General features: G+C 76.1%; 3 protein-coding genes (1 of these 3 only partly in view). All 3 read left to right on the top strand.

Features of this window, described 5'->3' with window-relative positions:
* A partial coding sequence (locus ACIQWA_RS35680) for a type I polyketide synthase (RefSeq protein ID WP_402489890.1) occupies positions 1 to 12,051 on the top strand: 12,051 nt, incomplete at its 5' end.
* A gap of 218 nt (positions 12,052 to 12,269) precedes the next feature.
* Positions 12,270 to 28,499 (top strand): type I polyketide synthase, encoded by a 16,230-nt coding sequence (locus tag ACIQWA_RS35675; protein WP_402489887.1) that lies wholly within the window; start codon positions 12,270 to 12,272, stop codon positions 28,497 to 28,499.
* Positions 28,500 to 28,579: 80 nt separating this feature from the next.
* Positions 28,580 to 49,007, top strand: the 5' portion of a protein-coding gene (locus ACIQWA_RS35670) for an SDR family NAD(P)-dependent oxidoreductase (protein ID WP_402489884.1). Its footprint extends 9,965 nt past the window's final position; only the first 20,428 of its 30,393 coding nucleotides appear in the window; it begins with the start codon at positions 28,580 to 28,582; its stop codon lies off the right edge, out of view.

The following is a 49,007-nucleotide window of genomic DNA, read 5'->3' as shown; positions in this document are numbered from 1 at the left end:
GTGACGGCGCTCACTCCCGAGCGCCTGTCGGCCGTCCTGCGCCCCAAGGTGGATGCGGCCTGGAACCTCCACGAGTTGACCAAGGACCAGGACCTGAAAGCCTTCGTCCTGTTCTCCTCCGTCTCGGGCGTGATGGGCAGTGCCGGGCAGGGCAACTACGCGGCGGCGAACGTCTACCTCGACGCCTTGGCGCTCTGGCGCCGGCAGCAGGGCCTCGCCGCCCAGTCCCTGGCTTGGGGCGCCTGGGTGCCCACGGCCGGTATGACGGGCACGCTCTCCGAGGCCGATCTGCACCGCATCCGCTCCTCCGGCGTCCCGCCCCTCACCGAGGAGGACGGCCTCGCCCTGCTCGACGCCGCGATGGCCGTCGACGAGCCCTACCTGGTCGCGACCGGCCGTATGGCCGCCGGTGCCCGCCCGCGCGGCGAGGTGCCGACGATGTTCCGCGCCCTCCTGCCCGCCAGCCGTCGCACGGCCTCCGCCACCGGCACCGGCGCCGCCACCATGACGGCCCTCGCCGCCCGCCTCTACGAGCTGCGCGCGGCCGACCGGCTGCGGCACGTCGTCGACCTGGTCCGCACCGAGGCGGCGTCCGTCCTCGGTCACGCCTCCCCGCAGGCCGTCGCCGCCGACCGCGACTTCCACGACCTCGGCATCGACTCCCTCACCGCGCTGGAACTGCGCAACCGGCTGACCGCCGTCACCGGCCTGCGCCTCCCGGCGACCCTGGTCTTCGACCACCCGACCCCCACCGCCATCGCCGACCTCGTGCTCGCGGAGGTGCTCGGGCAGCACGCCGAGCCGGTGGTCCCGGCCGCGGTGGCCGCCGGCACCGCCGACGACCCGATCGTGATCGTCGGCATGGCCTGCCGCCTGCCCGGCGGGATCGGGACGCCCGAGGAGCTGTGGGCGCTGGTCGCCGAGGGCCGCGAGGGCATCTCGGACTTCCCGACCGACCGCGGCTGGGACCTCGACACCCTGCTCGGCGGCGGCCCCGGCGACCGGGGGCGCAGCGCCACCGCCAAGGGCGGCTTCCTGCACGGGGTGGCCGACTTCGACGCGGCGTTCTTCGGGATCTCGCCGCGCGAGGCCCTCGCGATGGACCCGCAGCAGCGGATCCTGCTGGAGACGTCCTGGGAGGCCGTCGAGCGCGCCGGGATCGACCCGACGGCGCTGCGCGGCAGCCGGACCGGCGTCTTCGTCGGCACCGGCGGCCAGGACTACCTGACGCTCGTGATGAACGCGCAGGAGGACATCGAGGGCCACGCGAGCACCGGCCTGGCCGCGAGCGTGGTCTCCGGCCGGATCTCCTACACCTTCGGCCTGGAGGGCCCGGCGGTCACCGTCGACACGGCGTGCTCCTCGTCGCTGGTGGCCATGCACCTGGCTGCCCAGTCGCTGCGCAGCGGCGAGTGCACGCTGGCCCTGGCCGGCGGCGTCACCGTGATGTCGTCCTCGCTCGGCTTCCCCGGCTTCACCCGCCAGGGCGGACTGGCTCCGGACGGGCGCTGCAAGGCGTTCGCGGAGGGCGCGGACGGGACGGGCTGGTCGGAGGGCGCGGGCGTCCTGGTGCTGGAGCGGCTGAGCGACGCGCGCCGCAACGGGCACCCGGTGCTCGCCGTCGTGCGCGGCAGCGCCGTCAACCAGGACGGCGCCTCCAACGGCCTGACCGCGCCCAACGGCCCGTCCCAGCAGCGCGTCATCCGCCAGGCCCTCGCCAACGCCCGCCTGTCGGCCGCCGAGGTCGACTTCGTCGAGGGCCACGGCACGGGTACCACCCTGGGCGACCCGATCGAGGCCCAGGCCCTCCTGGCGACCTACGGGCAGGACCGCGAACGGCCGCTCCTGCTGGGCTCGTTGAAGTCCAACCTCGGCCACACCCAGGCCGCCGCCGGTGCGGCCGGCGTGATCAAGGCCGTGCTGTCGATGCAGCACGGCGTGTTGCCCCGCACGCTGCACGTGGACGCGCCGTCCTCGCACGTCGACTGGTCGGCCGGTGACATCCGGCTGCTCACCCAGGCCGAGGAGTGGCCGCAGACCGGCCGGCCGCGCCGCGCGGGCGTCTCGGCCTTCGGGATCAGCGGCACCAACGCGCACGTGATCGTCGAGCAGGCCCCGCCGGCCGAAGCCCCCGTGCCGGAGCCGTCGGTGGCGCCGGTCGTCGTGCCGTGGGTGCTGGCGGGCAAGTCGGAGGCCGCGCTGGACGCGCAGCTCGCGCGACTCGAAGGGTTGGACGCCTCACCCGTGGACGTCGGCCTCTCGCTGGCCGCCGGGCGGTCGCGCTTCGCGCACCGGGCGGTGCTGCTGGACGGTGCCGAGGTGGCGCGCGGCGTCGCCGACGGCGAGCGCAGGACGGCAGTGCTGTTCTCCGGGCAGGGTGCCCAACGCCTCGGCATGGGGCAGGAGTTGTACGAGCGCTTCGCGGTGTTCGCCGAGGTCTTCGATGCGGTCTGCGCGCAGTTCGAGCTGCCCGTCCGCGAGGTCGTGTGGGGCTCGGACGTGGAGCTGCTGAACCGGACGGAGTACGCCCAGGCCGGGCTGTTCGCGGTCGAGGTGGCGCTCTACCGCCTCGTCGAATCGCTGGGCGTGCGCGCCGAGTTCGTCGGGGGCCACTCGATCGGCGAGATCGCGGCGGCGCACGTGGCCGGAGTGTTCGGCCTGGACGACGCCTGTGCCCTGGTGGCGGCTCGTGGCCGGCTGATGCAGGCGCTGCCGGCGGGCGGCGCGATGCTCGCCGTGCAGGCGACGGAGGACGAAGTCCTGCCGCTGCTGGGCGAGTCCGTCTCGCTCGCGGCCGTCAACGGCCCGACCTCCGTGGTCGTCTCGGGCAGTGAGGAGGCCGTCTCGCGGATCGAGGCACACTTCGCCGACCGCCGGACCACCCGCTTGCAGGTCTCGCACGCCTTCCACTCCCCGCTGATGGACCCGATGCTGGCGGACTTCCGCGAGGTCCTCGACGGCCTGTCCTACAGCGCGCCGTCGATCCCGCTGGTCTCCAACCTCACCGGCGCCCTCGACAGCGAGGACGTCACCACCCCCGACTACTGGGTCCGCCACGTCCGCGAGGCCGTCCGCTTCGCCGACGGGATCCGCGCGCTGCACTCCGCCGGTGCGACGGACTTCCTGGAGCTCGGCCCCACCGCGGCCCTGTCCCCGGCCGTCCGGCAGACCCTCGCGGACGCCGCGGACGTGGTCGTCGAGCCGGCCGGCCGCCGCAGCCGCCCCGAGGAGAGCGCCCTGCTGACCGCGCTCGCCCGCCTCCACGTCGTCGGCACGCCGGTCGACTGGGCGCGTCTGTTCGACGGCACCGGCGCCCGGCGCGTCGACCTGCCGACCTACGCGTTCCAGCGCGAGCGCTACTGGCCCCGGACGCACGCCCCGGCGGGTGGGCGCCCCGGCGCCGCCGCGCCGGACGACCCGCTGGACGCCCGCTTCTGGGCCGCCGTCGAGGGCGAGGACCTGGACGCGCTCGCCGCCGACCTCGCCGTGGACGGCGAGGCGCTCGGCGCGGTCCTCCCGGCCCTGTCCGCGTGGCGGCGCCACCACCGCGACCAGTCGCTCCTGGACGCCCTGCGCTTCCACGAGTCCTGGCGTGCGTTGGCGGGCGGCTCGACGGCCCGGCCCTCCGGCCCGTGGCTGGTGGTGACGCCCGCCGAGGACGGCGACGAGGCGTGGACGGAGGCGGCCTGTGAGGCGGTCGGACCGGACGCCCTGTGCCTTTCCGTACCCACGTCGGAGCGAGCCGAGCTCGCCGCGCTGCTGCGCGGACTGCCCTCGACCGGCCGCCCGTTCAGCGGCGTGCTGTCCCTCCTCGGACTCGGCCGGGGCACCGGCCCGGCCGCCGCGACCCTCGGACTCCTCCAGGCGCTGCGCGACGCGGACGTCACCGCGCCGCTGTGGTGCCTGACGCGCGGCGCCGTCGCGGTGGCCCGCACCGAAGCGCCGGCCGCACCCGAGCAGGCCGCCGTGTGGGGCCTCGGCCGGGTCGCCGCGCTGGAGCACCCCCAGCAGTGGGGCGGTCTCGTCGACCTGCCCGAGGCCCCCGACCAGTCCGCGGTGCGCCGGCTGGCCGCCGCGCTCGCCGGCACCGACGGCGAGGACCAGATCGCGATCCGCACCGCCGCCGTCCACGTCCGCCGCCTGGTTCCGGCCCCGGCCGGCGCACCGGACGCGGGCTGGACGCCGGGGGAGACCCCGGGCACGGTGCTGATCACCGGCGGCACCGGCGGCCGAGGCGCGGCCGTGGCCCGGCAACTCGCCGCCGCGGGCGCGAGCCACCTGCTGCTGGCGAGCCGGCGTGGCCCCGACGCCCCCGGCGCCGCCGACCTCGCCGAGGAGCTGACCGGCCTGGGCGCCGTCGTGACGATCGCGTCGTGCGACATCGCCGACCGTGACGCCCTCGCCGCCATGCTGGCCGCGATCCCCGCCGACGCCCCGCTCACCGCTGTCGTCCACGCGGCGGGCACGGTCGACGACGGCGTCCTCGACGACCTGACGCCCGAGCGCCTCGCCGCCGTCCACCGGGTCCGCGCCGGAGCCGCCCTCCACCTGGACGAGCTGACCCGCGGCCTCGACCTGACGGCCTTCGTGCTCTGCTCCTCCGTCGCGGGCGCCGTCGGCACCCCCGGCCGCGCCACCCTCGCGGCCCCGGCCGCCGTCCTGGACGCGCTGGCCCAGCGCCGCCGCGCCGAGGGCCTGCCCGCGACCTCCCTCGCCTGGGGCGCCTGGATCGGCGCCGAGGCCGCCGGCATCGACTCGGGCGCCCCGGCCGGGGGCGACGGACGCACCCAGCGCGCCGCCGTCCCCGCCCTGCACCCCGAGCTCGCCCTGGCCGCGCTGCGCCAGGCCGTCACCCGCCCGGCCCCCGCGCTCGTGCTGCTCGACCTGACGCAGCCGCAGGTCCTGGAGAGCCTGGTCGGCCTGCGCGGCAACCCGCTGCTGCGCGACCTCCCGGCCGCCCGGCCCGCGCTGGAGGCCGCCGCCGCGGCCCGCCGCGACTACGCGACCGCCGCCTCCGAGCTCACCGGCCGCCTGCGCGCCCTCACTCCGGCCGAGCGCACCGCCCTGCTCACCGACCTGGTCCGCACCCACGTCGCCGCCGTGCTCGGCTACGCCGACCGCTCCGCCGTCGCCCCCGACCGCAAGTTCCGCGACCTCGGCTTCGACTCCCTGACCGCCGTCGAGCTGCCCGCCCGCCTCGGCGCGGCCACCGGCCTCAAGCTCCCGGCCACCTCCGTCTACGACTACCCGACCGCCCAGGTCCTCGCCGAGCACCTCCTGGCCGAGCTCCTCGACACCCCCGCCGACCCGCTGCTCCCCGCCGCTCGGGCCGCGGCCGACGACACCGACCCGATCGCCATCGTCGGCATGGCCTGCCGCCTGCCCGGCGGCGTCACCTCGCCCGACGAGCTGTGGCGCCTGGTCTCCGAGGGCGGCGACGGCATCGCCGGCTTCCCCGGGGACCGCGGCTGGGACCTGCGCACGCTGCTCGTCGGCGACCGCGACGGCCGCGGCCGCAGCGCCACCCTGGAAGGCGGCTTCATCGACGCCGTCGCCGACTTCGACGCCGCCTTCTTCGGCATCTCGCCGCGCGAGGCCCTCGCGATGGACCCCCAGCAGCGCCTGCTGCTGGAGACCTCATGGGAGGCCCTGGAACGCGCCGGGGTCGATCCGCAGAAGCTCGGCGGCAGCCGCACCGGCGTCTTCGTCGGCACCAACGGCCTCGACTACGCGACGCTCATGATGAACTCGCGCGAGGACATCGGCGGCCACGCCGGCACCGGCCTCGCGTCGAGCGTGCTCTCCGGCCGGATCTCCTACACGCTCGGCCTGGAGGGCCCGGCCGTCACCGTCGACACCGCGTGCTCGTCCTCCCTGGTCGCCTTGCACTGGGCCGCCCAGGCGCTGCGGGGCGGCGAGTGCGGACTCGCGCTCGCGGGTGGTGTGACGGTGATGACCACCCCGGTGAGCTTCGCCGGCTTCACCGTCCAGAACGGCCTCGCCGCGGACGGTCGCTGCAAGGCCTACTCGGACGCCGCCGACGGCACCAACTGGTCCGAGGGCGTGGGCATGGTCGTCCTGGAGCGGCTGTCCGACGCGCGTCGCAACGGGCATCCGGTGCTGGCGGTCGTGCGCGGCAGCGCCGTCAACCAGGACGGCGCCTCGAACGGCCTGACCGCGCCCAACGGCCCGTCCCAGCAGCGCGTCATCCGCCAGGCCCTGGCGAGCGCCGGACTGTCGCCTGTCGAGGTCGACGCCGTCGAGGGGCACGGCACCGGCACCGCCCTGGGCGACCCGATCGAGGCCCAGGCCCTCCTCGCCACCTACGGGAGGAACCGCGAACGGCCGCTGCTGCTCGGCTCGTTGAAGTCGAACATCGGCCACACCCAGGCCGCCGCCGGTGTCGCCGGGGTGATCAAGACCGTGCTCGCCATGCGGCACGGCGTGCTGCCCAAGTCCCTGCACATCGACCGTCCGTCCGCCGTCGTGGACTGGACGGCGGGTTCGATCGAGCTGCTCACCGAGGCCCGGCCGTGGCCCGAGGTCGACCGGCCCTGGCGCGCCGGGGTGTCCTCGTTCGGGATCAGCGGCACCAACGCGCACGTGATCCTCGAACAGGCCCCCGCGGTGCCCGAGCACACCGAGGACCAGCGGGTGCTGCCCGCCGTCGTCCCCTGGGTGCTCTCCGGCCGCTCCGAGGACGCGTTGGAGACCCACCTCGCCCGCGCCCGCGCCCTCGCACTCTCCCCGTTGGACATCGGGTTCTCGCTCGCCTCCGGACGCTCCACCTTCGAGTACCGGGCCGTGCTGCTCGCGTGCAGCGAGGGCCTGACCGAGGTCGCCCGCGGCGTCGCGGCCGACCGCGCGACGGCCTTCCTGTTCTCCGGCCAGGGCTCCCAGCGCCTCGGCATGGGCCGGGAGCTGTACGCGCGCTTCCCGGTGTTCGCGGACGCCTTCGACGCGGTGTGCGCGGTGCTGGACGAGCACCTGGACCAGCCGCTGCGCACGGTCGTGTGGGGCGAGGACGCGGACCTGCTGAACCGGACGGAGTACGCCCAGGCCGGGCTGTTCGCGGTCGAGGTGGCGCTCTACCGGCTCGTCGAATCCCTGGGCCTGCGGCCGGACTTCGTGGCCGGGCACTCGATCGGCGAGATCGCGGCGGCACACGTCGCCGGGGTGTTCCCGCTCGGCGACGCGTGCGCCCTGGTGGCGGCTCGCGGTCGGCTGATGCAGGCGCTGCCGGCGGGCGGCGCGATGCTCGCCGTGCAGGCCGAGGAGGACGAAGTCCTGCCGCTGCTCGGGGACTTCGTGTCGATCGCCGCCGTCAACGGCCCGACGTCCGTGGTCGTCTCGGGCGCGGAGGAGGCCGTCTCGCGGATCGAGGCGCACTTCGCCGACCGCCGGACCGCGCGGCTGCGGGTCTCGCACGCGTTCCACTCGCCGCTGATGGACCCGATGCTGGCGGACTTCCGCGAGGTCCTCGACGGCCTGTCCTACCGCGCGCCGTCGATCCCGCTGGTCTCCAACCTGACCGGCACCCTGGGCGGCGAGTTCACCACCCCGGACTACTGGGTGCGCCACGTCCGCGAGGCCGTCCGCTTCGCCGACGGCGTCCGCGCGCTGCGCGAGGCCGGGGCCACCGCCTTCCTCGAACTCGGCCCCGACGGCGTCCTCACCGCCCTCGCCGAACAGAGCCTCGGCGACGACGCGGCCGACTGCGTCCGTGCCGCCGCCCTGCGCAAGGACCGCGCGGACGAGCGCACCCTGCTCACCGCCCTCGCCGCGCTCCACGCGGCCGGCGTCCCGGTCGACTGGGCGGCCCTGTTCGACGGCACCGGCGCCCGCCGGGTCGACCTGCCCACCTACGCCTTCGACCACCGCCGGTACTGGCCCCGCCCGGCCGCCCTCTCCGGCGACGTCGCCTCCGTCGGCCTCGTCCCGGCCGACCACCCGTTGCTCGGCGCCGCCGTCCCGCTCGCCGACGACACGGACGGCGTGCTCTTCACCAGCCGCCTCGCCCTGCGCGTCCACCCGTGGCTGCTCGACCACCGGATCGGCGGTCGGCCGGCCTTCCCCGCCGCCGCCTTCGTCGAACTGGCCGTCCGGGCCGGCGACCAGGTCGGCTGCGGCCGGATCGCGGAGCTCACGCTCGGCGACCCGCTGCCGCTCGCCGAGGACGACGAACCCGTCGTGCAGGTGCGCGTCGGGGCGCCCGACGGCACCGGCTCCCGCCCGGTGGCCTGCTACGCCCGCCCCGGCGACGCCGCCCCTGACGAGCCGTGGACGCGCTGTGCCACCGGCACCCTCGTGCCCCAGGACGACGACCTGCCGGACTACGCCCAGGTGGCCTGGCCGCTGGCCGGCGCGCTCGCCGTCGACCTGGACGGCTTCTACCGCGAGCCCGGGCGCGGCCCGGCGTTCCAGGGGCTGCGCGCCGCCTGGCTGCGTGGCGAGGAGGTGTTCGCCGAGGTCGAGCTGGACGGCGAACCCGCCGACGACGCCCGCTACTTCGGCCTCCACCCGGCCCTGCTGGACGCCGCCCTGCACGCCGCCGTGCTGATCGGCGTCGGTTCGGAGGAGCAGCTGCCGCAGCCCCGGGCCTGGCAGGGCGTGGCCCTGCACGCCGGGGGAGCGGCCGCCCTGCGGGTGCGCGTGGCCCGCCTCGGCGAGGACACGGTGTCCCTCACCGCCACCGACCCGGCGGGCGGCGCGGTGCTGACGGTCGGTTCGGTCGTCCTGCGCGCCCCGCAGGCCGCCGCGGCCGCCGCCCGCACCGGCCGAGACCCGCTGTTCCGGATCGAGTGGGTCCCCGCCCCGGCCACGCCGCCCGCCGCCACGGCGCCGAGCTGCACCGCCCTCGGCCGGGACGTCTACGGCACGGGCTCCTCGGCCGCGACCATCGCCGACCTCGGCCGCCGGGTGCCCGACCTCGTCCTGGTCGCGCTGGACGGCCCGACCGGCGACGTCCCCGCGGCCGTCCACGCGCACACCACCCGCGTGCTCGCCCTCGTCCAGGAGTGGCTGGCCGACGACCGCGCCGCCGCCTCCCGGCTGGTGTTCGTGACCCGGGGCGCCGTCCGGGCCGCCGACGGCGACACCGTCCGCGACCTGCCCGGCGGCGCCGCCTGGGGCCTGGCGCGCACGGCGAACTCCGAGCACCCCGGCCGCTTCGCCCTGCTCGACGTCGAGCGGACGCAGGACGTGGCCGCCGTGCTGCCGCTGCTGCCCGGCCTGCTGGCCGACGGCGAGGCCCAGTTCGCGGTCCGCGGCGGCGCCCTGCGGGTCGGCCGGCTGGCCCGGCTCGCGGACGCGGCGGGGCTGCTGCCCCCGGCCGGCACTCCGTGGGTCCTGGACGGCCCGCTGGGCGAGGACCCGGCCCTCGTGCCGTGCCCCGAGGCGGCCGAGCCGCCCGCGGCCGGGCAGGTCGCCGTCGCGGTGAAGGCCGCGGCGGTCCACGGACACGGCGCCGGCGCGGCCGGTGTGGTGACGGCGGTCGGCTCCGGCGTGCCGGACCTGCGCCCCGGCGACGAGGTGTTCGGCGTGCTGCCCGCCGGGCCGAAGGCGGTCGCCGACCGGCGCCTGCTGGCCCCGCTGCCCGCGGGCTGGTCGATCGAGGCCGCCGCCGCACTGGCCGGCGACTTCGTCCCGGCGTGGCGGGCCCTCGGCGGCCCGGCCGCCGCCCGGTCCGGCCGGACCGTCCACGTCCACGCCACCGCCGCCGGACCGGCCACCGCCGCCGTCGAGCTCGCCCTGCTCCTCGGTGCCGACGTCTCCGCGACCGCCCCCGACGGGCTGCGCGACGCCCTGCTCGGCCACGGACTGCCGCCGGAGCGGCTGACCGGCCGCGCGGCGGCGGGCACCGACCTCGTCCTCGACGACGCCGCCTTCGGCCGGCTGCCCGCACCGGACGCGGACGGGACCGCCGCGATCCTCGCGGAGCTCGCCGCCCTCGCCGGACGCGGGGAGCTCACCGCCGCGTCCGTCGCCGCACACGACATCCGCGACGCCCGCACCGCGCTCACGGCCTGCGAACCGGCGCGCCGCACCATCCTCACCATGCCCGTCGAGCGCGACCCCGACGGCACCGTACTGATCACCGGCGGCACCGGCGCGCTCGGCCGCCACCTCGCCCGCCGGCTCGCCGTCACCGGCGCCCGCCACCTGCTGCTCACCAGCCGGCGCGGACCGGACGCCCCCGGCGCTGCCGAGCTCCTCGCCGACCTGGCGGCGCTCGGTGCCGAGGCCCGCGTCGTCGCCTGCGACACCGCCGACCGCGCCGCCACCGAGGCCCTGCTCGCCGGCATCCCCGCCGAACACCCGCTCACCGCCGTCATCCACACCGCCGGCGTCCTGGACGACGGCATCGTCACCGCGCTCACCCCCGAGCGACTGTCCGCCGTCCTGCGGCCCAAGGTCGACGCCGTCTGGCAGCTCCACGAGCTCACCCGCGACCTCGGCCTCGCCCAGTTCGCCGTCTTCTCGTCCATCGCGGGCGTCATGGGCAGCCCCGGCCAGGGCAACTACGCCGCGGCCAACGCCTTCCTGGACGCCCTGATCGACCACCGCAGGTCGCTCGGCCTCGCCGGCACCTCGCTCGCCTGGGGCCCGTGGGCCCAGGAGGCGGGCATGACCAGCGAACTCAGCGAGACCGACATGCGGCGCATGCAGTCCGGCGGCATCCCGCCGCTCTCCGTCGAGCAGGGCCTCGCCCTGTTCGAGGCCGCCCTCGGCTCCACCGAACCGCTGGTCATCCCGATGGGCCTGGCCGCCGGGGGCATGCGCCCCCAGGGCGATGTGCCGCCGCTGTTCCGCGGACTCGTCCGCGCCGCCCGGCGCACCGCCGCGGGCGGCGGCGGGAGCGGCGCCGACGCGGCCGTCGGCTTCACCCGGAACCTGCTCGACCTCAACGAGCGCGAGCGCATGCACTACCTCGTCGACACCGTCCGCGCCGAAGCCGCCGCCGTCCTCGGCCACCCCTCCCCGGAGGCCGTCGACGCCGAACGTGACTTCTACGAGCTCGGGTTCGACTCGCTCACCGCCGTCGAGCTGCGCAACCGGATCGCCGCTGTCACCGGCCTGCGGATGCCCGCCACCGTCGTCTTCGACAGCCGCTCGCCGGTCGAACTCGCCACCTGGATCCGCAGCGAACTCGCCGACCAGGCCACCGAGGACGGCACCGGCGCGGCCGTGCTCGGCTCCGGTGCCGAACCCGAACTGGACTCCCTGGAGCGCCTGTTCACCGACGCCCTGGCCAACGGCAAGGTGCCCGAGGCCCAGCGGATGCTCGCCACCGTCGCGGCGCTTCGCCCCACCTTCGAGGCGACCGCCGAACTGGAGGACCTGCCCTGGGCGACCCGCCTCGCCGAGGGGCCCCGCCCGACCCGGCTGATCTGCGTCAGCGCGCCGACGGCCAACGCGGGCGTGCACCAGTACTCCCGGCTCGCCGCCCACTTCCGCGGCGAGCGCGAGGTGTCGGCGCTCCCGCTGGTCGGCTTCGCCACCGGCGAACGGCTGCCCGCCACCCCCGAGGTCGCCACCCGGGTGATCGCCGAGAGCGCCCTGCGCGCCAGTGACGGCCATCCGTTCGTCCTCGCCGGCCACTCCTCCGGCGGCTCCTTCGCCTACGCCGCGGCCGGCCTGCTGGAGCACACGTGGGGCATCCGGCCGGCGGGCGTCGTCCTCTTCGACACGCTGAGCTTCCAGCACAACGCGGACGAGGGCACCGACTACACCGGCATGATGCGGCTCAACTTCACCGGCGCCGACTCGCCGGTGCGGCTGACCAACTCCCGGCTGTCCGCCATGGGCCGCTGGATGGTCCTGCTCAACCGCCTGGAGGTCCACCACACCACGGCCCCCGTCCTGCTGATCACCTGCGACCGCGCCCTGGCCGGCGCGGACGAGGCCCCCATCGAGCAGCGCGCCCAGGCCGAACCGCTCGTCCCGGGCGCCCGGGTGGTCGGCGTCGACGCCGACCACCTGTCGATGATCCGCGAGGACTCGGTCCTCACCGCCGAGATCGTCGAGGAGTGGCTGCGCGGCCGGGAGTAGCCGCGGGCCGGACGGGCGTGCCGGGCACCTCCGGGGTGCCGGGCACGCCCGTCCGGGCTCCGCGCTCTAGGGAAAACCGGGGCCGTCCGTGGCGAGACTGGGCGGGCGACGGGTCGGACCCGACGTCAGGAGTTCGCGCGCGGCGCCGGACCGGGCGTCCGGCAGGGCCCTTCCCGCACGGCGTTCCCTGGCAGATCCCCGGAGAGGTTGACGTCCCGATGTCGAACGAAGACAAGCTCCGCGACTACCTGAAGCGGGCGATCGCGGACCTCCACGAGACCCGCGAACAGCTCCGCGAGGCGACCGAGCAGCACCGGGAGCCGATCGCCGTGGTCGGCATGGCCTGCCGGCTGCCGGGCGGGGTCGCCTCCCCGGAGGAGCTGTGGGACCTCGTGCGCGACGGCGTCGACGCCGTCTCCGCCTTCCCCGCCGACCGCGGCTGGGAGCTGCCCGAGGGTGCCGTCACCTCCCGCGAGAGCGGGTTCCTGCACGACGCGGGCGAGTTCGACGCCGCCTTCTTCGGCATCTCCCCGCGCGAGGCCCTCGCCATGGACCCCCAGCAGCGGATCCTGCTGGAGACCGCCTGGGAGGCCGTCGAACGCGCCGGCATCGACCCCGGGACGCTGACCGGCACCCCGACCGGCGTGTTCGTCGGCGCCGGGCACGGCGGTTACGACAGCGCCTCCACCGTCGGCGGCCAGGTCGCCGAGACCGCCGCCGGACACCTGCTGACCGGCAACACCGTCAGCGTCGCCTCCGGCCGCATCTCCTACGTCCTCGGCCTCGAGGGCCCGGCCATCACGGTCGACACCGCGTGCTCCTCCTCCCTCGTGGCCCTGCACCTCGCCGTCCAGTCGCTGCGCCGCGGTGAGTGCTCGCTCGCGCTCGCGGGCGGCGTGACGGTGATGTCGAGCCCGCAGATGTTCACCGAGTTCTCCCGGCAGGGCGGCCTCGCCGCCGACGGCCGGTGCAAGCCGTTCGCGGCGGCGGCCGACGGCACCGCGTGGAGCGAGGGCGCGGCCGTCCTCCTGGTCGAGCGGCTGTCCGACGCGCGGCGCCTCGGACACCCGGTGCTGGCCGTCGTGCGCGGCAGCGCCGTCAACCAGGACGGTGCCTCCAACGGGCTGACGGCGCCCAACGGCCCGTCGCAGCAGCGGGTGATCCGGGCCGCCCTGGCCGACGCAGGTCTGTCGCCCGCCGAGGTGGACGCCGTCGAGGCGCACGGCACCGGCACCCGCCTCGGGGACCCGATCGAGGCCCACGCCCTGCTCGCGACCTACGGGCAGGACCGCGAACAGCCCGTCCTTATCGGCGCGTTGAAGTCCAACACCGGCCACACCCAGGCCGCCTCCGGGGTCGCCGGGGTGATCAAGACGGTGCTCTCGATGCGGCACGGCCTGCTGCCGCGCACCCTGCACCTCGACGCCCCGACCCCGCACGTCGACTGGACCTCCGGCGCCGCCGAACTCCTCGGTGAGGCCCGGGAATGGCCCGCCAACCCGTGGCCCCGGCGGGCGGCGGTGTCCTCCTTCGGCGTGAGCGGCACCAACGCGCACGTCGTGCTGGAGGCGGCGCCGGCGGAGCCCGTTGGTGAGCCCGCGCCCGAGGCGGTGCTGCCGTGGGTGCTGTCGGCGCACGGTTCGGCGGCCCTGCGAGCCCAGGCCGGGCGCCTGGCTACCCACCTCAGGGCCTCGGGGCCGCTCGCGGCGGCCGACGTCGCCTACTCCCTGGCCACCGGCCGGACGGCCATGGCCCACCGGGCCGTCGTCGTCTCGGCCGACCCGGAGGAGCGCTTGCGCGCCCTGGACGCCCTCGCGGCCGGCGGCGGGGGAGCGGGTCTCGTGACGGGCGTCGCGGGGAAGGGCGCGACGGCGTTCCTGTTCTCGGGGCAGGGATCGCAACGGCTGGGTATGGGGCGGGAGTTGTACGCCCGGTACCCGGTGTTCGCTCGGGCCTTCGACGAGGTGTGCGAGGCGTTCGAGCTCCCGCTGCGGGACGTCGTGTGGGGCGACGACGAGGAGCTGCTGAACCGGACCGCGTACGCCCAGGCGGGGCTGTTCGCCGTCGAGGTGGCGCTGTTCCGGCTGCTCGGATCGTTCGGTGTGCGGCCGGAGTTCGTGGCCGGGCACTCGATCGGCGAGGTCGCCGCGGCGCACGTGGCCGGGGTGTTCTCGCTCGCGGACGCGTGCACGCTGGTCGGTGCCCGCGGCCGTCTGATGCAGGCGCTGCCCCCGGGCGGCGCGATGCTCGCGGTCCAGGCGACGGAGGACGAAGTCCTGCCGCTGCTGGGCGAGTTCGTGTCGATCGCTGCCGCGAACGGCCCGACCTCCGTCGTCGTTTCCGGCACGGAGGAGGCCGTCGAGGCGATCCGCACGCACTTCGCCGACCGCAAGACCACGCGGCTGCGGGTCTCGCACGCGTTCCACTCGCCGCTGATGGACCCGATGCTGGAGGACTTCCGGTCCGTCCTCAACGGGCTTGCGTACCAAGCGCCTTCGATCCCGGTGATCTCCAACCTGACCGGCGACGTGGGTGCGGACCTGTGCACCCCCGACTACTGGGTGCGCCACGTCCGCGAGGCCGTCCGCTTCGGCGACTGCATCCGCACCCTGCACGCCGCCGGCGTCACCCGCTTCCTCGAACTCGGCCCCGACGGCGTGCTCACCGCCCTGGCCGCCGAGTCACTGCCCGCCGACGCGGCCCCGGCGGCCGTCCTCCGCAGGGACCGTCCCGAGGAGCCGGCCCTCCTGGAGGCCCTCGCCCGGCTGCACGTGCGCGGCGCGGGCCCGGACTGGGCGACGGTGCTCGCCGGGTCCGGCGGCCGTCGCGTCGACCTGCCCACATACGCGTTCCAGCGGCAGCGCTACTGGCTGCCCGAGCTCCAGCGCCGCGACCCGGCCGCGCCCACCGCCGACCCGGTCGAGGACGCGTTCTGGACCGCCGTCGAGGCCGGTGACCTGCGGGAGGCATCGGCGGTCCTCGGGATCGCGGAGGAGACCGCCGAGGCCTCGCTGGACCGCCTGCTGCCGGTCCTGGCCTCCTGGCGCGGGCAGCGGCGCCTGCTCGGCACGCTCGACGGCTGGACGTACGGGACGACCTGGGTGCCCGTCCGCGGCCTCACCGACGCCGTCCCGCCGGGCCGCTGGCTCGCCGTGGTGTCCGAGCAGACGGAGGAGTCCTGGCCCGACGCCGTCCTCGGCGCCCTCGCCGAGCGCGGCCTGCGCGTCGAGCGGGTGACGGGCACCGAGGCCCTGGCCGCGCTGCTCGTGGACGCCTCCGGCGAGCCGCCGGCCGGCGTCCTCTCCCTCCTCGCCGCCGACGGCCGACCGCACCCCGCCCACCACCTCGTGCCCGGCTACCTGCCCGCCACCGTCGACCTGCTGCGCACCCTGGAGACCGCCGGCGGCACGGCGAGGCTCTGGTGCCTCACCCGGGGCGCCGTCGCGGCCGAGGGCGCGGACCGCGTGAGCGAGCCCGCGCAGGCGCAGCTGTGGGGCCTCGGCCGGGTGGCCGCGCTGGAGCACCCGCAGCGCTGGGGCGGCCTGATCGACCTGCCCGCCACGCCTGACGCCCGCACCGCCGCCCGCCTGGCCGGCCTGCTCGCCCAGACCGCCGAGGACCAGCTCGCCCTGCGCGGTCGCGGCGCCTACGCCCGCCGCCTGACCCGTCGCCACCTCCCGCCGCTGCCCGCGCGCGCGGATGCGCTGCCGCAGCCCGGGTCGGAGGAGCAGGCGGCGGTCGGCGCGGACCGGCTGGACCCGGCGCCCTCGCCGGACGCCCCCGACGGCTGGACCGCTCCCCGGGGCACCCTGCTCGTCACCGGCGGCACCGGCGCCCTCGGCGCCCACGTCGCCCGCTGGCTGGCCCGGGCCGGTGCCGAGCACCTGCTCCTCGTCGGCCGCCGAGGCCCCGAGGCCCCCGGCGCGCGGCAGCTGGCCGACGAACTCGAAGGCCTCGGCGCCCGCGTCACCGTGGCCGCCTGCGACGTCGCCGACCGCGCCGCGCTCGCCGCCCTCCTCGCCGCCGTGCCCGCCGAACAGCCGATCACCGGCGTCGTCCATGCGGCCGGTGTCCTCGACGACGGCGTCCTGGAAAGCCTCACACCCGACCGCTTCGACGCCGTGCTCCGCGCCAAGGCCGTCTCAGCGCGTCACCTCCACGAGCTGACGGCCGGGTACGACCTCGGCCTGTTCGTCCTGTTCTCCTCGATCACCGGCGTCCTCGGCAACCCCGGCCAGGCCAACTACGCCGCCGCCAACGCCTACCTCGACGCCCTCGCCGAGCACCGCCGCGCCGCCGGACTGCCCGCCACCGCCATCGCCTGGGGCCCCTGGGCCGGAGGCGGCATGGCGGGCGAGCACCCGGGCCTCACCGGGCGGATGCGGCGCAGCGGGCTCGCCCCGATGGACCCGGAGCGGGCGGTCGCCGCGCTGCGTCGGGCCCTGCTCGCGGACGCCTCCGGCCTCGCCGTGGCCGACGTGGACTGGAGCGCGCTCGCCCCCGTGCTCACCGCCGCCCGTGCGAGCGCACTGATCGCGGACCTGCCCGAGGTGCGAGGCGCGGTCCACCCGGGCCACTCCACGACGACCACCGACTCCCCGCTGGCCGATCGGCTGCGCGGCCGTGGTGCCGACGAGCAGGAGCGCCTGCTGCTGGAACTCGTCCGCACCGAGGCCGCCGCCGTCCTCGGGCACGCCTCCACCGCGACCGTCGACGCCGCCCGGGCGTTCCGGGACCTCGGGTTCGACTCGCTGACCGCCGTCGAGCTGCGCAACCGCCTCACCGCCGCGACCGGCCTGCGCCTGCCCGCCACCCTGCTGTTCGACCAGCCGACCCCGACTGCCGTCGCCGCGCACCTGCGCGCCGAACTGGCCGGTACGGCCTCGGGTGAGAGGTTCGCGGCCCCGGCGGTCGCCGCCGACGAGCCGATCGCGATCGTCGCGATGGCCTGCCGCTTCCCCGGCGGCGTCGAGTCGCCGGAGGACCTCTGGCGGCTGCTCGCCGAGGGCCGCGACGCGGTGGGCCCGTTCCCGGCCGACCGCGGCTGGGACACCGACCGCCTGCACCACCCCGACCCGGACCACGAGGGCACCAGCTACGTCGCCGAGGGCGCCTTCCTCACCGCCCCCGCCGACTTCGACGCCGCCTTCTTCGGGATCTCCCCGCGCGAGGCCCTCGCGATGGACCCGCAGCAACGGCTCCTGCTGGAGACGGTCTGGGAGGCCGTCGAGCGCTCCGGCATCGACCCCGGCGCCCTGCACGGCTCGCGCACGGGCGTCTTCGTCGGCTCCAACTTCCAGGACTACCACCTGCTGCTCGACCCGGCCCGCGAGGGCGTCGCCGGGCACGTGATGACGGGCAACGCGGCGAGCGTGATCTCCGGCCGCGTCGCCTACACCCTCGGGCTGGAGGGCCCGGCCGTGACGGTCGACACCGCGTGCTCGTCCTCCCTGGTCGCCCTGCACCTGGCCGCCCAGTCGCTGCGCCGCGGCGAGTGCTCGCTGGCGCTCGCGGGCGGCGTGACGGTGATGTCCACGCCGCAGGTGTTCGTCGAGTTCTCGCGCCAGCGCGGCCTGGCCCCCGACGGCCGCTGCAAGCCCTTCGCCGACGCGGCGGACGGCACGGGCTGGGCCGAGGGCGCCGGCGTGCTGCTCGTCGAGCGGCTCTCGGACGCGCGGCGCAACGGGCACCCGGTGCTGGCCGTCGTGCGCGGCAGCGCCGTCAACCAGGACGGCGCCTCCAACGGGCTGACGGCGCCCAACGGCCCGTCGCAGCAGCGGGTGATCCGGGCCGCCCTGGCCGACGCCGGTCTGACGCCGGCCGAGGTGGACGCCGTCGAGGCGCACGGCACCGGCACCCGCCTCGGCGACCCGATCGAGGCCCAGGCCCTCCTCGCCGCCTACGGCCAGGACCGCGAACACCCGCTGCTCCTGGGCTCGGTGAAGTCCAACCTCGGCCACACCCAGGCCGCCGCCGGCGTCGCGGGCGTGATGAAGACCGTGCTCGCGATGCGGCACGGCGAACTCCCCAAGTCCCTGCACATCGACGGGCCGACCGCGCAGGTCGACTGGACCGCCGGCGCGGTCGAGCTGCTGAGCGAGGCTCGCACCTGGCCGAAGACCGGACGGCCGCCGCGCGCCGGGGTCTCCTCGTTCGGCGTCAGCGGCACCAACGCCCACGTGATCCTCGAAGCGGCCCCCGCGCCCGAGCCGCTGCCCGAGCGCCCGACCGCCGGCCGCCCGCTGCCCTGGCTGCTGTCCGCCCGGACCCCCGAGGCCGTGCGCGAGCAGGCCCGGCGCCTCGCCGCCCACGTCCGGGTGGCCGAGCCGGCCCTCGACGACGTCGCCCGCTCGCTCGTCACGGCCCGCGCCGCCCTGGAGCACCGGGCCGCCGTCGTCGCCCCCGACCGCGCCGGGCTCCTGGACGGTCTGGACGCGCTCGCCGACGGCCGCGCCACCCCCGCCGTCCTGGAGGGCCGGGCCGCGAGGGAGGGCGCCCCGGTCTTCGTCTTCCCCGGCCAGGGCTCCCAGTGGGCCGGCATGGGCGTCGAACTCCTGGACGCCGCACCGGTCTTCGCGCAGCGCTTCGCCGAGTGCGCGGCGGCGCTGGAGCCGTACACCGACTGGTCGGCGACCGACGTCCTGCGCGGTGCGCCCGGGGCTCCCGGCCTCGACCGGGTCGACGTGGTGCAGCCCGTGCTGTTCGCCGTCATGGTGTCGCTCGCCGACCTGTGGCGCGCGCACGGCGTCGAACCGGCCGCCGTGCTCGGCCACTCCCAGGGCGAGATCGCCGCCGCCTGCGTGGCCGGCGCGCTCACCCTGGACGACGCCGCCCGCGTCGTCGCCCTGCGCAGCCGGGCGATCCGGCGGCTCGCCGGCCTCGGCGGCATGGTCTCGGTGGCCGAGCCGGTCGCCGCCGTCCGCGAGCGCCTCGCCCGCCGGGACGGGCGCATCTCCGTCGCCGCCGTCAACGGCCCCGGCTCGGTGGTGGTCTCGGGCGACCCCGAGGCCCTGGACGAACTGATCGCCGACTGCGAGCGGGACGGCGTCCGGGCCCGCCGCGTCCCCGTCGACTACGCCTCGCACTCCGCGCACGTCGAGCGCATCGAGCACGAGCTGCTCGATCTCCTCGCGCCGATCGCCCCGCGCACCGCCGACGTCCCGTTCTGCTCGACCGTCACCGGCGCCGTGATCGACACCGCCGCGCTGGACGCCGCCTACTGGTACCGCAACCTGCGCCACACCGTGGAGTTCGAGCAGGCCACCCGCACCATGCTGGCCGTGGGGCACCGGGTGTTCGTCGAGGTCAGCCCGCACCCCGTGGTGACCACCGGCGTCCAGGAGACCATCGAGGACAGCGGCCTGCCCGCCGCCGCCCTCGGCACGCTGCGCCGCGACGAGGGCGGTCCCGGCCGCTTCCTGCTCGCCCTCGCCGACGCGCGCAACCACGGTGCCCGGGTGGACTGGGACCTCCTGTTCACCGGCATCGGAGCGCGCGTCACCGACCTGCCGACGTACCCGTTCCAGCGGCAGCGCTACTGGCCGCGTCCGGGCGGGACGGGCGGCGACGTCACCACGGCGGGCCTGGCCGCCCCCGAGCACCCGCTGCTCGGCGCCGCCGTCGAACTCGCCCAGGGCGGTGGGCTGGTGGCCACCGCCCGCTGGTCGCTGCACACCCACCCGTGGCTCGCCGACCACGCCGTCGCGGGCACCGTCGTGGTGCCCGGCGCCGCGCTGGTCGAGGCGGTCGTCCGGGCCGGCGACGAGCTCGGCTGCGGGCGCGTCGAGGAACTGACCCTGCACGCGCCCGTCCTGCTGCCCGAGCGCGGTGCGCTCCAGGTGCAGATCGAGGTCGGCGCCCCGGACGACACCGGCCGGCGCCCGGTCGCCCTGCACACCCGCCCGGCCGACGCGCAGGCGCCCGAGGGCTGGACCCGGCACGCCGACGGTGCCGTCGCCCCCGCCGGAGCCGAGCCCGCGCCGGCTGCCGCCGCCTGGCCGCCCGCCGGGGCGGAGCCGATCGACGTCGACGGCTTCTACCCTGGCCTGCGCGAGCAGGGCTACGGCTACGGCCCGGTGTTCCAGGGCGTTCGCGCGGCCTGGCGCCTCGGCGACGCCGTCCACGCCGAGGTCGAGCTGCCCGAACCGGCCCGCGCCGACGCCGCCCGCTACGGCCTGCACCCCGCCCTCCTCGACGCCGCCCTGCACCCCGCCGGCCTCGGCCCGCTGGCGGGCCGCCCCGGGCTGCCCTTCGCCTGGTCCGGCGTCACGCTCCACGCCACCGGGGCCACCGCGCTGCGGGTCACGCTCACCCCGGCCGGGCCCGACACGGTGTGCGTCGCGATGGCCGACCCGACCGGCCGCCCGGTGGCCGCCGTCGAGGCGCTGGCCGTGCGCCCGCTCGCTGAGGGTGCCCTCGACCCGGACGCCAGGGTGGCGCGCGAGGCGCTCTTCCACCTGGACTGGCCGGCCCTGCACCTCCCCGAGCCCGGGCCGACCGCCGCCCGCTGGACCGTCCTCGGCGACCCGCCCGCCCACGCGGCGGCCCTCGCCGAGGCGGGTGTCACCCTCGGCGCCGACGCGGACGTCACGCTCGTCGAACTCAGCGGTGACGAACCACTCGACGCCCTCGACCACGCCCTCGCCGTCCTCCGGACGTGGCTCGCCGACGGCCGTCCCGACGCCACCCTGCTCGTGGCCACCCGCCGCGCCGTCGCCGCCGACCCCGCCGAGGACGTCCACGACCTGCCCGCCGCCGCCGTCCACGGCCTGGTCCGCTCCGCCCAGAGCGAGCACCCCGGCCGCATCGTCCTCGCCGACCTCGACGACGACCCCGCCTCCTGGCGCGCCCTGCCCGCCGCCCTCGCCACCGGCGAACCCCGCCTCGCCCTGCGCCACGGCACCGCCCACGCCCCCCGCCTGGCCCGCGCCCACACCGCCGCGCCGCTGCCGGCGCCCGACGGCCCGTGGCGCCTGGACATCCGTGCCAAGGGCACCGTCGACGACCTCGAACTCCTGCCCGCCCCCGACGCCGCCGCGCCGCTCGCCGAGGGCGAGGTCCGGATCGAGGTCCGCGCCGCCGGCCTCAACTTCCGCGACGTCCTCAACGCCCTCGACATGTACCCGGGCGGCGCCCGCTTCCTCGGCGCCGAGGCCGCCGGCATCGTCCGCGAGGTGGGGCCGGGCGTCACCGGACTCGCCGTCGGCGACCACGTGATGGGCATGGTCACCGGAGGGTTCGGCCCGCTCGCCGTCGCCGACCACCGGGTGCTCGCCCGCGTTCCCCGGGGCTGGACCTTCGCCCAGGCGGCCTCCGTCCCCGTCGTCTTCCTCACCGCCTACTACGCCCTGCGCGACCTCGCGGACCTCCGGGACGGCGAACGCCTCCTCGTCCACGCCGCGACCGGCGGCGTCGGCATGGCCGCCGTCCAGCTCGGCCGCCTCTGGGGCGCCGAGGTCTACGGCACCGCGAGCGAGGCCAAGCAGCACCTGCTGCGCGCAGACGGCCTGCCCGACACCGCCGTCGCCTCCTCCCGCACCCTCGACTTCGAGGAGCGCTTCCGCACCGCCACCGGCGGCGAGGGCGTGGACGTCGTCCTCAACTCCCTCGCGGGGGAGTACGTCGACGCCTCGCTGCGCCTGCTCGGGCCCGGCGGACGGCTGATCGAGATGGGCCGCACCGACGTCCGCGGCCCCGCCGAGGTCGCCGCCGCGCACGGCGGCGCCCGCTACCGGGCGTTCGTCCTCCAGGAGGCCGGACCCGAGCGGATCGGCCGGATGCTCGCCGACCTGGTCGAGCTGTTCGAACAGGGCGCCCTGCGGCCCCTGCCGCTCACCTGCTGGGACGTCACCCGCGCCCGCGAGGCCTTCCGGTACATGGCCCAGGCCCGGCACACCGGCAAGATCGTCCTCACCGTCCCGCGCCCCTGGGACGCCGACGGCACCGTCCTGATCACCGGCGGCACCGGCACCCTCGGCGCCGAACTCGCCCGCCACCTGGTCACGACGCGCGGCGTGCGGCACCTGCTGCTCGCCGGCCGCCGCGGCCCCGACGCCCCGGGCGCCGCCGAGCTCGTCGCCGAGCTCGCGGCCCTCGGCGCCGAGGCCCGCGCCGTCGCCTGCGACACCGCCGACCGCGCCGCGCTCGCCGCCCTCCTGGCCGCCGTGCCGGCCGAGCACCCGCTCACCGCCGTGGTCCACGCGGCCGGCGTCCTCGACGACGGCGTCGTCGAGGGCCTGACGGCCGACCGGCTCGCCGCCGTCCTGCGCCCCAAGGCCGACGCCGCCCGCCACCTGCACGAGCTCACCCGCGGGCTCGACCTCGCCGAGCTCGTCCTGTTCTCCTCCGCCGCCGGCGTCTTCGGCTCGCCCGGCCAGGGCAACTACGCCGCCGCCAACGCCTGGCTCGACGCCCTGGCCCAGCACCGCCGCGTCGCCGGCCTGCCCACCACCGCCCTCGCCTGGGGCCTGTGGGCGCAGAGCAGCACCATGACCGCCCACCTCGGCGCCACCGACCGGGCCCGCGCCGAGCAGTCCGGCGCGCTCCCCCTCAGCACCCCGGACGGCCTCGCCCTGTTCGACGCGGCCCTCGCCGACCGCCGCGCCCTCCTCGTCCCCGTCCGCCTCGACACCGCCACCCTGCGCTCGCGCGGTGCGGCCGAACTCCCCGCCCTGCTGCGCTCTCTCGTCCGGGCCCCGGCCCGCCGCACCGCGCAGGGGGCCCAGGCCGCCGACGGGCTGCGCGCCCGCCTCGCCGGGCTCACCGCCGCTGACCGTGCCGCGGCGCTGCTCGACCTGGTGAGCGGCTGCACCGCGGCCGTCCTCGGCCACACCTCGGCCGACCAGGTCCACGCCGCGCGGCCGTTCCGCGACCTCGGCCTCGACTCCCTGACCGCCGTGGAACTGCGCAACCGCCTCAACGCCGCGACCGGCCTGCGGCTGCCCGCGACCCTCGTGTTCGACCACCCCAGCCCCGGGGCCCTCGCCGGGCACCTGGCCGACGGCCTCGCCGGCACCGGCACGGCGACCGCCGCCGCTGCGCCCCTCCGGACCGCCGACGAGCCGATCGCGATCGTCGGCATGGCCTGCCGCTTCCCCGGCGGCGTCGCGACCCCCGAGGACCTGTGGGCCCTGCTGTCCGCCGGCACCGACGCGATCGCCCCCTTCCCCGCGGACCGCGGCTGGGACCTCGACGGCCTCTACGAGGGCATCCCCGACCACCCCGACTCCTCCCGCACCCGCAAGGGCGGCTTCCTCGCCGACGCCGCCGGCTTCGACGCCGCCTTCTTCGGCGTCAGCCCCAATGAGGCCCTCGCGATGGACCCGCAGCAGCGACTCCTCCTGGAGACCTCGTGGGAGGCCCTCGAACGCGCCGGGATCGACCCGGGCACGCTGCACGGCAGCCCCACCGGCGTCTTCGCCGGCCTGTCCTCCAGCGATTACCTGGACCGCGTCGCCACCATCCCCGAGGAGGCCGCGCCGTACGTCAGCACCGGCAACGCCGCGAGCGTGATCTCCGGCCGCGTCGCCTACACCCTCGGCCTGGAGGGCCCGGCCGTCACCGTCGACACCGCGTGCTCGTCCTCCCTGGTGGCGCTCCACCTCGCGGTCCGCGCGCTGCGCGGCGGCGAGTGCACGCTCGCCCTCGCGGGCGGCGTCACCGTGATGTCCACGCCGATGATCCCGGTCGACTTCGCCCGCCAGCGCGGCCTCGCCCTCGACGGCCGCTGCAAGCCCTTCGCCGAGGCCGCGGACGGAACCGGCTTCTCCGAAGGCGTCGGCGTGCTGCTCGTCGAGCGGCTCTCGGACGCGCGCCGCAACGGGCACCCGGTGCTGGCCGTCGTGCGCGGCTCGGCCGTCAACCAGGACGGTGCCAGCAACGGGCTCAGCGCCCCGAACGGCCCGTCGCAGCAGCGGGTGATCCGGGCCGCCCTGGCCGACGCCGGTCTGACGCCCGCCGAGGTCGACGCCGTCGAGGCGCACGGCACCGGCACCCGCCTCGGCGACCCGATCGAGGCCCAGGCCCTCCTCGCCGCCTACGGGCAGGAGCGCGAACACCCGCTCCTCGTCGGCTCGGTGAAGTCCAACCTCGGCCACACCCAGGCCGCCGCCGGCGTCGCCGGTGTCATCCGCACCGTCCTCGCCCTGCGGCACGCCGCCCTCCCGCGGAGCCTCCACATCGACCGGCCCACCCCGCACGTGGACTGGACCGAGGGCGCCGTCGACCTGCTCACCGAGGCCCGGGACTGGCCCGCCACCGGACGGCCCCGCCGCGCCGCAGTCTCCTCCTTCGGCCTCAGTGGCACCAACGCCCACGTGATCCTCGAACAGGCCCCGGACCAGGAGCCCACGGTGGCCGGACCGGAGCGCCCGGCCCTGCCCTGGCTGCTCTCCGCCCGCAGCGCCGAGGCCCTGCGCGGCCAGGCCCGCGCGCTGCTCGACCACCTCGCCGTCGGCACCGCCGCGCCGCTCGACCTCGCGCACTCCCTCGCCACCGGCCGCGCCCTGCTGGAGCACCGCGCCGCCGTCCTCGGCACGAGCACCGAGGACCTGCGCGCCGGGCTCGCCGCGCTCGCCGACGGCACGCCCGCAGCCGGTGTCGTCACCGGTCGGCACGGCGCCGGGCGCGACCGGAAGGTCGTCCTGGTCTTCCCCGGCCAGGGCTCGCAGTGGGTCGGCATGGGTGCCGAACTGCTCGACACCGCAGCGGAGTTCGCCGAGCGGATCGCCGCCTGCGAGCGGGCCCTCGCGCCCTGGACGGACTGGTCCCTCGAAGCCGTCCTGCGCGGTGCGGCCGACGCGCCGTCACTCGACCGCGTCGACGTCGCCCAGCCCGCGCTGTGGGCCACCATGATCGCGCTCGCCGCCTGCTGGCAGGCCCACGGCGTCACCCCCGCCGCCGTCCTCGGCCACTCCCAGGGCGAGATCGCCGCCGCCTGCGTGGCCGGCGCGCTCTCCCTGGAGGACGGCGCCAAGGTCGTCGCCCTGCGCAGCCAGGCCATCGCCCGCGGCCTCTCCGGCCACGGCGGCATGGTGTCGGTGCCCCTGGCCCACGCCGACGTCCTCGCCCGCATCGAGCCCCACGGCGGCCGGATCTCGGTGGCCGCCGCCAACGGCCCGGCCGGCGTCGTCGTCTCCGGCGAGAACGCGGCCCTCGACGAGCTCCTCGCCGCGTGCGCCCGCGACGGCGTCCGCGCCAAGCGCATCCCCGTCGACTACGCCTCCCACTCCGCGCAGGTCGAACGGATCGAGGAGACCCTGCTCGCCGAACTCGCCGAACTCGCCGGACTCGCCGGGCCGACCACGCGCGAGGCCCGCATCCCGTTCTTCTCCACCGTCACCGCCGACTGGCTCGGCGACACCCCGCTCGACGCCGGCTACTGGTACCGCAACCTGCGGCAGACCGTCCGGCTGGAGGAGTCCGTCCGCGCCCTGCTCGCCCAGGGCCACGACGCCTTCCTCGAATGCAGCCCCCACCCCGTCCTCTCCACGGCCGTCGAGGACACGGCCGCCGACGCCGGGGCCCGGGCCGTCGTGCTCGGCACCGTCCGGCGCGAGGACGGCGGCCCGGTCCGGCTGCTCACCTCCCTCGCCGAGGCCCACGTGCGCGGCGTGCGGATCGACTGGCGGCCCGCCCTCGCCGGCGGCCGGCCTGTCGACCTGCCCACGTACGCCTTCCAGCGCCGCCGCTACTGGCTCGCCCAGGACGCCGCCCGCACCGGCGCGCCCGTCGACCCCTGCGGGCTGGACGCCGTCGTCCGGCTCGCCGACGGCTCGGGGAGCGTCCTGCTCACCGGCCGGATCGGCGTCACGACGCACCCGTGGGCGGCCGATCACCGCGTGCGCGGAACCGCCGTCGTGCCGGGCACCGCGCTGCTCGACTGGGCGGTGCGGGCCGGCGACGAGGCCGGCTGCCCGGTCGTCGCCGAGCTCACCGAGCTCACCCCGCTGACCCTGCCCGACCGCGGCACCGTCGACCTCCAGCTCACCGTGAGTGCCGCCGACGCCGACGGCCGGCGGACCCTCACCGTCCACGCCCGCCCGACCGGGGCGGCCGACGATGTCCCGTGGACCTGCCACGCCACCGCCACCCTGGCCGCCGGCAGCATCGGCGGCGCGTCCCTGACCGAATGGCCGCCGCCCGGTGCCCAGGCGGTGGAGGCGGCGGACGGCACCGGATACGGTGAGCGCTTCCGCACCGTCCAGGCGCGCTGGCGGCGCGGCGACGAGGTGTTCGCCGAGGTCTCCCTGCCCGAGGAGCACCGCACCGAGACGGCCGGCTTCCGCGTCCACCCCGGCCTGCTCCAGGCCCTGCTCGCCGCCGTCCCGGACAGCACCGACCCGGCGCAGCCCGCCGACTGGCGCGGCGTCACCGTCCACGCCACCGGCGCCGCCCTGCTCCGCGTCCGGCTCACCCCGGCCGCCGACGGCAGCCACGCGCTGACCGCCGCCGACGCCGACGGCGCCCCCGTGCTCACCGCCGAGGCCGTCACCGTCCGCCCGATCGCGCCCGAGCACCTCGCCCCGGCTGCCGGCCCGCTCTACGCCGTCGAGTGGGCCCCCGTATCCGCCGGCGACCTCACGGACACCGCCGTCCTCGGCGCCGACGACGCCCTCGCCGCCGCCCTCGGCGCCCGCTCCTACGCCGACCTCGCCGAGCTCACCGCCGCCCTCGACGCCGGAGAGCCCGCGCCCGCCACCGTCGTCCACCGCCTCACCGCGGCCGACGACGGCGACCCCGTCACCGGCGCGCACCACGCCGTCCGGGCCGCCCACGGCCTCGCCCTCGCCTGGCTCGCCGAACCCCGGCTCGCCGACGCCCGCCTCGCCCTGCTCACCCACGGCGCCGAGACCGCGGCCCCCGCCACCGACGCCACCGTCCTCGCCCAGGCGGCCGCCCACGGCCTCGTCCGCTCCGCCCAGTCCGAGAACCCCGGCCGCTTCCTCCTCCTCGACCTCGACGACGACCCGGCCTCCACCGCCGCCCTGCCCACCGCCCTCGCCGTCCCCGACGAGCCGCGCCTGGCCGTCCGCGGCGGCGCCGTGACGGCTCCCCGGCTGCGCCCGGTGCCGGGCGGCGAGGACGACCGGGCCTGGTCCTGGAATCCGGCCGGCACCGTCCTGATCACCGGCGGCACCGGCACCCTCGGCGCCCTCGTCGCCCGCCACCTCGTCACCGACCACGGCATCCGCCACCTCCTGCTCACCGGCCGCCGCGGTCCCGACGCCCCCGGCGCCGCCGAGCTCCTCGCCGAGCTCGCGGCCCTCGGCGCCGACGCCCGCGTCGCCGCCTGCGACACCGCCGACCGCGCCGCCCTCGACGCGCTCCTCGCCACCATCCCCGCCGAGCACCCGCTCACCGGCGTCGTCCACGCCGCCGGCGTCCTGCGCGACGGCCTGCTCGAAGGCCTGACGGACGAGCAGATCACCGAGGTGCTGCGCCCCAAGGTGGACGCCGGGTGGAACCTCCACGATGCGACCCGGAACCTGGACCTCTCCGCGTTCGTCCTGTTCTCCTCCTTCGCCGCCACGGCCGGCGGCCCCGGCCAGGCCAACTACGCCGCCGCCAACGCCTTCCTCGACGCCCTCGCCCACCGCCGCCGGGCCGAAGGCCGCCCGGCCGTCTCCCTCGCGTGGGGATACTGGGGAGAATCGAGTGGAATGACGTCCACCCTGGACGCCGTGGACATCGCCCGCTTCGCGCGCTCCGGCATGCTGCCGCTCACGGCCGTCCAGGGCCTCGCCCTGCTCGACGCCGCGAGCGGTGTGGACCGACCGCACCTGGCCCCGATCCGGCTCGACCGGCACGCCCTCGCCACCGCCGGGGCCCCGCCGCTGTTCACCGAACTCGCGCCCCGCCCCACCGCCCGGCGCACCGCCGCGGGGCCGGCCGGGAGCCGGGCGACCGGCGACCGAGGCGTGCTCGACCGGCTGCCCGGCCTCGCCGCCGCCCAGCAGGAGAAGCTGCTGCTGGACGTCGTCGTCGGCCACCTCGCCGCCGTCCTCGGCCACGGCTCGCCCGAGGCCGTCGAACCCGAGCGCGGCTTCCTCGACCTCGGCATGTCCTCCCTGACCGCCGTCGAGCTGCGCAACCGCCTCAACGCCGAACTCGACCTGCGGCTGCCCACCACGACGATCTTCGACCACCCGTCGCCCACCGCCCTGGCCGGACGCCTGCGCGACCTGGTCGGCGCGCCCACCGGCACCGCGGCACCCGCCGCCCGGCCCGTCTTCGCCGAACTCGACGAGCTGGAGAGTGCGCTCGGCGCCACCGAACTGGACGCCGACTCCCGCACCCGCCTCCTCGCCCGCCTCAAGAGCCTCCAGTGGCGGCTCGACGGCGAGGCCGCGGAGTCGCCCGCGGCCGCCGACGGGCCGGACGACGCGCTCGACGGCACCACGGACGACGAGATGTTCGACCTGATCGACCGCGAACTCGGACTCGCCTGAGGACCGCCCCCGGGGCCGGCGCGCCCCGGGGCCGTCCCACGGACCCGTACCACCCTTCCGAACTGCGAGGTTTCCCACCCATGGCCAGCACCTCCGAGGACAAGCTCCGCGACTACCTCAAGAAGGTCACCGCGGACCTGCGGCGCACGAAGCAGCGCCTGGAGTCCGTCGAGGCGAGGGACGCCGAGCCGATCGCGATCATCGGGATGGCCTGCCGCTACCCCGGCGGCGTCCGCACCCCGGAGGACCTCTGGCGGCTCGTCGCCGACGGCGCCGACGCCATCGGCGACCTCCCCGAGGACCGCGGCTGGGACACCGGGAACCTCTACGACCCCACCCCGGGCACCCCCGGCAAGAGCTACGTGCGCCACGGCGGCTTCCTCGCCGGCGTCGCCGACTTCGACGCCGAGCTGTTCGGCATCGCCCCGCGCGAGGCCCTCGCCATGGACCCCCAGCAGCGCCTCCTCCTCGAGTCCGCCTGGGAGGCCATCGAGCGCGCCCGCATCGCCCCCGCCGCCCTGCGCGGCAGCGACACCGGCGTGTTCATCGGCGGCGCCGACACCGACTACGGCTCCCTCGCCCGCCAGAGCGAGGAGACCGAGGGTCACCTCCTCACCGGCGGCGCCGTCAGCGTCCTGTCCGGCCGCATCGCCTACACCCTCGGGCTGGAGGGCCCGGCCGTCACCGTCGACACCGCGTGCTCCTCCGCCCTCGTCGCCCTCCACCTCGCGGTCCGCGCGCTGCGCGCCGGCGAGTGCTCGATGGCCGTCGCCGGCGGCGTCGCCGTCATGCCGACCACCCGCCTGTTCACTGAGTTCTCCCGCCAGCGCGGCCTGGCCCACGACGGCCGCTGCAAGCCCTTCGCGGAGGGCGCGGACGGCACTTCGTGGGCCGAGGGCGTCGGCGTCCTGCTGGTCGAGCGGCTCTCGGACGCCCGGCGCCTGGGCCACGAGGTCCTCGCCGTCGTCCGGGGCACCGCCGTCAACCAGGACGGCGCGAGCAGCCGCCTGACCGCGCCCAACGGCCCCTCGCAGCAGCGCGTCATCCAGGCGGCGCTCGCCAACGCCCGCCTCACCCCCGACCAGGTCGACGCCGTCGAGGCCCACGGCACCGGCACGACCCTCGGCGACCCGATCGAGGCCCAGGCCCTGCTCGCCACCTACGGGCAGGACCGGCCCGCCGACCGGCCGCTCTACCTCGGCGGCGTCAAGTCGAACATCGGCCACGCGCAGGCGGCGGCCGGGGTCGCGGGCGTGATCAAGACCGTCATGGCGCTGCGCGCCGGCCTGCTGCCGGCCACCCTGCACGTCGACGAGCCGTCCTCGCACGTCGACTGGACGGCGGGCGCCGTCGAGCTGCTGACGGAGGCCCGGGACTGGCCGGAGACCGGCCGTCCGCGCCGGGCGGGCGTCTCGGCGTTCGGAATCAGCGGGACCAACGCGCACGTGGTCCTGGAGCAGGCGGACGAGGTCGTGGTGGAGGAGCCCGCCGAAGCCGCTCCGGCGCCGGCCGTCGTGCCGTGGGTGCTCAGCGGCCGGACGTCGGAGGCGCTGCGCGCCCAGGCGGCCCGACTGCGCGAGGCCGCGACGGGCCTGCCGGCCGCGGACGTCGCGGCGGCGCTGGCCACGAGCCGGTCGATGCTCACCCACCGGGCCGTGGTGGTCGGTTCGGACCGGGAGGCGCTGCTGCGCGGGCTCGACGCGCTGGCGGCGGGCTCGGGCGGAGTCGTCGAGGGCGCGGTCCGGGGTGGCGGGACGGCGTTCCTGTTCTCGGGGCAGGGGTCGCAGCGGTTGGGGATGGGGCGGGAGTTGTATGCCCGGTTCCCGGTGTTCGCGTCGGCTTTCGATGCGGTGTGTGCGGAGCTGGATCCGGCTCTGCGGGAGGTGGTGTGGGGTGACGATGCGGAGCTGCTGAATCGGACGGAGCATGCCCAGACGGGGTTGTTCGCGGTCGAGGTGGCGTTGTTCCGGCTGCTGGAATCGTTGGGTGTGGTACCGGAGTTCGTGGCGGGGCACTCGATCGGTGAGATCGCGGCGGCACATGTGGCCGGGGTGTTCTCGCTGGCGGACGCCTGCGCGCTGGTCGGCGCTCGTGGCCGTTTGATGCAGGCGCTGCCGGAGGGCGGTGCGATGCTGGCCGTGCAGGCGAGGGAGGACGAAGTCCTGCCGTTGCTGGGCGAGTTGGTGTCGATCGCGGCCGTCAACGGGCCGAACTCCGTGGTCGTCTCGGGCGCGGAGGAGGCGGTCTCGGCGATCGAGGCGCAGTTCGCCGACCGCCGGACCGCTCGGCTGCGGGTCTCGCACGCCTTCCACTCGCCCTTGATGGACCCGATGCTGGCGGACTTCCGCGAGGTCCTGAACGGCCTGACCTACCGGGCCCCTTCGATCCCGCTGGTCTCCAACCTCACCGGCGCCTTGGACAGCGACTTCACGACCCCCGACTACTGGGTGCGCCACGTTCGCGAGGCCGTCCGCTTCGCCGAGGGGATCCGCACGCTGGAGGCGGCGGGCGTGGCGCGTTTCCTGGAGCTCGGCCCCGACGGTGTCCTGACGGCTCTGGCGGCCTCCTCCCTGTCCGACGAGGCCGTGCTCGCCTCGGCCCTCCGCAAGGACCAGGACGAGGACACCAGCGTCCTGACCGCCCTCGCCCGCCTGCACGTCACCGGCGCGCGAGTCGACTGGCCCACCCTCTTCGCCGGCACTGCCGTCCGCCCGGTCGACCTGCCGACCTACGCCTTCCAGCACCGCCGCTACTGGCCCGTCACCGCCGCCACGACCGCCGGTGACCTCGGCGCCGCGGGCCTTGACACCGCCGACCACCCGCTGCTCTCCGCCTCGCTCGAACTCTCGGACGACGACGGCCTGTTGTTCACCTCCCGGCTCTCCCGGCACTCGCACCCCTGGCTCGCCGACCACGTCGTGCGCGGCAACGTCCTGCTGCCCGGCACCGCGTTCCTCGAACTGGCCGTCCGCGCCGGGGACGAGGCCGGCTGCGACCGCGTCGAGGAACTCACCCTGGCCGCGCCGCTCGTCCTGCCCGAGCACCAGGGCGTCCAACTGCAGCTGCGCGTCGGCGCGGCCGACGAGACCGGCCGGCGCACCTTCACGATCGCCTCCCGGCCCGAAGGCGCCGACGGCCGCGCCTGGGACCAGCACGCGACCGGCGTCCTGGCCATGGGGGAGACGCGCACCGCGTTCGACACGTCCGTGTGGCCGCCGGCCGGAGCGGAGGCGGTCGACCTCACCGGGCTGTACGAGGGCATGGCCGAGGGCGGCTACGCGTACGGTCCGGTGTTCCAGGGCCTGCGGGCGGCCTGGCGGCGCGGGGACGAGGTCTTCGCCGACGTCGCCCTGCCGGAGGGTACGGAGGGCGCGGGCTACGGCCTGCACCCGGCGCTGCTCGACGCCGCCCTGCACGTCACGGCCGTCAACGGGCTGCCGCACGGCGTCGTGCCGTTCTCGTGGGAGGACGTGTCGCTGCACGCCTCCGGCGCGTCCTCAGTGCGGGTGCGCGTGACCCGGACCGGCGAGGAGTCCGTCGCGGTGGCCGTCGCCGACGCCGAGGGCCTGCCGGTGGCGTCCGTGGGGTCGCTGGCCCTGCGCGCGGTGGCGGGCGGGGAGTCGGTCGGGGCTCGGGACGGGCTGTTCCGGGTGGACTGGGTGCCGGTGAAGGTGTCCGTCGCGCCGGAGTTCGTGGTGGTCGGGTCGTTGGTGGAGGTGCCGGAGGTCGTTCCGTCGGTGGTGGTGGTCGAGACGGTCGCGGACGAGGTGCACTCGGGGACGGCGCGGGTGCTGGAGCTGGTGCAGGGCTGGCTGGCGGAGGAGCGTTTCGCCGGGTCGCGGCTGGTGTTCGTGTCCCGTGGTGTGGTGGCGGGTGAGGACCTGCCGGGTGCTGCGGTGTGGGGTCTGGTGCGGTCGGCGATGTCGGAGGAGCCGGGCCGGTTCGGTCTGGTGGATCTGGCGGGTTCGGAGGAACTGCCCTTCGAGGCCCTGGGGTTGGACGAGCCGCAGCTGCTCGTCCGGGACGGCGAGGTCCTCGCGGCCAGGCTCGTGCGCGCAGAGCCGACGGGCGAATCGGTTGTGTGGGCCGGCGAGGGTTCGGTCCTGATCACCGGCGGCACGGGCGGTCTGGGCCGGGTCATCGCCCGGCACCTGGCCGTCGAGCACGGCGTGCGCGACCTGCTGCTGGTGAGCCGCCGTGGTGCGGATACCGAGGGCGTCGACGCGCTGCTGGCCGAGCTGGGCGCAGGAGCGACCGTCGAGGCCTGCGACGTGGCCGATCCGGCCGCCGTCGCCGACCTCTTCGCCCGGCACGAGATCCGCGCCGTCGTCCACACGGCCGGCGTGATCGACGACGGCGTCATCGGCTCCCTGACCGCCGAGCGGGTCTCCGCCGTCCTGCGTCCGAAGACGGACGCCGCCTGGAACCTGCACGAGGCCACGAAGGACCGGGAGTTGGCGGCCTTCGTCCTGTTCTCCTCCGTTTCCGGCGTCTTCGGTGGCCCGGGCCAGGCCGCCTACGCGGCGGGTAACGCCTACCTGGACGCCCTGGCCGTCCACCGCCGCTCGCTCGGCCTGCCCGCCGTCTCGCAGGCCTGGGGCCCGTGGACCCGTGACGGCGGCATGATCGGCACGCTCGCCGAGGTCGACCTGCTCCGGATCGCCCGCTCGGGCATGCCGGAGCTCACCCCGGCCGACGGCGCTGCGCTGTTCGACGCCTCGCTCGCGGCGGGCGAGCCCGCGATCCTGCCGGTCCGGCTGGACCTCGCGGCGCTGCGGGCCCAGGATTCGGTGCCCGCCCTGCTGCGCGGACTGGTGCGCGGACGGGTCCGGCGCGCGGTGGTCGCGGGTTCGGCCGCTTCGGCCGGTCTGGCGCAGCGGCTGTCCGGCCTGGGCGAGGCCGAGCGGCGGGGCGCCGTCCTGGAGCTCGTGCGCGACCGGATCGCCGCAGTCCTCGGGCACGAGGGCGGCTCGGTCGTCGACCCGTCGCGGGCGTTCCAGGACCTCGGCTTCGACTCGCTGACGGCGGTCGAACTGCGCAACCGGCTGCGGTCGGCGACCGGTCTCCAGCTTCCGGCCACGGTGGTGTTCGACTACCCGACGGCCAACGCGCTGGCCGGCTTCGTCCTGGAGGGCCTGTTCGGCGCCGAGGAGGCCGACGAACTCCCGGCCGTGCTCCCGGTCCTGTCGGACGACCCGGTGGTCATCGTGGGCATGGCCTGCCGCTACCCGGGCGGCGTCGAGTCGCCCGAGGACCTGTGGCGGCTGGTGGCCGACGGCGTCGACGCGGTGTCCGGCTTCCCGGTGAACCGCGGCTGGGACCTCGACTCGCTCTACAGCGAGGACCGGTCCGTCCCCGGCACGTCCTACACCCGGCGCGGCGCGTTCCTGCACGACGCCGGGGAGTTCGACCCCGAGTTCTTCGGGATGAGCCCGCGTGAGGCGCTGGCCACCGACGCGCAGCAGCGCCTGCTGCTGGAGACCTCCTGGGAGGCCTTCGAGCACGCCGGTATCGACCCGGTGTCGCTGCGCGGCAGCCGGACGGGCGTCTTCGCGGGCATCATGTACACCGACTACCGCTCGCTGCTGGACGGCGAGGAGTTCGAGGGCTTCCGGGGCAACGGCAGCGCCCCCAGCGTCGCCTCCGGCCGGGTGTCCTACACCTTCGGCTTCGAGGGCCCGGCGGTGACGGTGGACACGGCGTGCTCGTCGTCGCTGGTGGCGATGCACCTGGCGGCGCAGGCGCTGCGGGGCGGTGAGTGCTCGCTGGCGCTGGCCGGTGGCGTCACGGTGATGTCGACGCCGAACACGTTCGTGGAGTTCTCGCGCCAGGGCGGCCTTTCGGTCGACGGCCGGTGCCGTTCGTTCGCGGACACGGCGGACGGCGCGGGCTGGGGCGAGGGCGTCGGCATGGTGGTGCTGGAGCGCCTGTCGGACGCCCGGCGGAACGGGCACCGGGTACTGGCGGTCCTGCGCGGCTCGGCCGTGAACCAGGACGGCGCGTCCAACGGTTTGACGGCGCCGAACGGCCCGTCGCAGCAGCGGGTGATCCGGCAGGCTCTCGCGAGCGCCGGGCTGTCCCCGGCCGAGGTGGACGCCGTCGAGGCGCACGGTACGGGGACGACGCTCGGTGACCCGATCGAGGCCCAGGCGCTCCTCGCCACGTACGGCCAGGACCGTGAACTGCCGCTGCTGTTGGGCTCGATCAAGTCGAACATCGGGCACGCGCAGGCGGCGGCCGGCGTCGCGGGCGTGATCAAGATGGTGCTCGCGATGCAGCACGGCCTGCTGCCGCGCACGCTGCACGTGGACGCGCCCTCGTCGCACGTCGACTGGACGGCCGGCGCGGTCGAGTTGCTCACCGAGCGCACCGAGTGGCCGGCCGCCGGCCACCAGCGCCGCGCGGGCGTGTCGTCCTTCGGGATCAGCGGGACCAACGCCCACGTGATCCTTGAGCAGGGCGAGCCCGAGGTGACGCGGGATACTGCGGAGACGGCCGGGGCGATGCCCTGGGTGGTGTCCGCGAGGTCCGAGGCGGCGCTGGACGGGCAGGTGGCACGACTGGCCGGGATTGGTGAACTTCCGGCGGTCGATGTGGCGTTCACGCTGGCCGGGCGGACGGTCTTCCCGCACCGGGCGGTGCTCGTGGACGGCGTCGAGGTGGCCCGGGGAGTCGCGGCCGACGGCGGGACGGCGTTCCTGTTCTCGGGGCAGGGGTCGCAGCGGTTGGGGATGGGGCGGGAGTTGTATGCCCGGTTCCCGGTGTTCGCGTCGGCTTTCGATGCGGTGTGTGCGGAGTTCGAGCCGGGCCTGCGGGAGGTGGTGTGGGGTGACGATGCGGAGCTGCTGAATCGGACGGAGCATGCCCAGGCGGGGTTGTTCGCGGTCGAGGTGGCGTTGTTCCGGTTGCTGGAATCGTTGGGTGTGGTGCCGGAGTTCGTGGCGGGGCACTCGATCGGGGAGGTCGTGGCGGCACATGTGGCCGGGGTGTTCTCGCTGGCGGACGCGTGCGCGCTGGTGCGTGCGCGGGGTCGTTTGATGCAGGCGCTGCCGGAGGGTGGTGCGATGCTGGCCGTGCAGGCGAGGGAGGACGAAGTCCTGCCGTTGCTGGGCGAGTTGGTGTCGATCGCGGCCGTCAACGGCCCGACGTCCGTGGTCGTCTCGGGCGCGGAGGAGGCCGTCTCGCGGATCGAGGCGCGCTTCGCCGACCGCCGGACCGCTCGGCTGCGGGTCTCGCACGCCTTCCACTCGCCCTTGATGGACCCGATGCTGGCGGACTTCCGCGAGGTCCTGAACGGCCTGACCTACCGGGCCCCTTCGATCCCGCTGGTCTCCAACCTCACCGGCGCCTTGGACAGCGACTTCACGACCCCCGACTACTGGGTGCGCCACGTTCGCGAGGCCGTCCGCTTCGCCGAGGGGATCCGCACGCTGGAGGCGGCGGGCGTGACGCGTTTCCTGGAGCTCGGCCCCGACGGTGTCCTGACGGCTCTGGCGGCCTCCTCCCTGTCCGACGAGGCCGTGCTCGCCTCGGTTCTTCGCAAGGACCAGGACGAGGACGCCAGCGTCCTGACCGCCCTCGCCCGCCTGCACGTCACCGGCGCGCGAGTCGACTGGCCCGCCCTCCTCGCCGGGACCGGCGCGCGCTCTGCCAACGTTCCCACCTACGCGTTCCAGCACCGGCACTACTGGCCGGCCGTCACCCTCGCGCGCGGCGGCGACGTCCGGCTCGCGGGACTCGGTGCGGCCGAGCACCCGCTGCTCGGCGCGGCCGTCGAGCTCGTCAACACGGACGGCTACCTGTTCACCGGCCGGTTGTCGGCCGGTTCGCACGGGTGGCTGGCGGACCACGTCGTCATGGGTTCGGTCCTGGTGCCGGGCACGGCGCTGGTCGAGCTGGCGGTGCGCGCCGGGGACGAGGTCGGCTGCGACCTGGTCGAGGAGTTGACGCTGGCTGCGCCGCTGGTCCTGCCCGAGCGGGGCGGCGTGCGCGTGCAGGTGTGGGTCGGTGAGCCGGATGCGGCCGGGCGCCGCGCGCTCACCGTGCACGGCCGGCCGGACGACGCGGACGGGACGGACTGGACCCTGCATGCGACCGGTCTGCTGGGGACGGGCGCGACGCCCGCACCGTTCGAGGCGGCCGTGTGGCCGCCGGCGGGGGCCGAGGCGGTCGACCTGACCGGGCTGTACGAGGGCCTGGCGGAGGCCGGGTTCGGGTACGGCCCGGCGTTCCGGGGGCTCGGTGCGGCCTGGCGGCGCGGGGACGAGCTCTTCGCGGAGGTCGCCCTGCCGGAGGGCGCGGAGGGTGCGGGCTACGGCCTGCACCCGGCGCTCTTCGACGCGTGCCTCCACGCGCTCGCACTCACCGGGTCCGACGAGCGCGGTGTGCCGTTCGGGTGGGAGAACGTGGCGCTGCACGCGTCCGGCGCATCGGCGGTCCGGGTGCGGCTGGCGCCGGTGGCGGGCGGCGGGGTGTCGCTCGTGATCGCCGATACCGAGGGGCGCCCGGTGGCGTCCGTGGGGTCGCTGGTCGTGCGCCCGGTGTCGGGCGGGGAGTCGGTGGTGGCTCGGGACGCGTTGTTCCGGGTGGACTGGGTGCCGGTGAAGGTGTCCGCCGCGCCGGAGTTCGTGGTGGTCGGGTCGTTGGCGGAGGTGCCGGAGGCGGTTCCGCCGGTGGTGGTGGTCGAGACGGTCGCGGACGAGGTGCACGCGGGGACGGCCCGCGTGCTGGAGCTGGTGCAGGGCTGGCTGGCGGAGGAGCGTTTCGCCGGGTCGCGGCTGGTGTTCGTGACGCGTGGTGTGGTGGCGGGTGAGGACCTGCCGGGTGCTGCGGTGTGGGGTCTTCTCCGCTCGGCGATCACCGAGGAGCCGGGCCGCTTCGGTCTGGTGGATCTGGCGGGCTCGGAGGAACTGCCCTCCGAGGCCTTGGGATCGGACGAGCCGCAGCTGCTCGTCCGCGACGGTGAGGTCCTTGCGGCGCGCCTGGTCCGTACGGAAGCAGTGGCGGATGCGGTGGCGTGGCCGAGTGAGGGTGCGGTCCTGATCACCGGCGGCACGGGCGGTCTGGGCCGGGTCGTGGCCCGGCACCTGGTGGCCGAGCACGGCGTGCGCGACCTGGTGCTGGTGAGCCGTCGCGGTGCGGATGCCGAGGGTGTCGGGGAACTGCTGGCGGAGCTGGGCGCAGGAGCGGTCGTCGAGGCCTGTGACGTGGCCGACGAGGCTGCGGTGGCCGAGCTGTTCGCGCGTCACGACATCCGGGCCGTCGTCCACACGGCCGGCGTGCTCGACGACGGTGTGATCGGCTCGCTGACCGCCGAGCGGGTCTCCGCCGTCCTGCGTCCGAAGGCGGACGCGGCGTGGAACCTGCACCGCGCCGCCACGAACGTCGACGCGTTCGTCCTGTTCTCGTCGATGGCCGGTACGTTCGGCAGCGCGGGGCAGGCCGCCTACGCGGCGGGCAACGCCTACCTCGACGCCCTGGCCGTCCACCGCCGCTCGCAAGGTCTCCCCGCCGTTTCCCTCGCCTGGGGGCCGTGGTCGGACGTGGCCGGCATGACCGGCACCCTCACCGCCGCCGAGGCCGAACGCATCGCCCGGCTCGGCCTCCCGGCCATCGCCCCGGACCAGGGCGTCGCGCTCTTCGACACGGCGCTCGCCGCCGGCCACCCGGCCGTGCTGCCGGTCCGCCTCGACCTCGCGGCGGTGGCCGCGCACGGCGAGGTCCCCGCCCTGCTGCGCGGCCTGGTGCGGAGCCGGGTGCGGCGTGCCGTCGTCGCCGGTTCGGCCGTGTCGGCCGGCCTGGCACAGCGGTTGTCGGGCCTGGGAGCCGACGAGCGCCGGGCGACCGTCCTGGACCTGGTGCGCGACCAGATCGCCCTCGTGCTCGGCCACGAGGCCGGCTCGGCGGTCGACCCGTCGAAGGCGTTCCAGGACCTCGGCTTCGACTCGCTGACGGCCGTCGAGCTGCGCAACCGGCTGCGGACCGTGACCGGTCTCCAGCTCCCGGCCACCGTCGTCTTCGACTACCCGACGGCGAGTGTCCTGGCCGACTTCCTGCTGGAGGGCCTGTTCGGCGCCGAGAGCGTCGTCCACGCCCCCGAGGCGCTGCCGGCGTCGACGGACGACCCGATCGTGATCGTCGGCATGGCCTGCCGGTACCCGGGCGGCGTCGAGTCGCCGGAGGACCTGTGGCGGCTGGTGGCCGACGGCGTCGACGCGGTGTCCGGCTTCCCGGTGAACCGCGGCTGGGACGTCGAGACCCTCTACGACCCGGACCCGGAGCACATCGGGACCTCCTACACGCGCTCCGGTGGATTCCTGCACACCGCAGGCGAGTTCGACCACGAGTTCTTCGGGATGAGCCCGCGCGAGGCGCTGGCGACGGACGCGCAGCAGCGCCTGTTGCTGGAGACCTCCTGGGAGGCCTTCGAGCGGGCGGGCATCGATCCGGTGTCGCTGCGCGGCAGCCGGACGGGCGTGTTCGCGGGCGTGATGTACGCGGACTACGCGAGCCTGTTGGGGGGTGGCGAGTTCGAGGGCTACCAGGGCAGTGGCAGCGCGGGAAGCGTGGCCTCGGGCCGCGTCTCCTACACGCTGGGCCTGGAGGGCCCGGCGGTGACGGTGGACACGGCGTGCTCGTCGTCGCTGGTGGCCATGCACCTGGCCGCCCAGTCGCTGCGCAGCGGCGAGTGCTCGCTGGCGCTGGCCGGTGGCGTCACGGTGATGTCGACGCCGAACACCTTCGTGGAGTTCTCGCGCCAGGGCGGCCTTTCGGCCGACGGCCGGTGCCGTTCGTTCGCGGACACGGCGGACGGCGTCGGCTGGGGCGAGGGCGTCGGCATGGTGGTGCTGGAGCGCCTGTCGGACGCCCGCCGGAACGGCCATCGAGTGCTGGCAGCTGTGCGGGGGAGCGCCGTCAACCAGGACGGCGCCTCCAACGGACTGACGGCGCCGAACGGGCCGTCGCAGCAGCGGGTGATCCGGCAGGCGCTGGCGAGCGCCGGGCTGTCGACGGCCGATGTGGACGCCGTCGAGGCGCACGGCACGGGGACGACGCTGGGCGACCCGATCGAGGCCCAGGCCCTCCTCGCCACGTATGGCCAGGACCGTGAATTTCCCCTGCTGTTGGGCTCGATCAAGTCGAACATCGGGCACGCCCAGGCGGCGGCCGGCGTCGCGGGCGTGATCAAGATGGTGCTGGCGATGCAGCACGGCCTGCTGCCGCGCACGCTGCATGTGGACGCGCCCTCGTCGCACGTCGACTGGACGGCCGGCGCGGTCGAGTTGCTCACCGAGCGCACCGAGTGGCCGGCCGCCGGCCACCCGCGCCGCGCGGGCGTGTCGTCCTTCGGGATCAGCGGGACCAACGCCCACGTGATCCTGGAGCAGGCCGAGCCCGAGGTGACGCGGGATACTGCGGAGGCGGCGGGGGCGATGCCCTGGGTGGTGTCCACCAAGTCCGAAGCGGCGCTGGACGCGCAGCTCGCGCGGCTGGCGGAGATCGACGAACTTCCCGCTGTCGATGTGGCGTTCACCCTGGCCGGGCGGTCGCTCTTCCCGCACCGGGCAGTGGTCGTCGACGGCGTCGAGGTGGCCCGGGGCACGGCGGCCGACGGCAGGACAGCGTTCCTGTTCTCCGGTCAGGGGTCGCAACGGCTGGGGATGGGGCGGGAGTTGTACGCCCGGTTCCCGGTGTTCGCGCGGGCTTTCGACGAGGTGTGCGCGGAGCTGGATCCGGCCCTGCGCGAGGTGGTGTGGGGTTCGGACGCGGAGTTGTTGAACCGGACGGAGCACGCCCAGGCCGGGTTGTTCGCCGTCGAGGTGGCGCTCCACCGGCTCGTCGAGTCGCTGGGCGTGCGGGCGGATTTCGTGGCGGGGCACTCGATTGGTGAGGTCGCTGCCGCTCACGTCGCTGGGGTGTTCAGTCTGGCCGACGCCTGCGCCCTGGTGACCGCCCGAGGCCGGCTGATGCAGGCGCTGCCGTCCGGCGGGGCGATGCTCGCCGTGGAGGCGACGGAGGACGAAGTCCGGCCGCTGCTGTCCGACTCGGTGTCGATCGCCGCGATCAACGGCCCGACGTCTGTGGTCGTCTCGGGCGCCGAGGACGCCGTCGCGGCGATCGAGGCGCACTTCGCCGACCGCCGGACGACCCGCCTTCGTGTCTCCCACGCCTTCCACTCGCCGCTGATGGACCCGATGCTGGCGGACTTCCGCGAGGTCCTCGGCGGGTTGACCTACCACGCGCCGTCGATCCCGCTGGTCTCCAACCTCACCGGCGCCTTGGACAGCGACCTCACGACCCCCGACTACTGGGTGCGCCACGTCCGCGAGGCCGTCCGCTTCGCCGACGGCGTCCGCACGCTCCACGAGGCCGGCGTCCGCCGCTACCTCGAACTCGGCCCCGACACCGTCCTCACCGCCCTCACCGCGAGCGCCCTGCCCGACGGCGACACCGAGGCCATTCCGGCGCTGCGCCGCAACCGGGCCGAGGAGCGCACGCTCGTCGACGCCCTCGCCCGCCTCCACGTCCACGGCGGCAGGGTGGACTGGGCCGCGCTGTTCGCCGGCACCGGCGCCCGGCCCGTCGACCTGCCGACGTACGCCTTCCAGCGCAGCCGCTTCTGGCCCGCGCCCCTGGCCGCCCGCGGCGGTGACGTCCGCTCCGCCGGCCTCGGTGCCACCACGCACCCGATGCTCGGCGCCGCCGTCGACCTGGCCGACGAGGACGGGCTGGTGCTCAGCGGACGCCTGTCGACGGCCGCCTTCCCGTGGCTGGCCGACCACACCGTCCGGGGCGCGGTCCTGGTCCCCGGCGCCGGTCTGCTCGACCTCGCGCTGCGCGCCGCCGCCGAGGTGGGCTGCGATCAGGTGGAGGAACTGACCCTGGCCGCGCCGCTGGTGCTGCCCGAGCAGGGGGCGCTCCAGCTCCAGCTCCGTGTGGGAACGCCGGACGCCGGCGGGAGCCGCGAGCTCACGATCCACTCCCGGCCGGACGGGGATCCGGATGCCGGGTGGGTCCGGCACGCGGCCGGTTCGTTGGCCGTCGGCGGAGCGGTGGCAACGGAGGCCTTCGAGGTGTGGCCGCCGGCCGGCGCGGAGCCGTTGCCGGTGGAGGGTGCGTACGAGCGGATGGCCGAGACCGGGTTCGGCTACGGCCCGGTGTTCCAGGGCCTGCGGGCGGCCTGGCGGCGCGGTGACGAACTGTTCGCCGAGGTCGCGCTGCCGGAGGGCGTCGAGGCCGAGGGCTTCGGCGTGCACCCGGCGCTCCTCGACGCGGCCATGCACGTCGCCATCGTGGACGCCGTGAGCGATGACACCGTGGTCCCGTTCGCGTGGACCGGTGCCGCACTGCGCGCCGTCGGCGCGTCGGCCGGGCGGGTGCGGCTGCTCCGGCTCGACGGGGGCGGGCTGCGGCTCGACCTCGCCGATTCGGCGGGTGAACCGGTGCTGACGGTGGCCTCCGTGAAGGGCCGGGCCGTCTCGGCGGAGCAACTGGGCTCGACCGACCCGCTCTACGCGGTCGAGTGGTCGGAGCTGCCGGCCGGCCCGGACGCGGGCGCGGGGTGGACGCCCTGGGACGCCCTGCCCGCCGAGGGCCCGGCTCCCGAGACCGTCGTCCTGGACTGCGCGGCCGTGCCCGCCCCGGACGACGACGTTCCGGCGGCCGTGCGCGAGGTGACACGGCACGTGCTGCGCGTGGTGCAGGCGTGGTTGGCGGAGGAGCGTTTCGCGGCGTCGCGTCTGGTGGTGGTGACGCGGGGCGCGGTGGCCGTGGGTGAGGGCTCGGTCGTGGATCTGGCGCAGGCTCCGGTGTGGGGCCTGGTGCGGGCGGCTCAGGCGGAGAACCCGGGTCGGTTCGGTCTGCTGGACACGGACGGGGAGGTGATCGTCACCGCCGAGCCGGAGTCGGCCGTCCGCGGCGAGGCCGTCCTTGTCCCGCGGCTGGTCCGGCTGGCGCAGCCGGCGGGTCCGTTGCCGGTCGGTGCGGATGACACGGTGCTGATCACCGGTGGTACGGGTGGTCTGGGGGCTGTGGTGGCCCGCTGCCTGGTGGTCGAGTGCGGCGTGCGTCGCCTGGTGCTGACGAGCCGTCGTGGTTCGGCAGCGCCGGGTGCGGTGGAGCTGGTGGCGGAGCTGTCCGCTCTCGGTGCTGCCGTCGAGGTCCGGGCGTGTGACATGGCGGACCGGGAGGCGGTGGCGGCGCTGGTCGGTGCGATTCCGGGTCTGTCCGCGGTGATCCATGCCGCGGGTGTGGGTGACAACGGTCTGGTGGGTGCGCTGACCCCGGCCGGTATGGATGCGGTCCTGGCCCCGAAGGCCGATGGTGCGTGGTTCCTTCACGAGCTCACGAGCCACCTCGACCTGGCCGCGTTCGTCCTCTTCTCCTCCGCGGGTGGCCTGGTGCTGACCGCCGGTCAGGGCAACTACGCGGCGGCGAACGTCTTCCTCGACGCCCTCGCCGCCCACCGCCACGCCGCCGGCCTGCCCGCCACCTCGCTGGCCTACGGCCTCTGGGACGTCGGCGCCGGCCTCGGCCGCGACCTCGCGGACGTCGACCGGGCGCGGATGGCCACCCAGGGCGTCCCCGTCCTCGACCACGCGACCGGCCTCGCCCTGTTCGCCGCCGGACTGCGCAGCGGGCGCGCCGCCGTCGTCCCGATCCGGGTCGACGCCGCCGCCCTGCGCGCCCGCACCGACGAGGTCCCCGCGCTCCTGCGCGCCCTCGCCGCCCCGCGCAGGCGCGCCGAGCTGCCCGCGAGCGGCCGCGCGGCCGAGACCGGGCTCGCCCGGCGCCTCGCCGGGCTGAGGGAGAGCGAGGGCCGGCGCCTGGCGCTGGAGCTCGTGCGCGCGGAGGTCGCCGCCGTGCTCGGCCACGCCTCCGCCGAGGCGATCGCGCCCGAGCGCGCGTTCCAGGAGCTCGGCTTCGACTCCCTCGCCGCGACCGACCTGCGCAACCGCCTCAACAAGCGCACCGGCCTGCGCCTGCCCGCCACGCTCGCCTTCGACTTCCCGAACGCCCGGGCCGTCGCCGAGCACCTCGTCGCCCTGGCCGGCGCGGGCACGGAAACGACGCCGACGACCGGCGCCGCCGTCCGCCCCCACACCGCCGACGAGCCGATCGCGATCGTCGGCATGGCCTGCCGCTACCCCGGCGGCGCGACCACGCCCGAGGAGCTGTGGCGGCTCCTGGCCGACGGCGTCGACACCGTCACCGGGCTGCCGACCGACCGCGGCTGGGACATCGAGCACCTCTACGACCCCGAGCCCGGCAAGGAGGGCCGTAGCTACACCCGTCACGGCAGCTTCCTGCACCAAGCCGGCGACTTCGACCCCGGATTCTTCGGGATCTCCCCGCGTGAGGCCCTGTACATGGACCCGCAGCAGCGGCTCCTGCTGGAGACCTCGTGGGAGGCGCTGGAGCGGGCGGGCATCGACCCACTCTCCCTGCGCGGCAGCCGGACGGGCGTCTTCGCGGGCGTCATGTACCACGACTACGCGCTCAACACGAACCCCTCGGGTACCAGCGGCGGCAGCGTCGTCTCCGGCCGTGTGTCCTACACCCTGGGCCTGGAGGGCCCGGCGGTGACCGTGGACACGGCTTGTTCCTCGTCCCTGGTCGCCCTGCACCTGGCGGTCCAGGCGCTGCGCACCGGGGAGTGCTCGCTGGCCCTCGCGGGCGGCGCGACGGTGATGTCGACGCCGGGCATGTTCATCGAGTTCTCGCGGCAGCGGGGGCTGTCCGTGGACGGCCGGTGCAAGGCGTTCGCGGGCGCGGCGGACGGCGTCGGCTGGTCGGAGGGGGTCGGGGTGCTGCTCGTCGAGCGGCTGTCCGACGCGGAGCGGAACGGCCACCGGGTGCTCGCGGTGATCCGCGGTACGGCCGTCAACCAGGACGGCGCGAGCAACGGCTTCTCGGCGCCGAACGGGCCGTCGCAGCAGCGGGTGATCCGCCAGGCGCTGGCGAGCGCCGGGCTGTCCCCGGCGGACGTGGACGCCGTCGAGGCCCATGGGACGGGGACGACGCTGGGCGACCCGATCGAGGCGCAGGCGCTCCTCGCGACCTACGGCCAGGACCGTGAACTCCCGCTGCTGCTGGGCTCGATCAAGTCGAACATCGGGCACGCGCAGGCGGCGGCCGGGGTGGCGGGCGTGATCAAGATGGTGCTGGCGATGCAGCACGGCGTGCTGCCGAAGTCGCTGCACATCGACCGGCCCTCGCCGCACGTCGAGTGGTCGGAGGGCGCGGTCGAGCTGCTGGCCGAGGCCCGGGACTGGCCGGTGACCGGCCGTCCGCGCCGGGCCGGCGTGTCCGCCTTCGGGATCAGCGGGACCAATGCGCACGTGATCGTGGAGCAGGGCCCCGAGTCCGTCACCGCACCTACCGCCGGCGGGCGGGAGTTGGGCACGCTGCCGTGGCTGCTCGCCGCCGCGACGCCGGAGGCCCTGCGGGTGCAGGCCGAGCGGCTCGCGACCTTCGTCGGCACGCGGCCGGAGCTCGACGCTCTGGACGTCGCGCACTCGCTGGTTGCGACGCGTCCGGCGCTGGAGCACCGGGCGGTGCTGCTCGGCGCTGACCGGGAGGAGCTGCTGGCCGGGCTGGACGCGCTGAGCCGGGGCGAACTCGCCCCGGGTGCGGCCACCGGGTCCGCCCGGGCGGGCGGGGCGACGGTGTTCCTGTTCTCCGGTCAGGGGTCGCAACGGCTGGGGATGGGGCGGCAGTTGTACGCCCGGTTCCCGGTGTTCGCGCGGGCTTTCGACGAGGTGTGTGCGGGGCTGGATCCGGCTCTGCGTGAGGTGGTGTGGGGTTCGGACGCGGAGTTGCTGAACCGGACGGAGTACGCCCAGGCCGGGCTGTTCGCCGTCGAGGTGGCGCTCTACCGCCTCGTCGAGTCGCTGGGCGTGCGGGCGGAGTTCGTGGCGGGGCATTCGATCGGTGAGGTCGCTGCCGCTCACGTTGCCGGGGTGTTCAGTCTGGCCGACGCCTGCGCCCTGGTGACCGCCCGAGGCCGGCTGATGCAGGTGCTGCCGTCCGGCGGGGCGATGCTCGCCGTGGAGGCGACGGAGGACGAAGTCCGGCCGCTGCTGGGCGGCTCCGTGTCGATTGCCGCGATCAACGGCCCGACGTCCGTGGTCGTCTCTGGGGCGGAGGAGGCGGTCTCGGCGATCGGGGCACACTTCGCCGACCGCCGCTCGACCCGCCTGCGGGTGTCCCACGCCTTCCACTCGCCGCTGATGGACCCGATGCTGGCGGACTTCCGCGAGGTCCTCGACGGGTTGACGTACCAAGCGCCGTCGATCCCGTTGGTCTCCGACCTCACCGGCGCCTTGGATGGCGACGTCACGACCCCCGACTACTGGGTGCGTCACGTCCGCGAGGCCGTCCGCTTCGCCGACGGCGTCCGCACGCTCCACGAGGCCGGCGTCCGCCGCTACCTCGAACTCGGCCCCGACACCGTCCTCACCGCCCTGGTGCAGGGCGTCCTGGACGACCCGACCGCTGCCGGCACCTGCGTCGTGCCCGCCCTGCACGCGGACCGCGACGAGGAGGCGGGCCTGGTCGGCGCGCTCGGCCGGCTGCACACGGCCGGGACCGAGGTGGACTGGTCCGTCCTCTTCGCCGGCACCGGAGCCCGGACGGTGGACCTGCCCACCTACGCGTTCCAGCGCCGCCGTTACTGGCTCGACGCGACGGCCCCGCTCGGCGACCTGGGCGCGGTCGGCGTCGACGCCTTCCGGCACCCGCTGCTCGGCGCGGCGGTCGACCTGTCCGACACCGACGGTTTCCTCCTCACGGGTCGGGTGTCGCTGGACTCGCACCCGTGGTTGGCCGACCACCAGGTCCTGGACACCGTCCTGGTGCCGGGCGCGGCGCTGGTCGAGCTCGCGCTCCGTGCCGCCGTCGAGGCGGGCTGTGAGCTGGTGGAGGACCTGACCCTGGCCGCACCGCTGGTGCTGCCCGAGCGCGGGGCCGTCCAACTGCACGTGCGGGTCGGTGGCCCGGACGCCTCGGACCGGCGTGCGGTCACCATCCACTCCCGGCCGGACGGGGATCCGGACGCCGGATGGGTCCGGCACGCGGCCGGCTCGCTGGCCGCTTCCGGAGCCCCCGAGGCCGGAGCGTTCGACGCCGTCGTCTGGCCGCCGACCGGCGCGGAGCCGCTGCCGGTGGACGGTGCGTACGAGCGGATGGCCGAGGCGGGGTTCCGCTACGGCCCGGTGTTCCAGGGCCTGCGCGCGGCCTGGCGGCGCGGTGACGAGCTGTTCGCCGAGGTCGCCCTGCCGGAGGGCGTCAAGGCCGAGGGCTTCGGCGTGCACCCGGCGCTCCTCGACGCGGCCATGCACGCCGCGATCCTGGCCGCCGGCGGCCAGGAGACGATGATCCCGTTCGCGTGGACCGGCGTGACCCTGTCCGCCGTCGGCGCCTCCGCGGTGCGGGTGCGGATCGTCCGGCTCGGCGACGGCGGGCTGCGGCTCGATCTCGCCGACCCTGCGGGCGGGCCGGTGCTGACGGTGGCCTCGATGGTCGGCCGGGCGGTGTCGGCGGAGCAGCTGGGCCCGGTCGACCCGCTCTACGGGATCGAGTGGGAGGAGCTGTCGAACGCGCCTGCCGCAGAGGGCACCTGGGCTCGATGGGAGGACGTGTCGAACTCCGGGGAGCCGACGCCCGAGGTGGTCGTCCTCGACTGCGGTGCCTTCGCGGACCCCGAGGACGTCCCGAGCGGTGTCCGCGCGAGCGTCCACGCCGTACTGGAAGTCCTGCAGACCTGGCTGGCGGAGGAGCGTTTCGCGGCGTCGCGTCTGGTGGTCGTGACGCGGGGTGCGGTCGCGGTGGGCGAGGGCGAGGCGGTGGAACTGGTGCAGGCTCCGGTGTGGGGTCTGGTGCGGTCCGCGCAGGCGGAGAACCCGGGCCGGTTCGCCCTGCTGGACACGGACGGGGAGGTGATCGTCACCGCTGAGCCGGAGGCGGCCGTTCGTGCCGGGGCCGTTCGTGTTCCGCGGCTGGGGCGTCTCCCGCATCCGGAGGGTCCGTTGCCGGTGGGTCCGGACGACACGGTGCTGGTCACCGGTGGCACGGGCGGACTGGGCGCGGTCGTGGCACGGTACCTGGTCGGCGAGTGCGGTGTGCGCCGCCTGGTGCTGACGAGCCGTCGTGGCCCGGAGGCGCCTGGTGCGGCGGAGCTGGTGGCGGAGCTGTCCGCCCTGGGGGCTGTCGCCGACGTGCGTGCCTGTGACCTGGCCGACCGCGACGCGGTCGCGGCGCTCGTCGAGGCGGTCCCTGGCCTGTCAGCCGTGATCCACGCCGCCGGTGTCGGTGACAACGCCCTGGTCGGCGCGCTGACCCCCGAGCGGGTGGACACCGTCCTGGCGCCGAAGGCCGACGGCGCCTGGTACCTGCACGAGTTGACCGGCCACCTCGACCTGACCGCCTTCGTGATGTTCTCCTCCGCCGGTGGCCTGGTGCTGACCGCGGGCCAGGGCAACTACGCGGCGGCGAACGTCTTCCTCGACGCCCTCGCCGCCCACCGCCACGCCGCCGGCCTGCCCGCCACCTCGATGGCCTACGGCCTCTGGGACGTCGGCGCCGGCCTCGGCGAGCAGCTCCTGGAGCTCAACCGCAACCGCATGGCCGCCCAGGGCGTCCCGCCGCTCACCCGGGAGGCCGGTCTGGCCCTGTTCGCCGCCGGTCTGCGCAGCGAGCGCCCCACCGTCGTCCCGATCCGGGTCGACGCGACCGCCCTGCGTGCCCGCACCGACGAGGTCCCCGCGCTCCTGCGCGCCCTCGTTCCGGCCGCCCGCCGCACGGCGGCGCACGCCCCGGCGCCGGCCGGCGGCCTCGCGGGCCGCCTCGCCGGGCTGACGGAGGCGGAGCAGCGGCGCATCGTCCTGGACCTCGTCCGGGACCGGGTGGCCGGGCTGCTCGGCCACGAGTCGGGCGACGCGATCGAGCCGGACCGTGCGTTCCAGGAGCTCGGCTTCGACTCCCTCGCCGCGACCGACCTGCGCAACCGCCTCAACACCCTCACCGGCCTGCGCCTGCCCGCGACACTTGCCTTCGACCACCCGAACGCCGCGGCGGTGGCGGACCTCATCGTCACCGAACTGGGGGTGCGGACGGCCGCCGCGAGCGGTGAGGCGTCCCGTGCCGAGGCCGACCTGCGTGCGGCGCTGCGGTCGATCCCGACCCGCCGCCTCCGGGACGCCGGCCTGGTCGACACCCTGCTCGACCTCGCCGGCGACCGGGTCGGGGTGGGCGCCGCCGGGACGGACGCTCCGTCGCCGACCGACGGCCGTCGCGACCCGATCGCCATCGTCGGCATGGCCTGCCGCTACCCGGGGGGGGTGACCACGCCCGAGGAGCTCTGGCAGGTGGTGACGTCCGGCGTGGACGCCATCTCCCCGTTCCCCGCCGACCGCGGCTGGGACCTCTCCACACTGCGCACCGAGGACTCCACCCACACCCACGCCGGCGGGTTCCTCGACGGCGCCGGGGACTTCGACCCGGGCTTCT

Source organism: Kitasatospora sp. NPDC098652, from assembly GCF_044760155.1.
Taxonomy (GTDB): Bacteria; Actinomycetota; Actinomycetes; order Streptomycetales; family Streptomycetaceae; genus Kitasatospora.
The sequence above is the reverse complement of the archived record's forward strand: the minus strand, read 5'-3'. Positions and strand labels throughout refer to the sequence as shown.

Excerpts from the sequence above, each read along its gene's own strand:
- ACIQWA_RS35675 (WP_402489887.1), top strand. The coding sequence starts at position 12,270 with ATGTCGAACGAAGACAAGCTCCGCGACTACCTGAAGCGGGCGATCGCG.